This window comes from Klebsiella sp. I138 (assembly GCF_051131765.1).
GTDB lineage: Bacteria > Pseudomonadota > Gammaproteobacteria > Enterobacterales > Enterobacteriaceae > Klebsiella.
Window position 1 is genome coordinate 2,757,348 of the sequence record NZ_CP180447.1, and the last position, 56,296, is coordinate 2,813,643.

The window sequence follows — 56,296 nt, forward strand, 5'->3', positions numbered from 1 at the left end:
TTCGCCAGCCAGTTAGTAATCATCATGGCGTTGCTGTTACGCCCGGATTGTGTCCAGAAGTTCATGAGATTGTATTTGAAGAAAAGCTGTTGCGCGCGCCCCATCTTTCCGCTCATGCTATCGTCGCCGGACATACGCCGGATTATCTCCTGTGTCATCGTGTCAGAGTAAACACCGATGGACGACAGGATCTCCTTTTGTTCATCACTTGTGTAACGGGATAAACGCCCTTTCATTGCGCCGGTTAGCGCCTGCATAAAGTTCTGACCCTGGTACCGCATTTCGGTAGCCGAGATCGGCACATCGTTGAAAGACGAAATGACCGCGCCTCCCAACTGGCTCATACGCAGCCAGCCGCGCACGTTAGCGGAAGCGTTGGCCCATCCCACACTGCCGGGTATGTTTAGAGAACCATCAACCTGCGGCATTACTGTACGGTTAATACGTTTTACTTTGGTATTAAAGTCAGCCAATGCAGCAGGATTTCCTGACTTTTTGATATCTTTTTCAATGGTGTCAGCCAGATAATTGAACATATTTTGCGGGTTGGTTCCGAGTACACGCATCATTCCAGTAGTACGCGCCGCGCTGTTCAGGCCGCCGAATACAGCCTCACGCAGGCTTCCTGTACCGAACTGCTCGTTGTATTCATGCCACGCTACACCATCCTTGAAGTGCAGAACTCTCTCCTGACTGACCCGCTTCGCCGCGTTTGCCGATCCCTTGAAACCATTCATCCAGTCAGGTTTTTCAGAGGTAAGGTGTACTCCAGATGCCAATCCATCATAAACGTCACTCAAAAAGCTTTCTCGGTCTGTTATCCCGTCAAAGGTGACATCATCCAGACGTGGAAGAATGGAATTTCGCCAAGCCTCATAACCGGCAGCGCGTATTTCCAGTATGTCATGTGACTGCCGGACGATGTAGCCTGGCATCTTGCCGATCCATGCACCAGCGCGATTTTCATCCACGCGCGCAGTTTCCTGCCACTTCATGATGATCTTCGCAGCACTGACGGATTGAGGTGTCATATCGTCCGTTTTCTGACCGCGCCCGATGCGCCACATGGCGTCGGCGATCTCCCGATCGTTACTGCCGCTGGCGATAAACTTAACCAGCCCTGCTTGGTCAAAATCATAGTTGATACCAGCGTGATACTTCCCACGCAACTGAGCCACCTCAGAAGACACCGAGCGACGGGAGCCAGTGCGTGCGTCGTTGCGCCCCACCAGCATGGCCTCCAGCCCGATGTCAGGACGGTCTTTCCACGTCCGGCGAAGCTCGGCCAGGCGCTGCGCTGCAATGCGGGTATTAATCGCCTTATTACGGGCCTCAATAACTTTCGCCAGTTGCTCGCGATTGCCAAGCTCCTGCGCAGCTCGCATCGCCGCATCTTCCAGTGACAGGGCTTCGTTACCAGCCAGGATACGGTTGGTAGTATCGTTCATGTCGCGCACCAGAGATTCCATTTCGTCCTCAGACAGCTTTCGCCCTGCAGCAGTATTGACGGTCATTTCGCATTGAGTAAGAAATTCGTTAGCCATTACAGCCCCCGGTTAATCATACAAGCGGCGAAAGCCCGGAAAGCTTTGCCGAGTGAATCATCGTTCGCCTCCGCCCGGATGGCGGCGATGTTCTCACGCATTGATGTGGCGAGTTCCGGGTTGTCCGTGGCGATGTCATTGAGCAGCGCGTCGCTGATATTAAATTCGTTTTCCAGGTCGGCGGTGGCCGCAGATATTTCATGGCCAGTCTTCTGTGTATCCTGCCACACAAGATCAGCGCTTTCACTGACGGCACGACCACCTTCATCAGCCTGGTGTATTGGATTCTGGATGCGCTGGATAGCCCGCTCACGCAGGGCTGGCTTATGCAGATCATAGAATGGCTCAATGTCCGGAGACCGACCTTCCATCATATGCGCTAACGCGCTGCGGTACGCTTGCTGGTTTACGCTCCAGTCGGCCTCCCGCACTGCTGACGATGCGGTACGGACAGCACCAGCGACCGGCGACATCTGCATGCTTTCTCGGATCTGCTGTGCTCGCATGGCGATTACCGGCGCCAGGTCGTCTGGGATTTCTTTGCGCGATAGTTGAGTTTCTCTGCCTTTTGCCTGTTCAGCGGCTGCGTTGCGCTCAATCTGTTGCGTAAGCTCCTGATTGTGCGCGGCGATGGCGTCTTTCTCACTCTGAATATCTCGCTGTGCCCTAGCACGGGCTGCTCTGAAGTTCATGCGTTGCGCTTGATACTCGGCCGTGCGCTGGGCTAACGTTGCGTCAAGCACATCACTTTGCCGGTTGTTGGCCGCCAGCTCGATGCGCAGATCCGCAACATTGTCAATGCGTCCCGTCTGTAACTCCTGCTGGCGGGAAAGATACTCAGGCACAACGTCATCATAGGCACGACTGTAGGCGTATGCCTCTGCATCGCGCGCGATTGCCGCTGACAGATCGGCATTAGTGCCGGAATCAGGGATGTTAACTCCAGCCGGGATGTTGTCAGATGTCGCCACTGGCGTAGGCTGTGCGTCAGTAACGGGCTGAACATCCGGCGGTGTAGAAGAGTTTTCACTGCCCCCCGCCCTGCGGGATCGTACTACATCAGCGATCAGGCCTCCGCTAGCGTGCATAAGCCCACCAGCCAGCGTGTTAAAGAATGTGCTCTCCAGCGCGTTTCCGTAGGTGAAGTCACCGCCTTCTGCCGCGGCGGCCTGCGCCGTCAGCGGTACGGTGGCAATGGCCTGCCCGGCGCCAAGCCGTGCACCGGTAACCAGACGTTCACCGAAGCGCCCGAGCATTGTTGCCGCTTTCGCTTCTCCACCAAACGGGACCAGCGCCAGTGCCACGTTACCAGGATCCGCCATTGAACCAGCAAGGTTTGCAGCAAAGTTAAGAGGAGTGGCAACCCATCCAGACGGCGCAGACATGGCGATCTGCTGCTTCGCCAGCGTTTCCCGGCGTTCGCTGATCACATGGTCGAGGAATGTTTGCGTAACGCCGCTGTTCGGTATGTTAATGCTTTTCACGCCGTATTCTTTCAGGCGTGTTTCCGCATCTGATTTGCTGACGATGGTCGAATTTGGGTCATTTGCCAACTGATCGGCCTGAGAGAACCGATATCCGGACATCATCGGTCCCTCTTTGAACCCCTCTTTGAGGGAAGTAAGCAGGGATTCACCAAGCCCTGACGGGGCATTAGACAGCGGCTGGTTTATACCCTGCCCTGGATCATCTGTATAAATCGGCATGTTATCGCCCCGCCTGCTGTCCGTGCTGGATAATGTTGATCAAGTTTTCACGCTGACTTTCCACCGTGTAATTCTTCGACTGGCCCGGCGTATATTTAACCGGCGTCTGTACGAATTTGGTCAGGCTGTTCCAGGTGGTGCGGTTACCAGCGCCAATCTTCGCCAGATCAGCAAACGTCACGGTTATTGGCTGCCCCTGAGCGTTGTTTATCAGTAGGCCGTTCATCATCAGTGTCAGCCCGCTTTCATCACTGTTGGTGACCCACTGCGCGTTATCACGGATACGGCTGAGGCTCTGCTCACGATTGACGCTGTCAGGCAGACGTGGATCGCCGATAAGAGGCATGATGCTTTCGGGTGACAGAGATTTGAGGTATTCATTTGCGCCATCGGTGACGTCGTGAATATCTACCCCTGCACGATTAGGTAACCGCCAAGTGCCATTGGTCTGATACTGCTGGCCGAGAACGTCCTGATATGCCTGTTTTGCCGCATCACCCGGAGACATACCGCGCTGCATGTAGTTGTAGGTCAAGCGTTTTCCCTGCTCGTTATAAATAGTCCAGTTTTCAGCGCCATTTCTCTGAGGAATAAGAGTTGAAGAAAAATCTTTAAATTGATCTGTCCACAATGAGTCTGCGCTGTCTGCCTTGTTTTTATCCAGACCAGATCTCAAATCAGAAGTAGATACATTCCGTATTTGCCACAACGCATCTGCTGCCCGTTGGTTTTCTGTAGACATGACAACTTTTAAAGCTGGGAATGCTTTATTTTGCACCTGCCGCATAACCTGATCGGAGTATTTTCCGAACGACTGCGCCACCGACTGAATGGCGGTCACGCTTGATTCTTTATTGTTATCGATCTGAGAAATGAGGTTGTTAACCATGGAGTCAGGAAGTACCTTCTTGCTGTTGATGCCCAAGCGGCCTTTCTCCGCTTCTAGGCGTGACACGAGATATTCCCCGGAAGCTTGGTTATTCTGGTACTGCTCAAAAGCATTTTTCGCTACTGGCGAGTTAGTTTGTAACCACGTCCCCGGATCAGACTCACGAGCTTTCAGTGTGGCATTAAGCTTTGCCTGAGCTGTCGAGTAGAGACCCTGCTTGAATTTGAAATCAACGTCTGATTCCTTCGGCATCATTGCCTGAACTGCGGTAATACTCTGCTGAGCCGATCCCTGCACAATCGTCTTGTAAACTGGCTGCAGCGTCATAGCCTGCTGGTACTGCTCGAATGACTGCTGTAGTTGGATACGCTCTGATGGGCTGGCCTGAAGTGGCATGACCGCAGCCCATTCATGCTCAGTGATTGGGTTTACTTCCTGCCCCGCTTCCAGCTTAGCCAGATCATCCTGCATTCGTGTCTGCAAAGAGACGCGACCGGCAGCGGCCTGCATATCATAGAGACCAGCCTGCTTACTCAGCATCACTGATTTTTTCTGCGGGCTCATCGCGTTCCAGAAGGGCTGGTTTACGAGATTCTCGATAGTGGCATTGCCCGGTATGGATCCTGCGCTACCGGTAACTTTAGCGACATAGTTACGCGTTTCCTCATATGGGATCGCTGCAGCAAACTGCGCATTCGACACAGTGCCATCTCGCGGGTCGCCAAATTGCTGAATCCATCCATCGACAGCGCCAGGCCCGGCGTTGTATGCTGCTACCGCCAGCACCGGATTGTTATCGTATTTTTTCAGCTGCGCGCCGAAATATGCCTTGCCAAGCTGCACGTTATATCGCGGGTCGTTCAGCCATTTGTCGCGATCCCACGGAAGACCAGCGAGGCTAGCAGCCTCCGGACCGGTACTTTCCATCACCTGCGCTGCGCCAACAGCACCTTTCGGTGATACCAGCGGTGCACCATCTTTACCAAACTGATTGCCGCCACTCTCCTGCCAGATAATCGACGAAAAGAGCTGCGCTTCTTGTGGAGTGTTGGTGACCTCAATTTTCCCTTCAGGCCCCATCATCTGCTGGTAGATCGGGTTATACCATGCCTCGCTAGCACGGTTCGCGGCTTGCTCGCGCCACCCTCCCCAGTTTGCCTCGATTTCTTCAGGGCTTTGTCCATGCGCTTGGCCATAAGCCATAATTGAGGCTCTGGCATTCAAAGCTGATTGGTTGAACAACTGTGGATTAGATATAGCTTGCTGGGCTTGCAAGGATAAATAACCGTCCTGCTGACCAGACTCATACTGCCTACGTTGCCCTAATTCATGCCGCTCTGCTTGAGTGGCAAATTGCATTCGCTGCTGTTGAGCATGCTTTAAGAACACATTTCGTGCGGACTCAGGCAGCGTGCCAGCAATAGTTTGCATCTCGTTATCAAATTTCTGGATATACCCAGGAGCCTGACCAATTGCATTTTTCCCCTGGAGAGTCATCAGACCTTCCTTGGGATCATCCATCAATCCGCTCCCAACAGCATAAAGCCTTTGAGTCGCATCTTGGGTCAGTGCAAGGTCCGCTTGCTGTTTGGCCTGCCCGAACACATCCAAAGCCTGGCTACCGACGTTCACCAGCGCATCGCCGATATTTGGCTGCTCGAAGGTCTGGAATCCCGGAGATGAAACGCCGCGGCTTTCAACCTGTCGGCCTTGTACAGTTGGCACTGTTGGCATAACGAGACCTCCTTATGGTTTGTTTCTTTGGATAAAACATAAAGCATCCAAAACACCGCGTGGATAATCCGGAATGTATGATTGAGCAACGCTGTAGACAGCTCTGTAACGGTGAGGTAACTCTAAAATGAGTTGTCGTTCTTCAGGTGGTAATTTATCAGCCAGTGCTTGAACTTGCTGAAGCAACTCTTCGTCAGTGATATTCATTTCATAGTTACCTTTTTTAGCCCCAAAACACTGAACATCTGCATGAATAATAAGCAGTTGGTTATTTTGCTTTGTATCAACAAGTTAGAGCCTTTACCCCAAATGCTGTTGCAAGGCTTTGTCCACCAGCCCCCTTGCGATTTCATGGATAGTTGGCGCAACGCCAATACCTGATTGCTGGCGCTGCTTTTCCTGAATTTTTCTGATTGCCTGAATCTGTGCCTCGCTGAGCAAGACAGGTTTGACAGACTGTTTTGACATGATCACCTCCTGATATTTATACAGTCAGTATAATTTCACAAAATGAAACAATCATTGCTTATATTGCAATTAATGAAAAAATAAATTCGATCATTACCAGAAAGGAAATTGATTGTTTTATAGACTTTTGACGAGTACTTAACGAAGATTGCGTAATGATTTGTCGCTGTTGAGCCTCAACTTAACAAGGAAGACCTGATGCCCTTACCCGAACGTTTTAAGCCAGCCAAGATAAATCGCCAGAAACTTAAAGAACTAGCGAACGCAGCCGAAGAGATACTGTCGCAAATTGATAACGGCGCCGACACAGATGATGAAGGGCTAAAAGCATTGATTGATGACTGGAACAGGCAGGTCTTTAATCCGTATGAATTCTCTGATTTCCGTGACTTTTCCTCATGGACCGACGCAAAGAACTTTACCCGGATGGCATTTAATCAGGAGAAATACGTTGCGGATTTAACCTGGAATGAACTCGTTCAGATAATTAGTTTCGTGTGCAATGCTGAAGGCAAGGAATCGGAACAAAACTACGCGCTGGGATTGCTGGAGAAAAACTTTGATGCCAATCCGTCCGATCTCATCTACTGGCCTAATGAATGGTTTCAAGATGAAGACATGCTTCATGTTGATTTGACGTCTGAAGAAATCGCCGGATACCTGATGGCAAGATCTGGCCGGCTTCTAAACGATGCGCCACAAATCGAGCTGAGATACCCGATCCATCCCTGCGAAGCAAGTTATCGCTAAGAGATATCAACCATGATGGGCAAAACACATCACTTGTGCCTATACATAGCCAGAACACGTCAAACCTGCCTATCTATAGGCAGAACACTCCATTTCTGCCATACATAGCCAGAACACACCGTTTCTGCCTATAAATAAGATATGGGCATTTTCATGGGGCGGTATGATTCTATATGTATTGCTCAAACTGCCAGGCTGCGATGACCACCAGCATGAACAGAACGACGAGGACTACGCCCAGCCCCCTGCGCCGCGTAAAGAATGCCCCTCCTGCAGAGATACCAATTAACGACAGTGTGACTGGCCAAGCGGCAATCGCCGTCAGGTAGGCCATCAGGTAGCCTTGTATCATGCCCCCTAGCTCGCATTCAGGTTGCCAAAAGCCTCTCCACTGGCCCCATTAACCGCCTTTCCATCCATTTCTTGCGGGCTTTTTCGTCTCTCATGCCGGTGCATGAAAACCACTACACAAAGCGGGCTGGCGTGGCGGAGATACGAAAGCGCATGAAGCGAGATGATCATCATCACAAAATTGCAGTAAGAATAAGCTTAAAGCGCTTGAATTTTTTCCATCTGATTTGTTAGGGTTATTAGATACTCTCCTTTGTAGTCCATTCGAAGGAGTTTTTTGCGATTTATGCGGGTGGATTCTATGACAGGCAATGTCCCGGCAGTACTAAGTGAAGCAGAATTAAAATCAATTATAGCACTTGTAAATAGACTTCCCTGGGGTGTGGCTAAGCCAGTCATTACATCCCTTGGTTTAACTCTTGGTAAGGGACGAGATGCCACTTACGAAAAAATACTAAAGGAATTAAGTGAATTAAAAACGAAGAGCATTCAAAAATTTAATTCAATAATTCAAGAGATTGACAAATTACTTTTTGGGCAGTTCATTTATGGTGATAAAGCTCTTTTTAGCTTGACAGTCGATACTAAAGCTATTAGCGCTATAGATCAAAGGATTGAATTTGATTGGGGAGTTATGAATCAACCTTCATCTCTAAGTGATACAATTCTTTCTAAAAATGAGATCCAAAACTCGAAAAAAACCAATTGGAATTAATTCATTATTCGACAGACAGCAATCAAAGCATTGTTTTATTTAGTTCTGTGCGTGAGCAAGTCGTAAGAGAGAAAATCATCCCTAGTACTATACCTCAATATAGTAGCTACGATGAAATAATAGCCAAGAAAAAAGAGAAACATCAGTGTTTTGATGTTTGCATAATTGATAAAGCCACTTCAAAAATTTATATTCTTATAGATTCTGGATTGAATACTATTGGCGAAAGTATTTTATTCGCTAAATCCAATGTTGTTAGGACTTTGTATAACTATGCAGGTTATCAATTTAATTCGGCTGAAAAAGATTTCTTCCCTTTAATTGATGAAATATTCAATCAGAAAAAACCACCATACTCTCTCTTGAAATATAAAGTCTTTGATTTGTCGTTTCTTACACCAGAAGGTACTACGCATAAAGAGAAGAAAAATGATAAAAGCAATGATTTGAGAAATGATTTATTTAATCAAGAAGGTATAAAAGCTGTTGGTAATATTGGCCTTTATAGGATAGGTGTTAGATTAGAGCGTGTAAATCCGGCGCTTCAATTGCTAGACAATGTTGAGTTGATCATTCCGGGAACACTTAGAAGATACCTTGGGGGATCGTCCAGCTCCCCTGTAACATTTGCTATACTAAGTCAGTGTATCTCACGTGATGATTTTGAAATTCTAACAAAGCTGATATTATGAGTGGAGTCAGCAATGAAGGGTGGCAAAATGGCTAGACTTATACAGCAAATCTGTGCGGAGAGTCCTCGAGTGGGCTCTCTTGCTACGCATTTGTATGATGAAATCTCAAGTTTGGCTTGTCGCTCTCCTAATGTCTATATTAGCTATAATATAATTTTTGATATAGCTAATTCGCATAAAGAATTTCATTCGGAATGTGATGAATTAGATGTTTTTTCCGCCATTCAGGTGCTTTGCAATCCTAGAGTTGATTTTTTAAAACTTAATTATCAATTCATAGATGACATTTATGGCACATTTGAGGTTAGTATCGCTGATGTTATAGATGCAGAAAAAAGCCACTTTCTGGAGCATCCATATACTGGTGAGCTAGTAGAAAATTACAAAGAATTTGTTTTCCCTTTTTATACAGTTAAATATGAATGTAAAAAGGGTGACCGCTAATGATGATGAGCCTTGCTGATCTTGATAAGAACTTTGCGCTTAGCAAATGTCATCATGCAATTGAGAGAATAGATTTCGCACTCTCCTCTTATGGAAATTTTAAACAGTACATTCGAAGTGAATTAGATTATGCAATCCAGAAGTTAGAACAGAATGGAAATAGAATCACCTTTGATTTGACAGAAGATCAATTGACTCTCTTTCTTCTTTCCAATCTTGAAAATAGATACATTGGACTTCATGCATCGCATGAAGTAAATCAAAGAGGGCACTGTGACATAACTGTAAAATTAGGTGGGTTCGTATGGCATGGTGAGGCGAAAAAGCACACCTCGGGATACAGTTATCTTTTCAAAGGATACTCACAGTTAACTGAGCGATATAGCACTGGTACAGTGAATAGTGCCAGTGGTGGATTGATTATATATACAAAAAACCAATCATGTTCTGCTATGATGGCCCAATGGGAAAAACACTTAAATAAATGTGCTCCCAAGATTCATGCTTGTAAACAGATAAATATTATCGCATGTAAAGACAATCCTCTTGTCTTTTATAGTAATCATGAGCACACGGCAACAAAGCTTGGGTATGAAGTTATTCACTACCCAGTAGTGCTTTATCATAAGCCGATCGATCCTGATTTATAATTAAAACCACGAGTTAGCTTATGGTGTTTAACTAAGTTTATTATGTGTATGGATTGAATTGAATTCCCCCAAGCAAATGGTTTAATTCTTTTAACCGCTTTTGTAATAGAATTAGTTCATTACGTAAAAAGATGCGACTGACTTTTGCCACTTCATCGAATCCGCCAGTATTATTGGGAATGATGCCTATCATCTTCGGCGGTCTTCAGTACGTCACCATCATGCTACCGTGGCTGACGTTTTTGATGTTCAGAACCCCATCCTTTGCCACTACTTCTGATAGTAGGATGATCTGCCGTACTTTATTCCGTTAGGTGAGTACATTAACAGTTTGCGGAAGTCAGGAAACACTCAAGTGCCTAGCATTCAGCTTACTATCTAAAAATCATCGTCATACGGCGGGGTCTGGTCGAATCCTTCATACCCGGTGGCCGGCGGTTGCTGTTCATGGGCCCGGCGTAGGGCATCAGTAGCCTGTCCTTGTTGACCTGCTTTACCGCCTGGGCGTACCGTTCTGGCACTGAGTACACTGTCCGCAATAACCTGATAGCCTTGCTGTGTACCGCCATCCTGACCAGTCCACTGATTGAGTTGCATATTGCCCGCCACACTGACAAGGTCGCCTTTACTGTGTTTGGCCAGCACATCGGCCTGTTTACCAAAAGCAATCACACCCAACCAGAAAGTTGCCTCTCCGTTATCTGCCGCATTACAGGGCAGCGCTACCGCCAGGCGGGCCATAGCCATGTTCGTACCTTTTCCAGTTGTTCTGGTCTGTGGATCGGCCACCAGCCGGCCATATGCTGAAATTTGAGCTGTCATCGCTGTGATCCTCTCTTCTGATGCCCTGTACCTGATTCAGTGTTGGTTCAAAATGGTAGTTTGTTGCCTCAATGTTGGTTCATTTTTCAAACATGAAACCTTATTAAACAGATATATATAACTACTGAGGCAACTGAACCAACTGAGCCAACACCTAAACTACACACATGAAAGAATGCTTTTACTCTGGCTGGTCGTCGTCCGGCAGATACTGCAGGACATAAACCCGAATCTGTCGCCCATCAATGCGTGGCGACTTTCTCTGGAACCCCCGGCCTGAAGTCGGCGGTGTCAGCATGCCGGCTTTCTTCAATACCTCCGCAAACTGACGGGAGTTAAAGCCGCGGGCAATCTCCCCTTCGAAGGCTGCGGGGAAGGTGTAGAACACTATCGGGTCAGTCTCGTGACCTCCTTTCTGCCGGTATCCCGCCATGTTGGAGATTGGCAGACTGGTTGGGTCATACGGGAACGGCGCAAAACGGCTCATGCCATAGGCGTTCAGGAATGCCTCGGTCTGCTCGATAATCTGCTGATGCTCTTTGTTGCCGGTACCAAATTCGCGCAGCCAGGCGTTATAGCTGTACTGAATAGCATCCCGGCATGTCTGCTCATCCCAGCCGGTAATCACCTTACCCAACAGCAGTGCGGCTTCCAGAATGGCGAACCGGGCGCCGACACGATGGACCTGCTCCCCGTAATCCGATGGGATCAGACGACGCCAGCGCTCTTCCGCTGCCCTGACAGCGTTCACCGCCTCTTGCTGGTGGTCAGCCAGCCATTTCACCCACTCACGCCCGGACACTCCGTGGTTATGCTGGTATGCATCTTTGAGAGCATCAGCATGGTGCTTACCATTGGTATGCTCATGGAAACGCACTGCCCGACGCATCGGAATGTTCAGCAGGCGAACCAACTGGCCCGCTTTAGCCTTACGGCCGGCACTGGCAATGAAGGTCTCCAGATCCATCTCACCGGTACTGATGGCCACAGTACGCCAGCGCTTCAGGTCACGGTTTCCCCCTTCCTTCGCTCCCTGTAGTTTTCCCGTGCCGTTAAACAGCGCGTAGGCTGATTTATAGACCTCCACCGGGTCAGCCCCCTGGCCGATTTCGTCAAGCGGCATCAACGCGTCATTATGTGCAGCGGCCTCATTCGCCAGCCCAAGCGCGGTGCCGTACCAGGTAAGGCGCAGTACATCCGGGTTTCCGTAGAGACTGGATGCCACATTAGCAGTGGTGGTCTTACCCGCGCTCGACTGTTCGTAGAGGTGGATACCGAATCCATCAGCACCAGCAAGGCCAATCAATGGAGCTGCCAGAGCTGCGGCCACGCCAGTCATCATGGAATAGTTGCCAAAAGCCAGACGTCCCACGCTCTCCCGCCAGCTTTGCCCGGTACCGCTGGTGGTGTAACCGGACGCAGCAGAACTCCGCCCGTTAAACAGCACCGGTTGTTCTGGCGTACCGATGATCTCACCATCGGGCATGATATAGGCGCCACACTGCCACCCCGTAGCATGCGCAATGCGCCATACCTCACCATTGGCACAGCTCTGAAGCCAGTCGGCTAGCGTAGCGCGTAAACCGCTCTTGGTTGTTACATTCACACCACCGGCTTTGAGCGTTCGCCAGCCTTCGCGCTCACCAATGTCAGCAAAGGGTATCGCCTGTACGGTTTCACTCTTCGTACCAAATGCCTGCCAGCGCAGGATCAGGTAACGGGTTTTACTGTCATCAATGCCAATACCGATGACCTTCAGAGCAGAACACAACCAGCTTTCACGGCTGATTATTTCCCCGGTATCCTTATCTGATTTGGGTTCAACCCAGTACACGCCATCAATACGGCTTTGGATATGAGGTCGCAGGGATTCAGGTTTTGATGCGCTCTTCTTCCCTCCGTTGATCACTTGCAGTTTCGCGGACACTTCAGGCTCCTGCGGTTGATACATCGAATCGTTAAATGCTGCTGTGGCGGCTTCCAGTCCGTGCTGCTGGTAGTAGTCGTTCCAGTCGGCCTTTTCCTCAGACGGAGGTAAAGCCATCCAGCCAGAAACAGCTTTAGCGGCTTTCTCCGCGGCTTCTTTGCCTGTGTTTGGCTCACCAGGTTTAATATCGTTGTCGGCGGCGATGATGATCTGCACATCCGGGTAATGCCGTCGCATTACCTGCGAAACAGGCAGCAGGTTTCCGGCGTCGATTGCGGCTACTGTGAGCGCGTCAGGTTGAATTAATTGACACGTTAGAGCGGTAGCCAGCCCCTCTGCAATCACGACGCTTTGAGGCTGTTCCAGCGCGCTTACGGCGTAATATGCCCCGCGCTTTGCCGATCCCTTCATGAGTCGCTTTTCTCCCTGCGCGGTAATGGTCTGCGCTGCTATGACTGCGCCGGATTCCCCCACCAGCGCCAGCAATAGTGATCCATCGGAAAGGATGGGGAAGGTGAAGCCGACCAGCCCCTTACCAGTAAGGTATTCAGATTCGCCCTGATTAGCGCTCTGGCGCTTCTCATCGTACAGACGGGTAAACGTAGCCCGGCGCTGCTGTGCGTCCCCTGCCGCCCGCTGCAGGCGCTCCTGCTCCAGTTGTGTACGCACGGCTTCCAGCTGCTCCCGTCTCTGGTTGGCGGTGGCTTCGTCCTGTACTGTTCCCCGGCAATCAATGCCCAGCACATCAGCCACCAGCCGTGCGGCCTCCGTGGTGTCGCAATTGTTAACCCGTTTGATTAAGTCCAGCCCGTCACCAGCGCCGCACTGGTTGCAGATAAAGCTACCACGGCCGCCATCATCGAAACGGAAGCGATCTTTACCGCCACAGGCCGGGCAGGCTGTATGTTTTCTCGGTGAATCTGGTACGTTGATGTGTAGTCCAGCCAGAACAGATGGCCAGCGATCAGCTGCTGCATGGGTAACTTCGCGGATGAGATCGATATTTTTCATTAGCAATCACCATCTTCCAGACGTGCGTTGTGCTCTAGCTTTTTCAACAACTGAGTACCAATAAGTTCCGCGGCATCTACGAGATAACTTTTGGTGTGTGGATCACTGACATCGTTAATTGTTCGCAGAATCGCCAACACGCATTCTGTTTCGTAGGTCAGTTCATCGAGCAGATAAGGATTCTCGGTGATGACTGTGGGAAAGGAATTATTACGCATGATCCACCTCCGTCAGACGGATGCGGCCAGCGAAAAAACAAACGTGATCACGCACTAAAGTGCGACGGGCTTCGCGTTCAGATACTGCGGTAACGTGGAAGATTTTTACAGTGACGGATTGGCTATCACGTCGTATAGCAGCGATGATCCAGATAAATTGTGGATTTTGGGTAGGGGTAGTAGCCATGGTGGCAGCCTCCTGTAACTGGGTCTGAAACCCACCACCGGAAACGCCAATTTCGCTGGTGGTGGACTGAACAGGGTTGGCGTAACCGGCGTTACAGGAAACCGGCGCGGATTTCTCCGCCCCCATCCAGCCCACCATTATTTTGTGAGCGACGCGGATTATACCCGCAACGCAGAAAAAAGGGTGTACTGAATTAACGACACAAAAAAAGACGCATGGCGCGTCATAGGTCGCCTGTAAACTCTCCGGGACGCCAATCCCGGCACCAGATTTTGCTGGTGCACAATAACCATAGACCTGGATGACGTAGAACATCAAGCCATTTTTTATGGACTCGCAAAAAATTTTACTGCAGGTGTTAAAGGAATCGCTATTCCTATTCCAGAAATTCCACCCGGCATTTTGCGCACCACCTTCAGTGACCTGCAAAGTGACAGGTTTCGACAGGTTCCCGTGGCTGCGCAGCACTCGCAAAGTGCTAACATTTGCTAACAAGCCAGCCATAGAGAGGCTATTACCTTGGATACTGGTAATCATTGTTTCACCTCCGCGAACTCCTTCATGAATCGCTCAATGGGCTGTACGCAAGGGAACTGGTAGCCCTCGCGATAGAACGTCACGCGGTTGTGTGCTACAGAGACGACGCTCACCGTCTGGCCCTGCGCGTCGCGATATGCGTGATTTGGCAGCGGTGTGCTGGTGGGGTTAGCCATTAATGAACCTCCAGCAGGTCAGGTTGATACTTACGCCACAGTTCGATTTCTTCGGCGGCCAGGCGAGCTTTCTCACCTTTGCATGACTGAAGGTCTTTACCACACCGGCTGGCCTTCTTCGTGTAAAGCTCTTTGCGGCGGGTATGGTCATTAAGGAGCGCGAATGGCACACCGTAGGAGCCAGTTTTACGGATAGAAGGCACAACCTCGCGGAATACCCAGTTGCTGAAGCGGTGGGCGAACGTGCCGGGAGTGGTGGCTTTACGACTGCGAGCGATCAGTTTGTAGAAACCTGACTCAGCGGCCATATTCCAACTACGTGCTCCGCCACGCTTACCTGAATGCCCCTCATTTAAAGTTAGGGTCATTACCTCATCGAAATCCAAAGAAGTAACAGCACTGGTTGGGTTGCTAATTTCTAGGGCCTGGCAAACGTCAGAAACGACAAACCACGGTTCACCATCGATATTCACAATGCGCACGGAATGCCCCTCGAACTTAATGACTGAAATATCATTCACCTCAGCCTTGAATATATTTTTCTGGCTAGCCACAGGCTGAGAGGCGCCCTCAGAATTGAATCTGAATTTTTCAGCTTTCATTTATCCTCGCTCCGCTACACAGTAGAGAATTAAATATTCACACTATCTTTCCGTAGCACCACCAGCCCCACAGGAAAGTCCATATTACTCTTTAATTATTCGGACAAGTCACCGCGTGACTCAGCAATACGTTGATTAATCCAATCATCTATTTCACTTTCGATGAAAGCAATTGAGCGCGAACCAATTTTTATTGCAGAAGGAAATCGGTTCTGCTCCATGAGGCGATATAACCACGCTTTACTATATCCAGTTCTTCGTTGTACTTCAGAAAATCTTATCAATGACTGAGCCATATTTACCTCGTAACGTCTATTGCGGTTTACGAGGTATATCATTGCATAAAAAAGACGATGTTTTTATATCCTTAGGGTTAAGGGTATTTAGGTACATTTTACCCTGAGGGTAAGGGACTCAGGATGAATTTCACCCTTAGGGTTAAGGTATGCGGCTGATTTAATGAGTTATTCTACCCTATGGGTTAGGGTAGATTGATATGTGAGATATGTATCAAGGACTGACATCTATGATACATCATGACTCATGGTGGTACTCAAACGAACTAAGACGCCTTTCTAACAATTGGGCAGGCAACTCTTTCAATGGCACTAGCAAGTGCATGTGACATTCCATATTGCTCTTTCAACTTCTCGATTACATAATCTGCAGATGGCGTCGTGACTCGAGCATTATTCTCATCAAATAATTCCCACTCAACATTCCTTATGTTGATAGCAATTAATAATGGATCGTCGTCTCTAAACACACCAAGATACTTGGGCTTATCATGCCTTAGTTCATCAACTTCGATTTTTAATTTTTTATTTTCATCCGATAATATTTTAATTCTATTTTCATATTCCTGCACACTGCTTTCTGCTGAATTTTCATTATCAACCTGTTCATTGAATTTGAATGTAATCCCGGCAGTAGTAAGCACATGAATCAATTCATTCTTACGAAAGAAAAAGTCCTTACGCGAACCATTTTCATACCCTTCGTTATTATAAATAGAAAAATATCCACCTTGCCCTTCATTTTCTATGCCTGATATCCAGTTTGATGATATCAAGTACTCTAATGTCTCGAGGCTTTCTGCTGCAATCTCATCAGACTCAGACACTCCTTTAACTCTATCGTAAGAACAACTTGCCAAGCAATTAGAAACATCATCACTTACAAGATTGAAATTCCTATAAATAAACTGAACAACATCATGGAAATTTAGAAAATCATTGTCTTCTAATATAAAGGAAACTGTATCCGAGAAAGAAATAACACTATTTTTCTCTGCCAATAACTGCGCGACAGACACGACCATAACGCCACCTCACGCCCTCTGATTTTGGCGGCTATGCCAGCCCGCAGAGGTGTACGGGTTTTCGGGGATCAGCCTAGACATAGCCTATTCTTTGTTCGTCTACCTAAGTCTACTATCGTCTGTATATACTGTCTATGCATCCAGTCAGGCACGTTTCCCGAACGAGCCATGGACCACATTTTCACCATTCTCAAGAGCCGCCATATAGTCGGCATACCACTGGAGCATTTCCCGGCGGCCATCCAGATACTGAGCGTGGTTATATGTCCCACGGATGGAGTTTTTATCGACGTGGGCCAACTGCGTTTCAATCCAGGCGGTGTTATAGCCCTGTTCGTGGAGTATGGTACTCATGGTATGTCTGAAGCCGTGCCCGGTCGCTTTACCGTCGTAGCCAATACGCTTAATCACCTGGTTAATACTGGCCTCGCTCATTGGCTTGCCGGCGTCATTCCGCCCGGGGAAAACATACTTCCCTCGCCCGGTAAGCTGGTGGATTTCTTCCAGCAACTCGCGAACCTGAGTTGAGAGAGGAACGAGATGTGGGCGCCGCATCTTCATTCGCTCTGCGGGGACGTTCCAGACGCCTTTGTCAAAGTCGATATCAACCCATTCAGAAGCACGGAGCTCAATTGTCCTGAGCCCGGTAAGCATTAACAGTCGAGTGGCGTTGCGGGTGATTGTGCTACCGCTGTATTCACTTAGCGCACGGAGAAAATCCGGGATCTGGTCGGCTAAAAGGTGCGGGTAGTGCTGTTGCTTGGGCGGCTTAAGCGCGCCTGCCAGATCTGATACAGGGTTGTGCTCGGCTCTACCGGTAATAATGGCATAGGTAAATATCTGCCGGCAGGCCTGACGGGTTTTCTTGAGTTTGTCCAGAACGCCACGTTGTTCCATCTTTCGCAGCACGTTAAGCATTTCGACCTGGCTGATATCCGTAATCGCCTTTTGCCCGATGAAGGGGAAGATGTCTTTCTTCAGGTACATCAGGAGATGCTCGGCATAGCCTTCTGACCACGATGTGCTTTTATGGGCATGCCATTCCATGGCCAGACGTTCAAAGCTGTTTGCCACAGCCTGCTCTTTCGCTTGTTTCTCTTCCTGCTTCTCCTGTCCCGGATCCCCACCAGCAGCAAGAACCTTTTTTGCATCCGCGCGCTTCTGTCTGGCTTCCGCCAGAGTGATATCAGGATATACCCCCAACGCCAGTAACTTCTCTTTACCAGCGATGCGGTACTTCAGGCGCCAGTATCGCGAGCCATTGGGGTTCACCAACAGATAAAGACCGCCACCATCAGACAGCTTATAGGGCTTGTCCTTGGGCCTGGATGTGTCGACCTGGCGGGCTGTGAGCTTCATTTTGGGGGTATCTCATTTCATTGAACAGGAATCTACCCCCAAATGTACCCCCACATGAATGTGGATTTCAATAGACCATAGTAGACGGTGAGATAATGAGATATTGGCGAATGCCGCGTGTATGCTGGATTTAGTAGACTTCAGGAGACATTAAGAGAAGTGATAATGGTACGCCCTACAGGATTCGAACCTGTGACCTACGGCTTAGAAGGCCGTTGCTCTATCCAACTGAGCTAAGGGCGCACTGAGAAGCGGATGCTTCGTAGAGTGAAACCGCCTGGAATTATACGGTCAACGCTCGGTGAGTCAATGCATTTTGCCACGAAACTGCTGCTGCACAGGCAACTTGCCTATATATACGGCAAAGTCACCGCGGATTGTTTAAATATCACCCGCACCTTATCCTGAGCGCTTCTCCACCATTTTCGCTAATTAACAGCGAAAATCCCCCTTCTACGCCCTAAATACCCCTGATAACAGGGGTGTTTTTAGCCTTCTGTTTTGTCAAAGAGGGATAAAAATTCAAACGAGGACTGACAGCGAGGCTGGCTTCTGACAAAATATCCGCATCCCCCTTTCGTTACGATACAGATGGAATCCTCTCTCTGATGGCAGCAAAAATTATTGACGGTAAAACGATTGCGCAGCAGGTACGCTCTGAGGTTGCGGAAAAAGTGAAGGCCCGCACCGCGGCCGGAAAACGCGCCCCGGGGTTAGCCGTCGTACTGGTCGGCAGCAACCCGGCATCGCAGATTTATGTCGGCAGCAAGCGCAAAGCGTGTGAAGAAGTGGGTTTTGTCTCCCGCTCATACGATCTCCCGGAGACCACCAGCGAGGCGGAATTACTGGAGCTTATTGATACGCTGAATGCCGATAACGCAATCGACGGTATTCTGGTACAGCTGCCGCTGCCTGCCGGAATCGATAACGTGAAAGTGCTGGAGCGTATTGCCCCGGACAAAGACGTCGACGGTTTCCATCCTTACAACGTCGGCCGTCTGTGCCAGCGCGCCCCGCGCCTGCGCCCGTGCACCCCGCGCGGAATCGTCACCCTGCTTGAGCGTTACAACATCGACACCTATGGCCTGAATGCCGTGGTTATCGGCGCATCGAACATCGTGGGCCGCCCGATGAGCATGGAACTCCTGCTGGCGGGCTGCACCACCACCGTAACCCATCGCTTTACCAAGAATCTGCGCCAGCACGTCGAAAATGCTGACCTGCTGATTGTTGCGGTCGGTAAGCCGGGCTTTATTCCAGGCGAGTGGATCAAAGAAGGCGCCATCGTTGTCGATGTCGGAATTAACCGTCTGGAAAGCGGCAAAGTCGTTGGAGACGTGGTGTTTGAAGATGCCGCTGAACGCGCGTCCTACATTACGCCTGTCCCGGGCGGCGTTGGCCCGATGACCGTTGCTACGCTCATTCAAAACACGCTGCAGGCGTGTGAAGAATATCACGACATTCAGGAGGCCTGAGATGGCGAATTTTTCTTTGGGTAAACACCCACACGTTGAACTGTGCGATTTACTGAAGCTGGAAGGCTGGAGTGAAAGCGGTGCGCAGGCAAAAATTTCCATTGCCGATGGTCTGGTGAAAGTAGATGGTGCGGTAGAAACCCGCAAACGCTGCAAAATCGTCGCCGGTCAGACGGTGAGCTTTGAAGGCCAGAGCGTGACCGTTACCGCCTGAGCCCGCTAAATTAAAACGCCCGGCATGTGCCGGGCGTTTTTTTATTGCTTACTTACGGCGCCAGGTGGTTCCCTGCGGGCCGTCCTCCAGCACGATCCCCATCTCATTGAGACGGTCACGCGCCGCGTCCGCAGCGGCCCAGTCTTTCGCTTTACGCGCATCCAGGCGCTGCTGGATAAGCTGTTCGATTTCCGCAACTTCACCGTCGTCAGCCTGCGCACCGCTTTGCAGGAAAACATCCGGCTCCTGCTCCAGCAGGCCCAGCACGCCGGAGAGCTTGCGCATATGTGCAGCCATGCCGTTGGCGGCGGCGACGTCTTCCGTCTTCAGACGGTTGACTTCACGCGCCATATCGAACAGCACGGAATAGGCTTCCGGGGTGTTGAAATCGTCATCCATCGCTTCGATAAAGCGGGCTTCAAAGGCTTCGCCACCGCTGGCCGCGACGGACGAGTCGGTCCCGCGCAGCGCGGTGTACAGACGCTCCAGCGCAGAACGCGCCTGCTTGAGGTTCTCTTCGCTGTAGTTCAGCTGGCTACGATAGTGGCCTGACATCAGGAAGTAGCGAATGGTTTCTGCATCGTAATATTTCAGCACGTCGCGCACGGTGAAGAAGTTGCCCAGCGATTTAGACATCTTCTCGCGGTCAATCATCACCATCCCGGAGTGCATCCAGTAGTTGACGTATTCCCCGTCGTGCGCACAGGTAGACTGGGCGATTTCATTTTCATGGTGCGGGAACATCAGATCCGAACCGCCGCCGTGGATATCAAAATGGTTACCCAGCTGTTTGCAGTTCATCGCCGAACATTCAATGTGCCAGCCAGGACGACCGTTGCCCCACGGAGACGGCCAGCTCGGCTCACCCTCTTTCGACATCTTCCACAGCACGAAGTCCATCGGATTACGTTTGACGTCAACCACATCAACCCGCGCCCCGGCCTGCAGCTGGTCCAGGTCCTGGCGCGACAGCTGCCCGTAATTCGGATCGGTCGGTACCGAGAACATCACATCACCGTTATCCGCCACGTACGCATGCCCGCGCGTAATCAGCTGTTCGGTGATTTCAATAATCTCGGGGATATGGTGCGTCGCACGCGGCTCAAGGTCCGGGCGCAGAATATTCAGCGCATCGAAATCCTTGTGCATTTCAGCAATCATTCGATCGACCAGCGCGACAAAGCTTTCGCCATTCTCATTAGCGCGCTTAATGATTTTATCGTCGATATCGGTAATGTTGCGCACGTACTTCAGCTTATAGCCGAGAAAACGCAGATAGCGGGCAACCACGTCAAAAGAGACGAAAGTACGGCCATGGCCGATATGACAGAGATCGTAAACGGTAATTCCACACACGTACATGCCCACTTCCCCGGCATGGATAGGTTTAAACTCTTCTTTTTGGCGCGTCAGTGTATTAAAAATTTTTAACATCGAAGATTCCGTGTAGACGTGTGTGAAAATAAGTCGCGTATTCTAACCTTAATTCAACCCCGAAGCAGCACACAATGCAAGGTGATCGAACCCCGCGGTTATGCTATAACAGCCCCCTATGTCACGCCCAACTTTGGGTTTAAGCACCACAATCATCGGAACAGGATGCAAAAATGGTTACTTTCCACACTAATCATGGCGATATCGTCATCAAAACTTTTGACGACAAAGCGCCGGAAACAGTTAAAAACTTCCTGGACTACTGCCGCGAAGGTTTCTACAACAACACCATTTTCCACCGTGTTATCAACGGGTTCATGATCCAGGGCGGTGGCTTTGAGCCGGGCATGGAGCAGAAAACCACAAAATCTCCGATCCAGAACGAAGCCAACAACGGTCTGAAAAATACCCGCGGTACGCTGGCCATGGCCCGTACTCAGGCGCCTCACTCCGCTACTGCACAGTTCTTCATTAACGTGGTGGATAACGACTTCCTGAACTTCTCCGGTGAAAACCTGCAGGGCTGGGGCTACTGCGTGTTTGCCGAAGTGGTTGAAGGCATGGACGTGGTCGACAAAATCAAAGCGGTAGCAACAGGCCGCAGCGGCATGCACCAGGATGTGCCGAAAGAAGATGTTGTGATCAAAAGCGTCACCGTTAGCGAGTAATTCGTGGCGACACTTTTTATTGCGGATTTGCATCTGCAAACAGAAGAACCGGCGATCACCGCCGGTTTTCTACGCTTTTTAGGTGGCGAAGCTCGGGAAGCAGACGCGCTGTATATCCTCGGCGACCTGTTTGAAGCCTGGATTGGCGACGACGATCCAAACCCGCTGCATCAGGAAATCGCTGCTGCCATCAACGCATTAAGCCAGTCAGGCGTTCCCTGCTATTTTATTCACGGCAACCGCGATTTTCTCGTTGGCCAGCGCTTTGCGCGCGCCTGCGGTATGACGCTGCTGACGGAAGAAAAGGTGCTCGACCTGTACGGTCGTCGGGTCTTGATCATGCACGGCGATACCCTCTGCACTGACGATCCGGGCTATCTGGCTTTTCGCGCCAAAGTCCATACGCCATGGATTCAGCGTCTTTTCCTTGCCCTACCGCTGTTTATTCGTCGCCGTATCGCCGCCAGAATGCGCGCTGACAGCAAAGCGGCCAACAGCAGCAAGTCGCTGGATATTATGGATGTCAATCCGCAAGCCGTTGTCGACGCGCTGGAAAGACACCGGGTGCAATGGCTGATTCACGGCCACACCCACCGCCCTGCCATCCACCCGTTAGACGCTAACGGCAAGCCGGCGTTTCGCGTAGTCCTCGGTGCATGGCACAGCGAAGGCTCGATGGTCAAAGTCACCAAAGATGACGTTGAACTGATCGCATTCCCGTTTTAATTTCCACCGCATTTTCACCTCAGTTCTGGCGACGCAACCGTTTTCCTTACCGAAAGATCATGTTATTCTCTGTGGCCTCTAAAGCAGTGTGAAGCACACCCACAGGAGTTTTAAGACGCATGTCTTCCCGCAATAATTCGGCGCGTATCGCCATCGTGATGGGGTCCAAAAGCGACTGGGCTACCATGCAGTTTACCGCAGAAATCCTTGATGCCCTGAACGTTTCGTACCATGTTGAAGTGGTCTCCGCACACCGGACGCCCGATAAGCTGTTTAGCTTTGCCGAAGGCGCGGAAAGCAACGGTTATCAGGTGATTATTGCCGGTGCGGGCGGCGCGGCGCATCTGCCGGGCATGATTGCGGCGAAAACCCTGGTGCCGGTCTTAGGTGTGCCGGTCCAAAGCGCGGCGTTAAGCGGCGTTGACAGTCTCTACTCTATCGTTCAGATGCCACGCGGTATTCCGGTCGGTACCCTGGCTATCGGCAAGGCCGGTGCCGCTAACGCGGCCCTGCTGGCAGCGCAGATTCTGGCGGTGCACGATGCGGAACTGCATCAGCGCCTGAGCGCCTGGCGTCAGGCCCAGACCGATGAGGTGCTGGAAAATCCGGACCCGCGGGGTGCGGCATGAAGCAGGTTTGCATCCTCGGCAACGGCCAGCTAGGTCGCATGCTGCGCCAGGCCGGTGAACCGCTGGGTATCGCCGTCTGGCCGGTCGGGCTGGAAGCCGATCCTGAAGCGGTGCCGTTTCAGCAAAGCGTGATCACCGCAGAAATCGAACGGTGGCCGGAAACGGCTCTCACCCGTGAACTGGCGCGTCATCCGGCGTTTGTTAACCGCGACGTGTTCCCGATCATTGCCGACCGTCTGACGCAAAAACAACTGTTCGATAAGTTGGATCTCGCCACCGCCCCGTGGCAGCTGCTGGCAGATAAAAGCGAATGGCCGGCGATCTTCGCTCGTCTTGGTGAACTGGCAATCGTTAAGCGTCGCGTAGGCGGGTATGACGGTCGCGGCCAGTGGCGTCTGCGCGAAAATGACATCGCCCAGTTGCCGGACGAAAACTATGGCGAATGCATCGTCGAGCAGGGTATCAACTTTTCGGCCGAAGTGTCGCTGGTTGGCGCCCGCGCGCAGGATGGCAGCACGGTGTTCTACCCGCTCACCCGCAACCTGCACCAGGATGGCATTCTGCGCACCAGCGTCGCGTTTCCGCAGGCCAATGCCCGCCAGCAGGACCAGGCGGAAAGCATGCTTACCGCCATTATGGACGAGCTGAACTATGTGGGGGTGATGGCGATGGAGTGTTTCGTCACCGCTGACGGTCTGCTGATTAACGAACTGGCGCCGCGCGTGCACAACAGCGGCCACTGGACGCAGAACGGCGCCTCTATCAGTCAGTTCGAGCTGCATCTGCGGGCCATTACCGGCCTGCCGCTGCCGCCGCCGGTGGTGAACAGCCCGTCGGTCATGATCAACCTGATCGGTACCGATCTGAACTATGACTGGCTGAAGCTGCCGCTGGTGCATCTGCACTGGTACGACAAAGAAGTGCGCCCGGGACGCAAAGTGGGTCACCTGAACCTGACCGACAGCGATACCGACCGCCTGAGCGCCACGCTGGAAGCCTTAAAACCTATTCTGCCGCCGGAGTACGCCAGCGGTGTCTTCTGGGCGCAATCCCAGCTGGCATAGTCCTTCCCCAGAATCCCGGCTTGCGGCGCCCTGCGCCCTGGCCGGGCTACCAAACTCATCAACCAGGGCTATCCAAAGCCATTCCCGGTGGCGACGCTGCGCGTCTGTCCGGGTTACCCCAGCCTGTACGACCCCGTAGTTCGGACAAGGTGCGTCAGGCGCCCCCAGGGGCCAGAACCCGGAGAATCCCCCCCATCAGGGCTTGATGCAGGTCCCCGCCAGACCAGCAAGCGTGTCATCGATGCGCGACAGCGCGCCAATCCATGCCGGCTTCCCTTTGCGTCGAACATAGCCGCTCACCGCCGCGATTTTTGGCCCCATTGCACCATCATCCCGGGCAAAGGGCGCCAGTGCTTCCGGCGTTGCTTCACGAATTGGCCGCTGCATCGGGGTCCCCCAATGTTCATATACCGCATCCGCATCGGTCAGGATAACCAGACCATCGGCATTAATCTGCTCCGCCAGCAACGCTGCGGCCAGGTCTTTATCGATAACCGCCTCCGCGCCCTTACCGCTCTCCAGCACTGGTATTCCGCCGCCTCCGCAGCATATCACCGCATGGCCTTCGCTTAGCAGACGCTCGATCGTCTCACTCTCCTCAATTCTGACCGGTACCGGTGAGGGCACAACCCGCCGCAGATACTTGCCGTCACGTTTCATTGTCCAACCATATTCGGCCTCCAGCTGCGTCTGCAGCTCGGGGTCATAAACCGGACCAATAAATTTTTCTGGCGCCGAAAATGCCGGATCCTCTGAGGCCACCGCAATCCGCGTCATGACCGTCGAAACCGGTGGCATCAATGATTCCTGAGCCAGGCGTTGGGCCAGCATATAGCCAATCATGCCCTGACTTTCCGCCACCAGCACGTCCAGAGGATAAGGCGCAACATCGCCATAAGACAGATTCTGTAGCGCCAGCAGGCCCACCTGCGGCCCATTGCCGTGAACAATAGCCAGCCGGTAATTCTGCGCCAGGCGCGCCAGTGCGGGAACCGCACTATCAATATTTCGATACTGATTTTCCACGGTCAGCGCTTCCCCGCGCTGTAATAAAGCGTTGCCACCCAGGGCAACAACCAGCGTTTTCATAAAGAGTCCTTAGATAATATGTTGCGCCAACCAGAATCCCAGAAGCGTGTCAGCACCGGAGGTGTGCCCCATCGCCAGCAGAGCATCGATGGCCGGCTCAATACGGCGTTCACGCTGAAGAGCGTGAACGAAATGCATCAGCGGCGAGGCGAAGCGCCCCTCGCTGGCGTAGCGTAAGTAGTTGACGCTAACCTGCGTCGTGGCCGCGTGCAGATCGCCGGATGCACGAAAGAACGTCGGCCCACCGTGGCGAGACATCTGCCCCGCGCACCACGCTGCCAGCATCATCCCGATAAGCATGTCGTCCAGACTCGGCGTCAAACCCGGCCCCTTCCCCAACCACAGCCGCCAGTCAACGGCGCTCCCGGTCAGCGCAGAAGCAAAACAGTGGCGTAACTGCCGCAGCTCAGGATGCAGTGGTAGATAGATAGCCTGCGACAGCGGCCCGAACAGCCCCGTTTCCTCCAGACGATTCATTAACGCTGTCGGCAGGTAAGCACCGTTTGGCTGGTCGCGCGGCCGCAGAGAGCAACGCCTGCGCGGTGGCGACAGTAAAAGATCGTTAATCTGAATGCCGTCATCCCGCGCCGTCAGCATGGCCCCCGCCCGTAGCGCCGCGTGCAGTCGGATAAAGTCGCGATGGCGTAATACCCATCCGCCGGGGCTAACCCCCTGCCCCTGATGATGAAGCGTCAACAGCGCGCCGCCTTCAACATAGAGATTGATAGTGCGCCGCCAGAGGCCACCGGTTCGCCACGGCTGACGATGGTCCGGGGCATCTACGCTGCCTATCAGCGGACGTATAATCTCCATCGCACCTCCTCAGCTCACGCCTAGCTCGTCCGCCAGCGCTTCCAGCGCCAGCTCAAAGCAGGCCAACGGCGCTCTGACAGTCCCGGCGCCAATCTGACCGATCCCCGCTTCTTTATGAGCAATTCCGGTGTTGATTAGCGGAGTTATACCGGTTTCGACGACCCGGCGAATATCCAGCCCCAGGCAGGCTCCCTGGAAATCCCAGCCCGGAATTTGTAGCTGCATATTGCGCTCAAGGAAGATTTCCGCCATCTCCTCGGAAACGGATTTCGCCGCCTCCATCCCCCCTGCGCCAACAAAGCGGGTGACGCCTGGGGCCGCGATCATCGCCGCGCCGCCAATACCGAAGGTTTCGGTTATCGCGCTGTCGCCCATATCCGGGTTGGCCTGATCCTGTGAGAAGCCGGTAAAGAACAGCCCCTGCGGCGTATTCACTGGCGCGGTAAACCAGCGATCGCCTAACCCACTGACGCGAATGCCAAACATATCGCCGTTGCGGGTCATCGCAGTCACGATACTGCCGGCACCAATTTTCGCCCCGGCATCCATCGCCGATTTACAGTAGGCCATCGCCAGGTTGAGGAAGAACTGATCGGTAATGGCGAGGAAATCCATCACTTCAGCAAGCTGCTGTTTGTCGTGGTTGAGGCGTGCCAGATGAGGCGCCAGCGTACGCATCAACAGGGCTGAGGTGGCGATATTGCGCTGATGAAATTCATCGCCCATGGTGATGCCCTGCGCCATCATCGCGGTCAGATCAATACCGCGCTCCATCTGTTTCAACGCCGCACTGAGGACCGGCATCAGCACATCACGCATCCAGCGCAAGCGCTGCTGTACGTCTTCGCCATAGGCGCCGAAACGCATCACCTTGCCAATCCCTTCATTAAGATTGCAATACGCACGGTTCCCTTCGGCGATATTCTCCACCACCAGCATCGGCATATTTGGTGAAGTAATCCCCCCCATCGGCCCTACGGCGTTAACGTGATGGCAGGGAATAAAGGTAATTTCGCCGCCTTCCAGCATCGCATGGGCCGTTTTTTCTTCCTGCGCCCAGCCTTCAAATAAGCATGCGCCAATGCAGGCACCTTTCATCGGGCCGGTCATCTCCTGCCAATGCATCGGCGGCCCGGCGTGGAGCAACGTTTTGTTCTGATTCAGCGCCTCGATTAACGAACCCGCCGGCTGCACATCCAGCCAGTGCGGACGTGCATTACGAATTCGTTCTATTACTGCGTCATTGGCCTGTGCCACTGATGTAAACATAGAGACCTCTTATTGCAAACGTTCTAAAAAACGAGCCAGTTTCTTATTTCCCCCGGCGATCGGCGCCCACTGATAGTGAACAACCGGCGTTCCGGCGGACTGTAAATCGAGAGCAAAGCTACGCAGGCCAGCATTAATCACCGCCACGCCATCCAGCAGGCTGGCGCGCGGGGTCTGCTCTACCATCTGCGGTGGGCTAATAAGCGCGGCGGCAAGCAGCGTGGCTTCAGGGAGGCTATCAACCACCACGACCCCCGCATCTTCAAGGGCAGCAATCTGGAGGGAGCGGCACTGTGGATCAGTTTCGGTACCGGTCACCGTAGCGATAACATGCAGTGGGTGGCGCTCGCCTCTCACGACCCACGCCTGCTGACAGGCTTCAACCAGTGATTCAGCAGGGTCGGCTGTGGCTCCGTAGCCAATCACCACGTCCAGCAGCAGCACGCCAACCTGACTATCCTTGCCAAGTTCGGCAATAAGCTGGTTGCGCAGCGAGGGGTCGATCATTGGATGCGGGCGGCCAACGGTGTAAAAATCATCACCGAGGTCGATGACCTGATGACCCAGCGCATTGAGCATCATGCCCTGCGGGTGATGTTCATCAGGAGTGATGTTCAACCGCTCGGCTAGCAGCCCGGCGGATTCTGCGGCCAGCGTACCGCCGGTATAAAAACCGCGGATCTGCGTTCCTGCCACCGCAGTCAGGGTTTCCTGGTGGCGCACAACTCGCGCCAACAAGCAGGCCAGACGCCCGGCCTCGTCAAGCGTGCGGGCAAACCAGACGTTTCCATCACGCGTGTTTTTTGGCGCGTAGCCGAGGAACAGCGCTACCACCGGCTTACCGCTACGCTTCATCGCACTAATCATCTTCAGGCGCACGGCTTCGGCGGGCGGTTTAGAAACAAAGGCCAGCACCTGGCTCTGTCCGTCCTGAGTCAACATTTCCAGCGCCGTTTGCGCGCTAATGCCGCCGACTTCGGCGCTCAGGTCACGGCCGCCGAGACCAATCGCATGACTGATCCCTTCGCCACCGAGGACAATTTGTGAGACCAGCTCCTGAATACCGGTACCCGACGCGCCAATCACGCCGATATTGCCGTCCGGCGCGACGTTAGCGAAAGCCAATGGGGTCCCGGCGATCATCGCGGTGCCGCAATCCGGCCCCATGACCAACAGCCCTTTATCGCGGGCGCGGGTCTTCAGGGAAATTTCATCTTCCAGCGTGACGTTGTCGGAGAAGATCATCACGTTTTTCTCGTTGCTCAGAGCCTGATGGGCAAGCTCTGCGGCATACTCCCCGGCAACGGAAATTAAGGTCATATTGGCCTGCGGTAGTTTTTGCATCGCGCTTTGCCAACGACGAACCACGCTAAGGCTCAGATTTTGGCCGCTTCCCTGCGCCAGGGTGGTGAGGGCCTCCTCAAGGCGGGCGATAATCATTTCCGTTACCGATGCATCTGTATAATCGGTGCGGATCGCCACGCAAATATCGTTCGGCGTCGCCGTAGCAAAATCGTCGTGCCAGAAACCGGTGGTCTCCAGCAGCGCTTTATTTGCCGGTGTTCCCATCATGACCGAAACATCATCGACATTTTCTGATTCACTCAGTTTTCGTGAAATAATCATTAAACTGACCGAGTCCTGAAAACAGCCCTTTTTAATAAAGGCATGGATCATAATAACTCCCCAATAATTGCAGCCAGTGCAATTGAATATTCATGGTTAATCTGCAATCAGGCTAGCGATATAGCTCCCGCACCAACGTGACCAAAATCACACGAGAATTATTACAAGATGTTTTCAAATAAACCCAAAGGCATTAGCGCGGGTTCTTCAATAAATAGATTAAAAGGGTCCTGTCTGATAAACCCACGGTGATTATCAAATAAAATCTAACTAACTCTTTTTACCCATACAGATCACAATTTAAGTTTATTTTCCCCGTATTTTAGTCGGCAGTCAGGCTCTACACCGTCGTTAAAAGGAAGACAGATGAAAGTCAGCCGGGAAACACTTCATCAGCTTATTGCTAAAAAGCTGAATACAGCAGGGCTTACCCATAATCACGCGGATATTATTGCCGATGTGCTGGTTTATGCCGATGCCAGGGGAATCCATTCGCACGGCGCGGTACGCGTTGAATATTATGCGGAGCGTATTTCAAAAGGTGGAACTAATCGTAACCCCACCTTCTCCTTTGAAAAGAACGGCCCCTGCAGCGGAATTTTGCATGCCGATAACGCCGCCGGTCAGGTCGCCGCCAAAATGGGTATGGAGCACGCGATAGCGATCGCCCGGGAAAATGGCGTAGCTGTCGTCGGCATCCGCCGCATGGGGCACAGTGGCGCAATCTCTTACTTCGCACAGCAGGCAGCGCAAGCGGGGTTTATCGGACTGTCACTGTGCCAGTCGGACCCAATGGTGGTGCCTTTTGGCGGTGCGGAAATCTATTACGGCACCAACCCTCTGGCCTTTGCCGCACCCGGTGAGGGTGACGATATCATCACTTTCGATATGGCTACCACCGTACAGGCCTGGGGGAAAATTCTCGACGCCCGTTCGCGTCATGAAGCCATCCCCGATAGCTGGGCGGTGGATAAAAACGGCGCGCCGACTAGCGACCCTTTTGCCGTCCACGCACTGCTTCCGGCTGCGGGCCCAAAAGGCTACGGCCTGATGATGATGATCGACGTACTCTCCGGCATCTTACTCAACCTCCCCTTTGGCCGTCAGGTCAGCTCGATGTACGACAACCTGAGTCAGGGACGCGAGCTGGGGCAGCTGCATATCGTTATTAACCCGGAATTTTTCTCTTCCAGCGCGTTATTTCGTAAACATATTAGCGACACCATGCGCGAATTAAACGCCATTACCCCAGCGCCCGGGTTTAAACAAGTTTTATACCCGGGGCAGAACCTGGATATCAATGAGAAAAACAGCGCCGTCGATGGTATCGAAGTCGTTGATGAGATTTATGACTATCTGAGTTCGGACGCTCTATATAACCGCTCTTATGAAACCAATTCCCCTTTTGCTCAATAAATTAAGATACAGGAGTTGCGTATGGCTAATTATTTTCGACAGGCAATTGAAGAGACACTACCCTGGCTTTCCTCCTTTGGCGCAGACCCTACCGGAGGCATTACCCGCCTGCTTTATTCGCCGGAATGGCTGGAGGCGCAACAAGCGTTTAAGCAAAGGATGAGTGAAAGCGGGCTAGAGACACGTTTTGATGATGTCGGTAACCTTTATGGCCGCCTGCCCGGCACACGCTTTCCCGATGAGGTTATCCTGAGCGGTTCGCATATTGATAGCGTCGTCAACGGCGGTAATCTTGACGGCCAGTTCGGTGCGCTGGCGGCATGGCTGGCGGTTCGCTGGCTAAAAGAAACCTACGGGGCTCCGCTACGTACGGTTGAAGTATTGGCGTTAGCAGAAGAAGAAGGTAGCCGTTTTCCTTACGTTTTCTGGGGCAGCAAAAATATCGTCGGCATCGCTAACCCGGCTGACGTCCGCGAGATTAAGGATACAAAGGGCGTAGCTTTTGTCGATGCCATGAAGCAATGCGGCTTCAACCTGCCTGATGCACCTCAGATTCCGCGCCGGGATATTAAAGCTTTCGTTGAGCTACATATCGAGCAGGGTCGTGTTCTGGAAACCAACAAGCAGTCCATCGGTGTGGTCAACGCCATTGTCGGACAGCGCCGCTACACCATCACTCTCAACGGCGAGTCCAATCATGCCGGCACCACCCCAATGGGCTACCGCCGCGACACCGTCCACGCCTTTAGCCGCATTTGCTGCGAATCTATCGCGAAAGCGAAGACTCACGGTGACCCGCTGGTTCTCACCTTCGGTAAGGTGGATCCGCAGCCGAACACCGTCAACGTGGTGCCCGGTAAAACAGTCTTTACCATGGACTGCCGCCACACTAATGCCCTTGAATTAACGGCATTTACTGAAGTTATTGAAGCCGATATGCGGCGGATATGCCAGGAAATGGATATCGGTATTGAGATCGACCTCTGGATGGATGAGGCTCCGGTTCCAATGGATAAAACCCTGGTGACCCAACTCAGCGAACTTTGCGCAAAAGAGAAAATTAACTTCCGCATGATGCACAGCGGCGCGGGGCATGATGCGCAAATTTTCGCCCCCTGCTTCCCGACCTGCATGATCTTTATGCCAAGCATTAAAGGTATCAGCCATAACCCGGCGGAAAGCACGCATATCGACGATCTGGCGGAGGGCGTGAAAACGCTCGCATTAATGTTGCACCAACTGGCCTGGACTGAATAAGGAAAAGATAATGGGATATTTAAATAATGTGGTTGGCTATCGTGATGATTTACTGGCCAGCCGTTCCATCGTGCGCCACGGAAACTATGCGCTACTGACGCCGGATGGCCTGGTCAAAAACATTATTCCGGGCTTCGATAATTGCGATGTGACCATACTGTCGACGCCGAAACTGGGTGCCACATTTGTGGATTATCTGGTAACGCTGCATGAAAACGGCGGGAATAAGAGCGGTTTCGGCGGTGAAGGGATTGAGACCTTCCTGTATGTCATTCAGGGAGACATCACCGCTCAGGCTGGAGGAAAAACCTTCCCGCTGACCGAAGGCGGCTATATTTATTGCCCACCGGGTGAGAAGATCGCTTTCACCAATAACCGGGCTGGTAACAGCCAGCTGTTCCTCTACAAGCGCCGCTATATTGCAGTTGAGAATCACGCGCCATATTTGGTCACCGGTAACGTCAGTCAGCTTGAGCGTATTCATTACGAAGGAATGGAAGACGTTATCCTGATCGATTTCCTGCCCAAAGAACTGGGCTTCGATATGAACATGCATATTCTCTCATTTGCACCAGGAGCCAGCCACGGCTATATCGAAACCCATGTGCAGGAGCATGGCGCCTTGATCCTTTCCGGCCAGGGCGTTTATAACCTCGACAACAACTGGGTTCCGGTGAAGAAAGGCGATTACATTTTTATGGGCGCTTATTCACTCCAGGCAGGATACGGTGTCGGGCGCGAGGCGTTTAGCTATATCTACTCGAAAGATTGCAACCGCGACGTTGAGATCTGATTGCAGCGGAAATGTTCACTTTTTTTATTTAGCTATGTTGGATTTTGCCACGGTGAGAACCGTGGCATTTTTTATTCAGCCGGAGATCTTCTGGCCAAGTTTCAGCGTACAGGCAATGTTGCGCGCGCAGGCATAGAGATTCTGCTCACCGTGATCCAATACCTCAGACAGCGGCGCAAGTGCAGGTAAAATACTAAATACTGCATCAATACCATGCTGATGAACTGCTTCAACGCCGTCACCCAATACGCCAGCAATACCGATAACCGGTATGCCGTACTTTTTGGCGATCCGCGCCACGCCAATCGGCGCTTTGCCGCCGACGGTTTGAGAATCAATCCGCCCTTCTCCGGTAATCACCAGATCCGCATCGCGCAGCGCTTCCTCCAGATGAACGGCTTCAATCACAATATCGATACCCGGCTTCAGCGCTGCGCCAAGGAATACGCAGGCCGCTACGCCCATTCCGCCTGCCGCACCGCCGCCGACAATCACCGTCACATCCTGGCCCGTTGCCGTCAGCAGCACCTGAGCGTAATTTTTTAAACCGCTCTCAAGGCCGGCAACCATCTTCACGCTGGCCCCTTTTTGCGGGCCAAAAACGGCCGCCGCACCGCGTTCACCGAGCAGTGGGTTATCGACATCGCAGGCAACTTCAATCCGGCATTCACTAAGGCGCGGATCGAGGTCGCGCAAATCAATTTTGGCCAGCCGCGCTAATGCGCCGCCGCCGAGGCCGACGCTCTCGCCGGTGTCATCAAGAAAACGCGCCCCCAGGGCCTGAGCCATACCCATTCCACCGTCTACCGTGGCGCTACCGCCAATGCCAAGAATAATATGGCGTACTCCGGCGTCCAGCGCATGACGAATCAGCTCGCCGGTACCGTAGCTAGTGGCCAGCAGCGGGTTGCGCTTTCCGGCAGGAACCAGCATTAGCCCGCTGGCCGCCGCCATTTCGATAAACGCGGTATGACCATCACCGCTCATACCATAAAAGGCCCCGACAAAGCCTCCCATCGGCCCCATCACCGGCAGCATCACCATTTTGCCATCGGTGGCCTCAACCATTGCCTCAACCGTCCCTTCTCCGCCGTCAGCAATCGGCAGACAGATGCACTCCGCTTGTGGGAAAATAGAGGCAAAGCCCGCCTTAATCGCCTGGGCACAGCGGCTGGCACTCACGCTTTCTTTGAAAGAGTCCGGAGCAATAATAATTTTCATTGTTCATCCTTTTTTGATGTCATTACTTAATACGATCCCACGGAATGAGATTTTCCATGACCACCGCCAGCAGCACGCCAATTAATAAGCCGTTACCTAATAGTGGTCGTATTGTCAGGGGCAACGTCTGGAGATACACCGGCGGTAAGCCCATTAAAAAAATGCCAACAAATAGCGGCAGAGCCAGCCGATAGATATTTCTCGCGGTAAAGGTAATTTGTTTACTGAAAGATAAGCTGGAATATAACAACGGTAGATAGGAGACCAGCATTACCGCACTGCTAATTGGTAGCGGCAGCGTGGTAAAAAAATGGGTCAGCGGCGTAAAGAGCCCAACTAACAGACAACAGAGACAGCCGATAATAAACGGCTGGCGTGAGGTTTCTCCGGTTTGGGTTAATAATCCTATCGACGAAACAAAAGGAGAAAACGGCACCACGCTGAGCGGAACCGTGATTAAAGTCATTAATCCGGAGATAATAAAGCTACGTCGGTAGCGGGTATTGCTGGCTCCTTGTTCGGGGTAAAAAATATCAGTACCACGAATTGCGCCGTAGGTGTTGGTAATATTCACCAGCCCCGCCAGCAGTGCCGTCAGAATAATGCCCGGCCGTAGCTCCCCACCGTAGCCAAGCGGGAACCACTGCCAGTGTATCGGGCCCGATGCCGCCGTGGCGGGCGGAGTACGGAACAAGAGATACCAGCTTGCCCAACCCGCCAGCGTACCTGTCAACAGGGCATAACGGGCGATACCGTCAGGGAGAAAAATAATCATCCCCAGCACCAGAATCATCACCGCCAGCGCCAGGCCAAACGGCACCAGCTGAATGGCCACGTTAGCCTGCGTCGAACTAAAGGGCAGTCCGAGCATCCCTTTGAAAAATATAGTCGTGAGCTGTGCGCCAAGCAGCAGCATAAAAAAGACCATCACCGTCGGGCTGAAGAGCTTTGCCAGACGATGACCTATGCCACTTACGCCGACGATGACAGTCATAACGGAAGACAGAACGATGCCAACCGCCAGGCTGGTCGCAATGCTGTCGAATGCTGTACCCCGCGCGGCTTCACCGACGGTAACGGTCAGGATCGTACTCCACCATAGCCCCGTAGGCCCTTCCATTATCGCCCGACGATGGCCCAACACCGCCTGCGCCAGGCAGGCCAGACCGGTGGTGATAAAACCGTACTGGGTGAGCGTAATCAGCGCGCTGGTAGGTAGCTGAAAGGCCGACTGTAATGTCGGCGGTACCACAACGGTATTGCAGAATATAAAGAAGAACCATTGAAATCCCGCCAGGGTGTTTCGTTTATTTAGCGGAAATACCACCATGATCGAATCCTGAAAAAGCACCTGTCGCTAAACAGGCGCTAAGCATGGAATGATCGGCTTATTTCCCGGAGGCGGCGCTATGTGCCGGTCCAGGCTACGAACCCCACATACAGTATCAGGCCCGTAGCCCGGTCAGCGGAGCGCTACCGGGGGATTACGGCCGCCGATTACTGCTGATGTTTAAGAATAAACTGGCCTTTTGGGGCATGAGGGAAACCGTCCTGAATGTCATAAATCACATCGCCACGCAGAATGGTTTTCGCTATACGCGCACCAATCTGACGGCCAACGTAAGGACTGACTTTATGACGGTATTCGAGGTCTTCTGCCTGCAGGACATAGCTGCTGTTTGGCTGGATAAACACCAGATCGGCATCTTTACCCGGGGCGATACGACCTTTATGCTTCAGACCAAAAATATCGGCAGCATTGGTCGCCATCAGACGGGCAAACTGCGGTAAGGACATACCTCGCTTCTGCACGGCTTCATCAAACATGACGTCCATACAGCTTTGCAGACCAGCAATCCCCCCCCAGGCCTGCATGATATTGCCAGCTTTCATTTCCGGCGGGCACGGAGAGTGGTCAGACACCAGGCAGTCAATCTCGCCGTTGAACAGTTTTTCCCACAGGCCTTTCTGGTTTTCAGCATCGCGGATTGGCGGAGAGCATTTGGCCAGTGTGCCAATTTTTTCAAACTGTTCGGTATCAAGAACAAAGTAGTGAGGGCATGATTCGCAGGTTACATCCTGACCTTCCTGACGGGCGCGGGTCACTTCGGCTACCCCTTCCGGGCTGCTGACGTGGCATACATGAAGGCGGCAACCTGCCACTTTTGCCAGATACAGAATGCGGCGGATAGCCTCGACTTCAGTGAAAACCGGGCGGGATGCGACATAATCATGGGCGCTCACGCGGCCTTCTCTTTTCGCTTCTTCGCCCAGCTCATCGCAAATTAGCGCATTTTCACAATGCACTAATACGGTCTGCTTCATTTCGGCCAGCTTTTGCACGCCCTTGAAGAACTGCCAGTCATTGACGTCACGGAAGTCATTATCGATACCGCGATCGCCACAGGTTGCAACAAAGCATTTGAAACCCACCACGCCCACTTCATCCAGCTCATGCAAGCGATCCAGATTATAGGAAACCAGCCCCCCCAACTGCGCTGCATCAATGGTCAATTTGCCCTTAGCGGCGTCGAATTTTAGCTCAATGGTCTCACGATCGGTGGTTGCCGGCAGCTGATTGAGCGGCATTTCGATCATCGTCGTGATGCCGCCTTTGGCTGCCGCGCGGGTACCCGTTTCATAACCTTCCCAATGCGTACGACCCGGTTCCGAAATATGCGTATGCGCATCGACCATGCCTGGCGACACAATCAGACCTGTCGCGTCCATCACCTGTTTTGCCTCACCCAGGTTTTCACCAATGGCGGCAATTTTACCGTTGGAAACCGCGATATCGACTACCCGAGATTCATTCTCCAGAATAACGGTGCCGTTTTTAATAATTAAATCAAAAGACATATAAAACTCCTTGTATGTGTACAGACGAGTAACCCGCCATAATTCTGTTTGTATCCACTCTGGCTACAATACGAATGGCTTTGGGTATTGATGTTTCATCCATGAAATAAATCATCCTGGCTATAATAAAATTAACTAACTGCATCCGGACGTGAGAGATTGCTCGGCAACGCCCGTTTTTTTAGTAATGAATAGGCGGCAAATGCCACGATAACGCCGACAAACCATGACACTCGAGACAAAGGTTCAAGTAGCGGAATGAATTTCCCGCCAAGCGACACGATAACAGCAACGATCGTCACAAAGAATGCGGTGACGTTAAAACCATTATCAAAATATTTATAATCACCGGCCGCGGTATACAGTTCATCAAGGTTAACCTGCCCACGCATTACAACAAAATAATGCGCCATCATCACCCCAATAACCGGACCGAGCATCCCACCAATAATATCGAGGAAAAGATAAATACTGTTTTGATTCTCCATCAACTTCCAGGGACAGATTAGCAGACTAATAACACTGGCAATTAACACGCCATTTTTATACGTTAGTTTCTTTGGGGCTATAGCAGCTATTTGGTAGCCCGCCGGAATAATATTACCTGTGGCATTTGTGGAAATCGTAGTCATCAATATAACCAGCACCGCAAAAAATGAAGCAAACAGGCTATCCCATTTCTGTACAATATCCAGAACGTTCCAGGTATCCATACCGTAATGAATACTGGCACCGGCGATAATACACACCCCGGCAATCGCAAACAGAATATATGCCACAACCAACCCAAGAGTTTGTCCGAGAGCCTGCTCACGAAACGAGCGCGCATTTTGGGTAAAATCCGAGGCGCTGACAGCCGGTGCTGCCCATACGGCAACAACAGCATTAATCACGACCAGGAACAAGAAACCGCTATGCTCAGCTTTCGCTACGCCGGTTGGTAAATAATCCAGAATAGGTCCAATTCCCACCAGGGAGATAGCCCAGATAGCCATGCCACCAAAAACAATGTAGATGCAGGGGTTCAGTATCGCGGTAAATTTATTAAGAACCTTACCTCCCCCAAAACCGATGGCCACGTTTAGCAACCAAAACACCATAAAGGCAATCAGCCCCGGTAATGACAATCCCAGCAGCTTAAAATCCCCACCCAACATCAAAAAGGACGGCCATATTTTTCCTAATAAAATCAGGAATGCCAGGGAGCCTGCGTAACACTGCAAACCAAACCACATAATGGCTGCAATACCGCCTCTGAGGATACCGGGCAATAACGCGCCACGTACGCCATAAGAGGCTCTTAAGATCATTGCAAATGGCACACCATATTTACTACCGGCAGCACCATTAAGCACCATAACCAGTGCGATAATAAATGCGCTCAGTATTATTGCCATCATAATACTAAACGTCGAAAGACCAAGAATAAAAAAACCGCCCACCATCACATAATTTGGAACATTATGTACTGAGCCCATCCATAACGTAAAATAGTTAAATGTTCTCCAGTTACGTTGAGATTCAAGCTTAGGTAACAGATCGTCGTTATAGCCTCTGGCTTTATAAATACTTTGGTTTTGTTCCATAATACCCTCTTAATACGCATCGGATTACGCTTGTAGGTTTAGCTATGTGGAACTAAATTATTATAATTATGTATTTTTATTATACTGGAATTGCTTTAGAGCGAATTTTGTTTTTACGCAAAGTAATGAACGCAAACAATAATGTTCCGGTGATAACCAGGCCAGCAGACATGACAAAACTAATTTCTTTTGAACCGGTCATATCAGAAATAAAACCGGTGAGGGTTGGCGCAACGACTGCTGAGCTCATACCAAAGAAATTAAATAAGCTGAATGCACGGCCTAATGTTTTAGCTGATGCTTGTTCGGAGACGAATGAAATAAGGATCGGGTCGACGGCCATTTTACCCAATAGTCCATACAGCACCAGGCTAATCATCAGCATAGTGGTGTTAGGGGACAGCACGGTAAACATCAGCATTGCTGCTGCGACGATCTCCAGTCCAAGTATGACTTTAACTTTACTATCGCGGAATTTATCCGATAGATGGCTGAAGAACAGTGCTCCGGGAACCCCGACAACCGCCACTAGCGCGGAAGCAAAGCCAATCGCACCGCCATCAAATCCGCGTTCTGTCTGCAGATAAGAAGGAAGCCATGTGACAATCAGATAGTATCCATAGCAGGTACAAAAATAGAGAAAGTAGACGCTACAGAGTAAAGGTGAAAATAGCGGGGCGGGTTTATCTTCTGTCTGTTCTGATGCCACACCGCTATTTTTACTCTCCACTGCGGTGGTTTCTTTCAACTTGCGGCGAATAACCAGGGTAAAGATACACAGCATGACAACAAGAATTGCGGCAACAATAAATAATACGTTTTGCCAGGCCATATGCATACTTTTAACCAGAATGCTCGAGCCAATCAGGCCAATCCCCATCCCGATAGCGGAACCGCTGTTAATAATAGCATTGGCCAGCGCCCGACGTTCCTGCGGAACGTTAGCCGATGACAACGAATAGGCAGAACTAAAGAATGAGGCACAGCCCGCACCGGCAAGTAATGAACCGATATAAATTAACGTCAGATTTCCCGCATTGGCGATGCTCAGCGTGCCGATAATAAACAACGAGAAACCGCACATCAGCATGATTTTCTGGCCCAACTTATCAACCAGAATTCCGCAGGGAATCTGCATTCCACAGTAGGCCAGAAAATAGAAACTGGCAATTGCACCAATTTCAGCATTACTGACATTGCCCAGTGAAGCCTGAATTTCAGGGTAAATAGGTGTTAATACGGTTCGGTAAATCCATATTGCGACCCACCCCAGACTCATTACTACAACTATTTTTTTCCAATACTCAACACCGGTTTTATTAATAGTATCCATAAACTCACCACATTGAGTTATACGCCTGAATTTTAAAAATGCCGCTGTAATCAGCAGCATTTTCTCATTAAGATATTTTATGATTAGCCATTAATTCCAACGCCTGAACTAAAGACGAGTGATCTAATTCACTGCCACCGTTTGCAGCGCAGGTATTGAATAGTTCCTGACACGTTGCAGTATTAGGCAGATTAAGTGCCAACGCTTTAGCACTTTGCAGCGCCAAATTAAGGTCCTTTTGATGGAGCGAAATTTTAAAGCCAGGATTAAACGTTCGGTTCAGCATTCTTTCGCCATGAACCTCCAGAATACGTGAAGAGGCGAAGCCGCCCATCAGAGCCTGACGAACGCGAGCCGGGTCGGCTCCGGCTTTAGAAGCAAAGACCAGAGCTTCTGAGACCGCTTCAATATTCAGTGCAACGATAATCTGATTAGCGACTTTGCAGGTTTGTCCGTCACCATTGCCGCCAACGAGGGTAATATTTTTACCCAAAATATCGAACAGAGGCTTCGCGCGGGCAAAAACGTGCTCGTCGCCGCCAACCATAATGGAGAGTGTCCCTTCCCGGGCCCCGATCTCCCCACCTGATACCGGGGCATCAAGAAAATCACCGCCCAAATCACGCACCTGCTGCGCAAAACATTTGGTTTCAATCGGTGAAATCGAGCTCATATCAATAATGGTTTTTCCCATCAGATCCGCTTTAGCACAGCCGTGTTCACCAAACAGAACTTCAGCAACCTGTGGCGTATCCGGGACCATGATAAAAATGATCTCAGCCTGCTCTGCAACCTGCTTTGCTGTTTCCAGATGCTGAGCGCCCAGAGAAAGTAACTCACTGGCCACCGGACCGATAGTCGTGACATTCAGAGCGTGGCCTGCTTGAGCAAGTCGAATTGCCATCGGCGTGCCCATAATACCCAGTCCAATAAATCCCAGTTTCATAAGTATCCTCATAGATTTTGTGTTTTGATTTATTTGGGCAATAACTATCCCTTCCTTTTTCAGAGGAAATAACCCTGAATCAGAAATAACAAATATTGCCCAAAGATAAATTAAACTTTAGCGATAATGGTTAAACCATGTCAGTCCCGCTTCAGTGGTACTCAACGGTTTATATTCGCAACCGACCCAACCGTCATAGTTTGATTTATCGATAAATTTAAAAATATAGTCATAATTTATTTCTCCGGTACCCGGCTCGCCGCGATTTGGGTTATCCGCGATCTGTATATGACCAATACGATCGGCATAGCTTTGCATCGTATGGGTTAACTCCCCTTCCATCCGTTGCATATGATAGATATCGTACTGAATTTTTAAATTATCGTTTCCCACCTCATCGATTAATGCCAATGCCTGATGAGTAGTGTTCAGATAGAAACCGGGCATATCAAAATAATTAATTGGTTCAATTAGCAGAGTAATACCTTCCTGCGCCAAAGCTGCGGCGGCAAAGCGTAAATTCGCCACCAGAGTGGTACGAATATTCTCTTCGCGGAAACCCTCTGGTATTTTACCAACCAGGCAGTTAATTTTTCGATTGCCCAATACTTTGGCGTAACGGATCGCCGCATCTACCCCATCACGAAATTCCGCTTCACGACCAGGAATACAGGCAACACCACGCTCTCCTGCCGCCCAATTACCCGCGGGTAAGTTATGTAAAGTATGTTCAAGCTGGTTATCATTCAGCTTTTTCTTTAAGACTTCAGGCGTATAGTCATACGGAAACATAAATTCGACGGCGCGAAAACCGCAGGCCGCTGCTTTATCAAAGCGTTCCAGAAAATCATATTCCAGAAAGAGCATTGACAGGTTGGCAGAAAAGCGCAACATAGACTCACCTCATTATTCGTATTTCATAAAGCAGGTTTCGGTAGGCGCATCAATAGCGCTATCGGCAACGTCTTCAAACTCCATTACGTTATCCAGCTCGCTGCCCATTGAGATATTGGTCACGCGTTCGAGAATCACCTCGACAACCACCGGAACGCGATACTCTTTCATCCACGCTTTGGCTTTTTCCAACGCTGGTGCAATATCCTGCGGATTAAAGACGCGAATAGCTTTACAGCCAAGACCTTCCGCAACCTTAACGTGGTCAACACCGTAGCCGTTGACTTCACTGGAGTTAATATTTTCAAACGCCAGCTGGACGCAATAATCCATATCAAATGCACGCTGCGACTGGCGAATTAAGCCAAGATAAGCATTGTTCACCAGCACGTGGATGTAAGGAATGTTGAACTGGGCTCCCACAGCCAGCTCTTCAATCAGGAACTGGAAGTCGAAGTCACCGGAAATCGCCACGACCTTACGTTCCGGATCTGCAGCACAAACGCCTAGCGCAGCAGGAAGCGTCCAACCCAACGGTCCTGCCTGGCCACAGTTAATCCAGTGGCGCTCTTTAAATACGTGCAGCATCTGCGCGGCGGCGATTTGTGACAAACCGATAGTGGTGACGTAGCACACGTCGCGACCAAAGGCTTTATTCATCTCTTCATAGACGCGCTGCGGCTTGACCGGTACGTTATCAAAGTGCGTTTTACGCAAAAGCGTACGTTTGCGCTCCTGACACTCGGCAACCCAGTCCCCACGACGCGGCAAGCGGCCCTCTTTTTGCATCTGTTGCGCGGTGGCAACCAACTGGGTCAGCGCCGCTTTCGCATCAGAGACAATGCCTAAATCCGGACACAGCACGCGGCCAATCTGGGTAGGTTCGATATCGATATGGATAATTTTTCGGCCTGCGGTGTACTTCTCTACCGAGCCAGTATGACGATTAGCAAAGCGGTTACCGATGCCAAAGACCAGATCGGAGGCCAGTAACGTAGCATTGCCGTAGCGATGCGCCGTCTGTAAACCGACCATCCCGGCCATCAGTTCGTGATCGTCAGGGATACACCCCCAGCCCATTAGCGTCGGAATCACAGGTACATGGGTGATTTCAGCAAATTGCTGCAACAGGGCTGCGGCATCGGCGTTAATGACCCCACCGCCGGCAACAATTACCGGGCGTTCGGCCTGGACTAACATCTCCAGCGCTCTTTCAATCTGCGGACGAGTGGCGACAGGCTTATAAACCTGGAGCGGTGAATACAGCTCGGGATCAAATTCGATTTCTGCGACCTGGACATCATAAGGCAAATCGATCAGTACCGGGCCTGGTCTTCCGGAGCGCATCAGATGGAAAGCTTGTTGCAGAACGCCCGGTACCAATGCCGCTTCACGTACGGTCACCGCCATTTTAGTGACAGGCTTAGCGATAGATTCAATATCTACCGCCTGAAAGTCCTCTTTATGCAAACGAGCACGCGGTGCCTGACCAGTAATGCACAAGATAGGAATTGAATCCGCAGAAGCTGAGTACAGGGCGGTGATCATATCCGTGCCTGCTGGTCCGGACGTTCCCAGACACACGCCGATGTTACCTGCAGTGGCTCGCGTATAGCCTTCTGCCATATGAGACGCACCTTCGACATGGCGAGCCAGAATATGACGGATACCACCGTGCTTACGCATCGCAGAGTAAAAAGGGTTAATAGCTGCGCCAGGCACGCCAAAAGCCGTGGTAATGCCTTCTTTTTCGAGTACATACATTGCCGCGTCGACGGCTCTCATTTTTGCCATTTTTTACTACCTCGCTATATTGGAAAATTTTTCCAAAATTAAACAAAGTCAAAAAAGTCCCGCTCCTGCGAGCGGGTTGGATCAGCCATCAATCAGCCTGAGGTTTCAGTCCCAGCGCAGTACTGATGTTCTTAGCCGTCTCCCTCACCAGCTCGCCCTGACTGGCGAAGCGGTCCGGGGTTAAGCGGGAAGCTGGCCCGGAAATAGAAACCGCCGCCACCACAGACCCCACGTCATCGTAAACCGCTGAAGCAATACAGTTTAATCCTGTCACGTGCTCCTCCTTATCGATGCTGTAGCCGCAGGCTTTCGCCTCATCCAGATTTCGCTGCAAAGCGGGTAAATCCACAATCGTCGTCGGCGTGAACTGCTGTAATCCTGTTTTCACAATGACATCAACAAGCTCTTCCGATGAGAGAGGATACAACAGCGCTTTCCCGGCTCCAGAAGCGTGCAACGGCAGTCGACTTCCCAAGGGAGCACACATTCTCACCATCGATTTGCACTCCTGCTGACCGATCAATACAGCTTCATTCCCGTTGCGAATCGCGACATTGACCGTTTCGCCTGACATCAGCATGAGCCGGCGCATAAAAGGACCGCCTACTGACAATACATCCCGGTTATGGATATACGCTGAGCCAATATTGAATGCGCCAAGACCGATATGCCACCAACCTAACTGACTGTCCTGGTAAACAAAATCTGCACATTCCAGTACCTTCAGCAAACGAAAAGTGGTCGATAACGGTAAATTCAGATTCTGGGCAATATCACTTACTGACGAGCTTCCGCCGTTCTTTTCAAGGTATTGCAGTATCGCAATCCCTCTTTCCAGCGCCTGTGCGCCTTTCTGCGCGGAAGGCTCCTGTAGCCCCGGTCTTCCGCGCCTTCTAACTTCTGTCATACCTCGATTATCTCCGGCTCAAAACCTGAGCATAAATAGTGTGAAAGCGCCCACATCTTATGCAAGATAATCACAAGCGTCACGTGTAACCTCACGCAAAGCTTAACTCCACGGTCGGGATCTCCACGACATCGCAGTTATCTTTTCCCCCGCGATCGACGGTTAAAAAATCCGTTTCGGTTTGCCAGGCAAATAGAGGGTGATGCCAGACATTTCGGTGGTAATTCACGCCCTGACGGCCATTGGAGATAAATGCCCGCAAAGTGCTCATGTCCGGCTCATCTCCCCCTTGCGCAACGACCACCACAAAAACCTCGCCCTTCATCGGCACAAACGCCTGGGTCCCCAGCGGATGACGTTCCAGCTCAGTAACAACGATTGGCAGTACTGCTGGCTGCGCACGGTTAATGCTGATCAGCGTCCGCTCCTGCTGTAGCGTCTCGACCTTCGCCAGGTCATGGAAGCGCTGTACTTTGCCATCATTGATATGGAAGAAATCCTGCCCTTCCGTTTCGATAATGTCTCCATAAACGCGGAATGCTTCGCGCGTCAGCGGCAATACTTCAAGCTTCATTGCATGTTCCTTAGTCATTAAAAACCGTTCCGTGCCCCCATCTGAAAAATGGGAATCGGCGTCTATGTCGGTCAATCTAGAGTCATCTAAAAGTGACATCAACTGTAATTTGGAATAATTTTCCAAAACCTGATTTAAACCACATTATTGAAAAGGATATTGTGAAAAAATACTTAAAAATCAGCGGTGAATTATTAAATTACGAGGAGAGTTGCAATGCTTGATCCCGAAACACTACGCACATTTGTTAGCGTCGCGGAGACCGGCAGCTTCTCCAGAGCAGCGGAAAAGCTATACAAAACCACCGCCACCATCAGCTATCGCATTAAGCTGTTGGAAGATAACACTGGCGTGGCGTTATTTTCTCGCACGACGCGCAGCGTCCTGCTCACCCCTGCCGGAATGCACCTGCTGGCACAGGCCAGAGAGTGGTTAGGGTGGATTGACAGCATGCCTGGAGAATTGCAGCAGATAAATGACGGCGTCGAGCGTCAGGTCAATATTGTCGTTAATAACCTGATGTACAACCCAAAGGCAATCGCTCAGTTACTTGCCTGGCTCACTCAACGCTATCCCTTTACGCAGTTTCATTTTTCGCGACAAATCTATATGGGAGTCTGGGATACGCTGCTGCATGATGACTTTTCGCTGGCAATTGGCGTTACCGGAACTGAAGCTTTATCGGAAAATATTGCAGTTAAACCACTGGGTGAAGTGACCTGGCTCTTCGTCATGGCGCCGCATCATCCGCTGAGCCAACAAACAGATCCTTTATCGGAAGCGCAACTGCGTCGTTACCCGGCGGTAAACATTGAAGATAGCGCCCGCAGGCTAACGAAGCGCGTTGCCTGGCGTCTGCCCGGACAGAAAGAGATTATCGTCCCCGATATCGAAACCAAAGTCACGGCGCATATTGCTGGCGTAGGCATCGGTTTTTTACCCGAGCCACTATGCCAGCCGCTCATCATGCGCGGTGAATTGATTGCCAGAAAAATTCCAGCGATGCGCCCGCCGTCCCCCCTGAGTCTTGCCTGGCGCAAAGATCACCCAGGTAAAGCGGTACAGGATATCGCTTCGCTGTTTAGCCATTCAGCCCCAGAAATTCAAGGATTTCTGGCACTATTCAATGATACGCCGTGAAAAATCAACTCTGCATACCGCTCACCGCGTACAATAGGCAGATTATCGCGTGGGGATACGCATCTCGATTGATACAACGGTTTACATGATGGAATTAGTGCAGTCACAACAAAATATTCGGGAGATTCTCGCCAGTGATACGCCACTCATTGACGTCCGCGCCCCGATCGAATTCCGCCAAAGCGCACTGCCTGCAGCACTGAATCTGCCGCTGATGGACGACGAAGAACGCGCTGCCGTCGGCACCTGTTATAAACGTCAGGGAGCGGAAGCGGCATTGGCGTTGGGACATCGATTAGTGAGCGGCGAGGTTCGGGAAAGCCGCATCGCCGCGTGGCGCGATGCCTGTTTACGTTACCCGCAGGGCTATTTGTGCTGTGCCCGGGGCGGTCAGCGTTCCCACATCGTGCAGCGCTGGCTGCGTGAAGCCGGAATCGAATATCCGCTGATCGTCGGCGGTTATAAAGCGCTACGCCAGGCCGCCATCCAGCTCACCGAAGAACTGGTGCAACGCCCGATAGTGCTGATCGGGGGTTGCACCGGCAACGGGAAGACCCAGTTGGTCTGCTCCCGGCCCGACGGTATCGACCTCGAGGGGCTCGCTCACCATCGCGGATCCTCGTTCGGTCGGACCTTGCGCGAACAGCACGCTCAGGCAACGTTTGAAAACCACCTGGCCGTGGCAATGTTGAAAAAAGCCGGGCAGCATCACCGCTGGTTACTGGAAGATGAAGGACATATGATCGGCGCCAATCATCTGCCGGAGCGTCTGCGTGAGCGAATGGCGCAATCGCCGCTGGCGGTGGTAGAAGACCCGTTTGAGATCCGTCTGGAGCGCCTGCGGGAGGAGTATTTTGATCGTATGCACCGGGATTTTATGAGTGCTTACGGCGAAGAAAAAGGCTGGCAGGAGTACAGCGAATATCTGCATCACGGTCTGTTTGCCATTCGCCGTCGCCTGGGGCTACAGCGTTTTGCCCAGCTCACCGCCCTGCTCGACGAGGCGCTGGCAGAGCAGCAACGTACGGCGAGCACCGACGCGCATTTTGCCTGGCTGGTGCCGCTACTCAAAGAGTACTACGACCCGATGTATCGCTATCAGTTGGGTAAAAAAGCGGAAAAAATTATCTTTCGCGGAACCTGGCACGACGTTGCGTCCTGGCTGGAGAAACAATAACGGCCTCCTGAGGCGGTGCTCACGCGCCTTTCCAGGCTGCCCGGCCCTCAGGACGACAGATCCCCACGCAGCGCATGTCTGAAATAAACGGCGCTGCGCGGGGTGTTATCGCTTAGAAGTCGTAGCGCAGACGTACCAGGTTCATATCACCCAGGTTGTCAGTGCTGGACGTAAAGACGTGTTCATAGTCAACACGGAAACCATAATCCAGCTGGAAGCTGATCCCCAGACCGTTATCAATACGCTGATAGTTACGGCCATTCACATATTCCAGGCGATCGCCCATAAAGTACGGCTGAATAGTTTTCACCGCATACTGGCCAATCGGGAAGGTATAACCGGCGAAGTACTCAATCCCCCAGGCATCCCCGGCGAAGTAGTCATTAACATCGGTTTTTTTGGTGGTCAGGAAGTTCTGATACCAGCCGCCGCCGAAGGAGAAGGTCCAGTTATCCGGTTTCCAGCTCAGCGCCGTACCGAGGATATTCTGGTTATAGGTTTTATTGTCTGACGTTGACGGATCGCGCATCTCGGCGCGGGTATAGTTCCACGCGGTCCCCCATGTCAGGTCTTTGGTGATGTGATAATCCACACCCACAGAGCCGCCGCCTTTACGCTTATAGCGCAGACCGTTGCCCGGCAGATATTCATTATCTTCAAACAGATACGATGCATAAAGGTCAACGTCGCCTGCTGTTTTCTTATACTTCAGCATATTACGGGAACGGTACGAACCATCGTAGTCACCGTTGATCCCGTTACCCGGTGCCTGGGCGACCATGTCGTAATCCCAGATATCGGTTTTCGCCCCGACCACATCGTAGTAAATACTGTTTTGCTGACCGTAGGTTAATGTCCCCCAGGTGTCGCTCTTCAGCCCGGTATAGAGCATCCGGCGGGTGGTATTGTTAGCGCCTTCAGCATAGTGGTTATCCCAGTCAAACAGCGCCGGAATATTCACCCCCAGCTCGTAGTAGCTGATCCAGCTAATATCATCAAACAGATAATAATCAGCGGCGAAGCGGAAACGGGTCCCGCCATCAAAACCATTACGCTTATATGAGCCTTTATCGCCGTCGCCGGACATCATGTTGAACTGCGGACGAATACTCCCGCCGACGGTAAAGTTCAGCCGGCTCAGCGGATCGCCGGCCTGCGGGTCCTGTTTCAGTAACGTAATCTCAGCCTGGGATGCGAAAGAGGTTAACGCCAGTGCTGCGCCGATCGTCATCGCCAGCGCTTTTATTTTATGTGCCATGCTTTTTCCTTGAGTAATAAGCAACCTTATAGTTTCCAGTTGAATATTAACCGTGATTTGGCATGACGTGTTGTCGGGTTTTTAATGTTTAGTGCTGTTAAAAATCAGTGAGTTATCATTTTGTGCGCTTAAAAAAAACGCGACGGAGATTTCCCCGTCGCGTCATCAAAATGCAAAAAAACTAGTGGCTGAACTGGCGGAACAGCGCCTTGCCTTTTAATAAGCGCAGCCCCAGCCAGCCGCCGCATAACGACAGCAGAAGCGCACCGCACAAGGGGAGCATCACCCACAGTCGCCAGTCGGGCGTCCACGGGAAATCAAAGACTTTGGTTTGCAGCATCGCCAGCGCGACCTCCGCACCAATCGCGGCGACAATCCCGGACACCACGCCAAGCAGCGCAAACTCCGCCCACAGCGTGGTACGCAGCAATGATTTCCCGGCCCCCAGCGTACGCCAGACCACCAGCTCCTGATAACGCTGACGCATCCCTACCTGAACCTGCGCCAGCAGCAACAGGATGCCGCAGGCGGTCACCAGCACCACCATCACCTCCAGCGCCCGGCTGACCTGAGTCAACACCTGGCCCACCTGACGCAGAATGGCACCAATATCCAGCAGGCTGACCGTGGGGAACTCGCGGTTAAGCTGGGTTAGCAGCGCATTGCCGTTATCCCAGCGGAAGCTGGTCAGCCAGCTCTGCGGCTGTCCGTCGAGCGCATTCGGCGGGAAGATAAAGAAAAAGTTTGGCCGCAGGCTCTCCCAGTCCACCTTCCGCACGCTGGTTACCTTCGCGCTGAACTCCTGGGTATCGCCGGTGAAGGTCACGCTATCGCCGAGCTTCACCCCCAGCCGCTGGGCCAGCCCCTCTTCAATGGACACTTCCCCGGCTTCAGGCGGCCAACTGCCGGCCACCAGCGGGTTATGATCCGGCCGCTCGCTGCGCCAGGTCAGATTCAGCTCACGGTTCAAAGCCTCATCTTTATTACTCTCTGCCGCCTGGCCGTTAATCTGCGTCAGGCGTGCGCGGATAATCGGGTAAAATTCGGTCGCCGTCACATGATGCCCGGCAAGGAACGCTTTCACCGGGGCGACCTGCTCCGGCGCGATGTTGATCAGGAAGTAATTGGGGCTTTCCGGCGGCAGCTGCTGCTGCCAGCGATCGAGGAGATCGCCACGCAACACCAGCAACAGCGCCAGCAGCATAAACGACAGTGAAAACGCCGCCAGCTGGCTCAGGGTCGACCACGGCTGACGCAGCAGACGGTTCACCGCCAGACGCAGCGGCAGCGCCTTCAGCGTCACCCTCTTGAGTATCCACAGCAGCCCCCAGCCCAGCACGCCGCACAGCAGCGCCAGCACCACCGCGCCAGCCAGGACCGCCCACAGCAGCGGACTTCCACCCATCAGCCACGCCAGCAGAATAACCACAATCGCGCACACCAGCGGGATATAGAACTTCAGCGGCCAGACGTTAGCGACGATATCCTGCCGTAGCACCCGCAGCGGCAGGGTTGCCAGCAGCAGGCGATAAGGCCGCAGCCCCATCAGCAACGAAATCACCACCATCGCGCCGATAGCCCACAGCCACGGCCAACCGCTGGCTGGAGGCAATGCCACCGGGAGCACCGGTTTCAGCATAACCAGCAGAATCTGTTCCAGACCTACGCCCATCGCCCCGCCGGCTACCGCCGCCAGCACCAGCAGCAGCAGCCACTGACCAACGATAAGTTTACGCAGCTGCGCGCGTCCGGCACCAAGCGTTTTAAGAATAGCCACCAGATCGTAGCGGCTGCGGCAGTAATGGCTCATGGCCACCGCGACTGCCGCCACTGCCAGAAGCAGCGTAAGCAGCGCGGAAAGCAGTAAAAACTGCTGCGAGCGCTCCAGGGATTTACCTAAGGCGCTGTCATCCTGCTCCAGACCAATCCAGCGATGTTCCGCTCCCAGCCTGGGCAGCAGCCACTGTTCATAGGCCGCGAGCTGCGGTGCGGTACCGGCAAATTTATAGCGCCACGAGACGCGACTGCCTGGCTGTATAGCTCCCGTCTTCGCCACGTCGGCGGTATTCATCATCAGCCGGGGCGCCATCTGGAACGGGTTAAACCCGGCATCTGGCTCTTGTATCACCTCACCGGCAATGCGCAATGTGGCATCGCCGACGTCCAGGGTATCACCGGTCTTTAAATTCAGCAGCGCCATCAGACGTGGGGCCAGCAGCACGCTTCCGGCCTGCGGTTTCAGGCCCGGCGGCTGGGTGTCCAGCTTGCCGTAGATCGGATAGGTATCGTCAACCGCCTTCACGTCCGCCAGCTGCGGCGTATCGCCGGCAAAGGTCATGGTAGCAAAGCTCAGCTGTTCCCCAACGGTAAGCCCGAGCCTGCGCGCCTCGTCAATCCATGCAGCAGGCACCTCGCGGGAACTACGCAGCGTCCGGTCCCCGGCCATAAACTCGCGACTCTGCTGACTAAGTCCCTTTTCCATCCGGTCACTTATCGACCCCAGCGCCAGCACGCAGGCTACCGCCAGGCTCAACGCCAGCCAGACAATCAGCAGCGAGGGCGAACGCCATTCGCGCCAGAACCAACGGGCAATCATGCTTCCTCCCGCAGTTGACCGTCCACCAGACGCAGCCGCCGATCGCAGCGTGCCGCCAGCAGCGGATCGTGAGTAACGAGAATCAGGGTGGTGCCGTGCTCACGATTGAGCGAGAACAGCAGGTCGGCAATTTTGTCGCCGGTATGGCGGTCAAGATTACCCGTTGGCTCGTCGGCAAACAGCAGCTCAGGCCTGCCGTTAAACGCGCGCGCCAGCGCCACGCGCTGCTGCTCACCGCCGGAAAGCTGTGCCGGCAGATGGTGAAGGCGTTTACCCAGCCCAAGCTGTTCCAGCAATGCCCGGGCACTGCCCCGGCTTTGATTATCAGTCTCGCCCCGGAGCAGCGCCGGAAGCTCGACGTTTTCCAGCGCATTGAGGGTTGGAATCAACATAAACGACTGGAAGACAAAGCCAACATGCCTGGCTCGCAGTCGCGCCCTCGCCTCTTCATCCATCGTGTGCAGCGGCTGGCCGAGTAAGGAAACCTCGCCGCTGCTGCCGTCGTCCAGCCCGGCGAGTATCGCCAGCAGCGTGGATTTCCCCGATCCCGACTCGCCAATCAAGGCGATGGTCTGCGCCGGTTTGACAACCAGCTCAACTCCGGTAAGGATGGAAAGCTGATGCTCTCCCTGACCGACGGACTTCTTAAGATGATGAACTTCAAGTATGTTTTCCGCTGGCATTTGCCTTTCCTGTTTCTGATTTTTTTTGCCTGCCGCACCATGGCAGCAGACAAGCTATTAGTTCTTGGCGATAGCCTGAGCGCCGGCTATCGAATGGCGGCCAGCGCCGCCTGGCCTGCGCTACTCAATGATAAATGGCAGGCCACGACGCCGGTGATCAACGCCAGCATCAGCGGCGACACCTCGCAGCAAGGGCTGGCAAGACTGCCAGCCCTGCTCAAACAGCACCAGCCGCGCTGGGTGCTGGTCGAACTGGGCGGCAACGACGGGCTACGCGGTTTCCCGCCGCAGCAAACAGAACAAACCCTGCGCACCGTTATTCAGGATATCAAAGCGGCCAACGCCCAGCCGTTGCTGATGCAAATTCGCCTGCCCGCGAACTATGGCCGTCGTTATAATGAAGCCTTTAGCGCCCTGTATCCGGCTCTGGCCAAAGAATTTGATATTCCTCTGCTGCCCTTTTTTATGGAAGAGGTCTATCTGAAACCTCAGTGGATGCAGGATGATGGTATTCACCCCAATCGCGATGCCCAGCCTTTTATTGCCGACTGGATGGCAACCCGGCTGGCTCCCTTAGTTAATCATGACTCCTGATTCTCAGGCGTCGCTTGCAGGTAAAGTTATGCAAAAATCGGTTTTAATAACAGGCTGTTCCAGCGGTATTGGTCTTGAAAGCGCACTCGATTTGAAACGCCAGGGCTTTAACGTCCTGGCCGCCTGCCGTAAAGCAGACGATGTGGCGCGGATGCAGGAACTCGGGCTGACCGGTATTTTGCTGGACCTTGACGATCCGCAAAGCGTTGAACGCGCCGCTGCGGAGGTCATCGCTCTGACCAACAATCGCCTCTTCGGCCTGTTTAATAACGCCGGATACGGTGTTTATGGCCCGCTCCCCACCATCAGCCGTCAGCAAATGGAAGCGCAGTTTTCCGCCAACTTTTTTGGCGTACACCAGCTGACGATGCTCCTCCTTCCGGCCATGGAGCCGCACGGTGAAGGCCGTATCGTGATGACCTCCTCGGTGATGGGGATCATTTCCAGTCCCGGTCGCGGCGCCTACGCGGCCAGCAAATATGCGCTGGAAGCCTGGTCCGATGCGCTGCGTATGGAGCTGCGCTACAGCGGCATTAAGGTCAGCCTGATTGAGCCCGGCCCCATCAGCACCCGTTTTACCACCAACGTCAACCAAACGCAGCGTGATAAGCCGGTGGAAAATCCCGGTATCGCCGCCCGTTTTACCCTCGGTCCGGAGGCGGTGGTGGAAAAAGTACGCCATGCTTTTACCAGCGATAAACCGAAACTGCGCTACCCGGTGACGCTCGTCACCCATGCGGTAGCGTTGCTCAAACGCCTGCTGCCGACGCGACTAATGGACAAAATTATCCAGGGCTGAGTTGAAGCTCCGGCTGCCGCCCCCATGTATACCCAAAATAGACTAAAGAGATGCGCTCATGTCAGTACAGAATATTATCAATATTACCGAAGCTAACCTGCACCAGACGCTGGAGCAATCCGTTACTGCGCCGGTGCTGTTTTATTTCTGGTCAGCACGCAGCCAACACTGCGAGCAGCTGACACCGGTTCTGGAAGGGCTGGCTGCGCAATATAACGGGCAGTTTACGCTGGCAAAAGTGGACTGCGACGCAGAACAAATGCTCGCCTCGCAGTTCGGCCTGCGCTCCATCCCGACGGTTTATCTGTTCCAGAACGGGCAGCCGGTAGACGGTTTTGAAGGTCCGCAGCCGGAATCAGCTATCCGTGCGCTGCTGGATAAAGTCCTGCCGCGTGAAGAGGAGCTCAAAGCTCAGCAGGCGCTGGCGTTGATGGAAGAGGAAAATTATCTTGAAGCGCTGCCGCTGCTCAAAGATGCGTGGCAGCTGTCGAACCAGGACAGCCAGATTGGCCTGCTGCTGGCGGAAGCGCTGATCGCGCTGCAACGCTCTGATGAAGCCGAAACGGTGCTGAAAGCCGTCCCGATGCAGGATCAGGACACCCGTTATCAGGGGTTGGTCGCACAGATTGAGCTGTTAAAAAAGGCGGCTGATACGCCGGAAATCCAGCTGCTCCAGCAGCAGGTTGAGCAAAACCCGGAAGATGCAACGCTGGCCGCTCAACTGGCCCTGCAGCTGCACCAGGTTGGCCGCAACGAAGAAGCGCTGGCGCTGCTGTTCAGCCACCTGCAGAAAGATTTAGGCGCCGGTGACGGCCAGGTGCGCAAGTTGCTGCAAGAGGTTCTTGCCGCGCTCGGAACCGGTGATGCGCTGGCCGCGAAATACCGCCGCCAGCTGTACTCGCTGCTGTACTGATCGTCACGCCCCGCACTTCTTCCCGGTGGCGCTTCGCTGACCGGGCTACGCGTCTCATCCTGTAGCCCGGACACTGCCCGGAATCATCGCCCCTGTAGCCCGGACTGGTGCGCAGCACCGCCTCCGGGGCACACGCTAAGAGCGCTTTTTCAACTGCGTCACCACCAGCTGGTGGCGGGCGTTAAAGAATTTACGATAAGTCAGATACCCGGCGATGATCGTCGACAGGCTGGCGGTCGACAGCAGCATAAACGTCACCATAATCTGATACTTAATTGCCTTCACCGGATCAATCCCGGCGAAAATCAACCCTGACATCATACCGGGCAAACTCACCAGCCCCACCGTTTTGGCCGAATCAATAGTCGGAATAAGCGATGCGCGAATACTGTCGCGAATTAACCCGGCGGCCGCCATTTTCGGCGTTGCCCCCAGGCTAAGCTTCTCCTGAATTTGCTGCTGCTCGCTGTTAAAGCGTTGCCCCATATTGTTGTAGCACAGCCCGACCGCCACCATCGCATTCCCGGCAACCATCCCGGCAATCGGAATCACCTGCATCGGCACAAAAGCAATGGAGCCGGAAAAGACCAGCACCGCCAGCGTCAGCCCGGCACCGGTCGTTATGGCAATAAATGACGACAGGAAGGCCTTATCGATATATTTGCTGCGCTTCTGCGCATTCCACGCCGCGTTAAAGCAAATAAACAACACCATGAGCAGCGTCAGCAGCGCGTGATTGACATTAAAGATATATTTCAGGACGTAGCCGACAATAATCAGCTGCACCACCGCCCGACAAATACTCCAGACGATATCTTTTTCCAGCGCCAGCTTTTCCCGGTAGCTCACGATTATCGCCACCAGTACCAGCACCATCGACAGCGCCAGCGATTCGTTGGTAATATTATGCCCGTTCATGAGACACCTCCTGCACGCTGCCACTCGCAGGCTGCAACGTAATCACCTCATCAGCATGAGCAATTTCATTATGATCGTGGGTGACCCACAGCACCGCAATATTTTTTTCCGTCACATAGCGATGAATAATATCGTTAACATTTTGTTTATTGCTTTCGTCCAACGCACTGGTAATTTCATCGAGCAGCAATACCTGTGGCAAAAACTGCAAATTACGGATGAGTGAAACCCGCTGTTTTTCTCCACCGGAGAGCTCGTTGATTGATTTTTCCAGCGTATTTTCAGCAAGACCAACGCGTTGTAAATCGGCGATCAGCGCGTTAGGGTCCGGTTTTTGATGGCGGATCTGCCACGGAAAAATCAAATTGTCATAAACCGAGTAACCAAACAGCGCCGGGGTCTGCGCGCAGTAGGATACCTGCTGGCGGTAGGTCTCCGGCGATAGCGCAGTAATATCCCGATCTGCAAAATAAATCTGTCCCGTAGTGGGGCTCAGCAGCGAGGCGATAATTTTCAGCAATGTGCTTTTTCCGCAGCCGGAAGGACCGGTAATCAGCTTAAATTCCCCGGCCCGGAGCTGAAGATTTATATTATTAAGAATAACCGTCTCGTCGACCTGGAAGCCGACATTCTCAAGACGCAAAATAGCGTTATTTTCCTTCATTATTGTTCCACTTTTTTCCTACAACCCGGCTAGTTTACTCCAGTTTCCTTTCGCCTGGATGAGGAGAAAGATATACTCAATTTAAACATGCGTCATTTTATCTGACGCGTCATCAGGCAATAAAACAGGAGGTTTTTTGATGCTGATTTTTATCCCTGTACTCATTTTCGTCGCGCTGGTTATTGTGACCGCCGGCGTAAAAATTGTCCCCCAGGGCTACCAGTGGACCGTTGAGCGTTTCGGTCGCTATACCATGACGCTGCAGCCGGGCTTAAGCCTGGTGGTGCCGTTTATGGATCGCATCGGTCGTAAGATTAATATGATGGAGCAGGTGCTTGATATTCCTTCCCAGGAGGTCATTTCCCGCGACAACGCCAACGTCACTATTGATGCGGTGTGCTTCATCCAGGTTATTGATGCCCCCAAAGCGGCCTATGAGGTCAGCAATTTACAGCAGGCCATCGTCAACCTGACCATGACCAACATTCGTACCGTCCTTGGCTCGATGGAGCTTGACGAAATGCTCTCCCAGCGCGACAGCATTAACACCCGCCTGCTGCATATTGTCGATGATGCGACGAACCCGTGGGGCGTTAAAATTACCCGCGTCGAAATTCGCGACGTGCGCCCGCCGGCGGAGCTTATTGCCTCCATGAACGCACAGATGAAAGCCGAACGAACTAAGCGTGCCTATATTCTCGAAGCCGAGGGGATACGCCAGGCTGAAATTCTGAAAGCCGAAGGGGAGAAGCAGTCGCAGATCCTGAAAGCGGAGGGGGAACGCCAGTCGGCATTCTTGCAGGCCGAGGCCCGCGAGCGTTCTGCGGAAGCGGAAGCGCGTGCCACGCAGATGGTCTCCTCAGC

At 52.3% G+C, this 56,296-nt stretch carries 55 protein-coding genes, 1 tRNA gene and 1 pseudogene (2 of these 57 only partly in view); 20 read left to right on the top strand and 37 right to left on the bottom strand.

Annotated elements, in window-relative coordinates; translation table 11 throughout:
• From ACMYSK_RS12850 to ACMYSK_RS12870, 5 genes are all read right to left on the bottom strand, one after another.
• A protein-coding gene (locus ACMYSK_RS12850; protein ID WP_434635902.1) for a hypothetical protein crosses the window boundary here: on the bottom strand, positions 1-1,544 show its 5' portion. The gene continues 1,003 nt to the left of window position 1, outside the view; 1,544 of the gene's 2,547 nt are visible here — the first part of the coding sequence; the start codon lies at positions 1,542-1,544; its stop codon lies off the left edge, out of view.
• On the bottom strand, positions 1,544-3,250 hold the full coding sequence (locus ACMYSK_RS12855; RefSeq protein WP_434635903.1) for a hypothetical protein: 1,707 nt from the start codon (positions 3,248-3,250) through the stop codon (positions 1,544-1,546). Before ACMYSK_RS12855 ends, ACMYSK_RS12850 begins: the two co-directional genes overlap by 1 nt.
• 1 nt (position 3,251) lies before the next feature.
• On the bottom strand, positions 3,252-5,873 hold the full coding sequence (locus tag ACMYSK_RS12860) for a transglycosylase SLT domain-containing protein (protein ID WP_434635904.1): 2,622 nt from the start codon (positions 5,871-5,873) through the stop codon (positions 3,252-3,254).
• A gap of 12 nt (positions 5,874-5,885) precedes the next feature.
• Complete coding sequence (locus ACMYSK_RS12865; RefSeq protein ID WP_434635905.1) at positions 5,886-6,080, bottom strand: hypothetical protein; 195 nt, start codon at positions 6,078-6,080, stop codon at positions 5,886-5,888.
• A 93-nt stretch (positions 6,081-6,173) separates the two neighbouring features.
• On the bottom strand, positions 6,174-6,341 hold the full coding sequence (locus tag ACMYSK_RS12870) for a hypothetical protein (protein WP_040224012.1): 168 nt from the start codon (positions 6,339-6,341) through the stop codon (positions 6,174-6,176).
• Positions 6,342-6,539: 198 nt separating this feature from the next.
• On the opposite strand from ACMYSK_RS12870, the gene ACMYSK_RS12875 reads away from it, so the two are divergent.
• Positions 6,540-7,091 (top strand): hypothetical protein, encoded by a 552-nt coding sequence (locus ACMYSK_RS12875; protein WP_434635906.1) that lies wholly within the window; start codon positions 6,540-6,542, stop codon positions 7,089-7,091.
• Between the two features lie 169 nt (positions 7,092-7,260).
• Here ACMYSK_RS12875 and ACMYSK_RS12880 read toward each other — a convergent pair whose 3' ends face one another.
• Positions 7,261-7,425, bottom strand: a complete 165-nt coding sequence (locus ACMYSK_RS12880) for a hypothetical protein (RefSeq protein ID WP_417632932.1) — start codon at positions 7,423-7,425, stop codon at positions 7,261-7,263.
• 318 nt (positions 7,426-7,743) lie between these two features.
• Between ACMYSK_RS12880 and ACMYSK_RS12885 the strand changes: the two genes are divergently transcribed.
• Genes ACMYSK_RS12885 through ACMYSK_RS12900 form a run of 4 tightly spaced genes read left to right on the top strand, consistent with a single transcriptional unit; the run spans position 7,744 to position 9,943 of the window.
• Positions 7,744-8,157: a hypothetical protein gene (locus tag ACMYSK_RS12885; RefSeq protein WP_434635907.1), complete on the top strand. Its 414-nt coding sequence runs from the start codon at positions 7,744-7,746 to the stop codon at positions 8,155-8,157.
• Positions 8,148-8,849, top strand: a complete 702-nt coding sequence (locus ACMYSK_RS12890; RefSeq protein WP_434635908.1) for a hypothetical protein — start codon at positions 8,148-8,150, stop codon at positions 8,847-8,849. The genes ACMYSK_RS12885 and ACMYSK_RS12890 overlap by 10 nt, the downstream gene beginning before the upstream one ends.
• A 12-nt stretch (positions 8,850-8,861) precedes the next feature.
• Positions 8,862-9,293: a hypothetical protein gene (locus tag ACMYSK_RS12895; protein ID WP_049153541.1), complete on the top strand. Its 432-nt coding sequence runs from the start codon at positions 8,862-8,864 to the stop codon at positions 9,291-9,293.
• A complete protein-coding gene (locus tag ACMYSK_RS12900) occupies positions 9,293-9,943 on the top strand; it encodes a hypothetical protein (RefSeq protein ID WP_434635909.1) in 651 nt (216 codons plus the stop codon). Before ACMYSK_RS12895 ends, ACMYSK_RS12900 begins: the two co-directional genes overlap by 1 nt.
• Positions 9,944-9,983: 40 nt before the next feature.
• Here ACMYSK_RS12900 and ACMYSK_RS12905 read toward each other — a convergent pair.
• The 11 genes and pseudogenes from ACMYSK_RS12905 to ACMYSK_RS12955 all read right to left on the bottom strand — a co-directional run.
• Positions 9,984-10,285 (bottom strand): annotated as a pseudogene (locus ACMYSK_RS12905) (phage portal protein); the annotation flags it as partial.
• Between the two features lie 36 nt (positions 10,286-10,321).
• Complete coding sequence (locus ACMYSK_RS12910) at positions 10,322-10,765, bottom strand: single-stranded DNA-binding protein (protein ID WP_434635910.1); 444 nt, start codon at positions 10,763-10,765, stop codon at positions 10,322-10,324.
• Between the two features lie 181 nt (positions 10,766-10,946).
• Positions 10,947-13,703: a DUF927 domain-containing protein gene (locus tag ACMYSK_RS12915; protein ID WP_434635911.1), complete on the bottom strand. Its 2,757-nt coding sequence runs from the start codon at positions 13,701-13,703 to the stop codon at positions 10,947-10,949.
• Complete coding sequence (locus tag ACMYSK_RS12920) at positions 13,703-13,921, bottom strand: hypothetical protein (RefSeq protein WP_047724288.1); 219 nt, start codon at positions 13,919-13,921, stop codon at positions 13,703-13,705. The genes ACMYSK_RS12915 and ACMYSK_RS12920 overlap by 1 nt, the downstream gene beginning before the upstream one ends.
• The gene (locus tag ACMYSK_RS12925) at positions 13,914-14,645 is read right to left on the bottom strand and encodes a host cell division inhibitor Icd-like protein (protein WP_434635912.1); all 732 of its coding nucleotides are present in this window, start codon (positions 14,643-14,645) and stop codon (positions 13,914-13,916) included. Before ACMYSK_RS12925 ends, ACMYSK_RS12920 begins: the two co-directional genes overlap by 8 nt.
• Positions 14,642-14,821 carry a DUF4222 domain-containing protein gene (locus tag ACMYSK_RS12930; protein ID WP_100662862.1) on the bottom strand — a complete coding sequence of 60 codons (180 nt, stop codon included), beginning with the start codon at positions 14,819-14,821 and terminating at the stop codon, positions 14,642-14,644. Before ACMYSK_RS12930 ends, ACMYSK_RS12925 begins: the two co-directional genes overlap by 4 nt.
• Positions 14,821-15,423 (bottom strand): BRO-N domain-containing protein, encoded by a 603-nt coding sequence (locus tag ACMYSK_RS12935; RefSeq protein ID WP_434635913.1) that lies wholly within the window; start codon positions 15,421-15,423, stop codon positions 14,821-14,823. The genes ACMYSK_RS12930 and ACMYSK_RS12935 overlap by 1 nt, the downstream gene beginning before the upstream one ends.
• A gap of 95 nt (positions 15,424-15,518) precedes the next feature.
• Entirely contained in the window at positions 15,519-15,719 is a 201-nt protein-coding gene (locus ACMYSK_RS12940) for a helix-turn-helix transcriptional regulator (protein ID WP_100662896.1), read from the bottom strand.
• Positions 15,720-15,985: 266 nt separating this feature from the next.
• Entirely contained in the window at positions 15,986-16,744 is a 759-nt protein-coding gene (locus tag ACMYSK_RS12945) for a hypothetical protein (protein WP_434635914.1), read from the bottom strand.
• 144 nt (positions 16,745-16,888) lie between these two features.
• A complete protein-coding gene (locus tag ACMYSK_RS12950) occupies positions 16,889-18,103 on the bottom strand; it encodes a tyrosine-type recombinase/integrase (RefSeq protein ID WP_434635915.1) in 1,215 nt (404 codons plus the stop codon).
• Between the two features lie 166 nt (positions 18,104-18,269).
• Positions 18,270-18,346, bottom strand: a tRNA-Arg gene (locus ACMYSK_RS12955).
• Between the two features lie 365 nt (positions 18,347-18,711).
• Here ACMYSK_RS12955 and folD point away from each other — a divergent pair.
• Positions 18,712-19,578: a bifunctional methylenetetrahydrofolate dehydrogenase/methenyltetrahydrofolate cyclohydrolase FolD gene (folD, locus tag ACMYSK_RS12960; RefSeq protein ID WP_434635916.1), complete on the top strand. Its 867-nt coding sequence runs from the start codon at positions 18,712-18,714 to the stop codon at positions 19,576-19,578.
• Position 19,579: 1 nt separating this feature from the next.
• A complete protein-coding gene (gene ybcJ, locus ACMYSK_RS12965) occupies positions 19,580-19,792 on the top strand; it encodes a ribosome-associated protein YbcJ (RefSeq protein WP_434635917.1) in 213 nt (70 codons plus the stop codon).
• Between the two features lie 48 nt (positions 19,793-19,840).
• Here ybcJ and cysS read toward each other — a convergent pair whose 3' ends face one another.
• Positions 19,841-21,226, bottom strand: coding sequence for a cysteine--tRNA ligase (gene cysS / locus ACMYSK_RS12970; RefSeq protein ID WP_434635918.1), 1,386 nt, complete (start codon positions 21,224-21,226; stop codon positions 19,841-19,843).
• Positions 21,227-21,399: 173 nt separating this feature from the next.
• Here cysS and ppiB point away from each other — a divergent pair, with 173 nt between their 5' ends.
• The 4 genes from ppiB (at position 21,400) to purK (ending at position 24,313) form a co-directional block, all read left to right on the top strand.
• Entirely contained in the window at positions 21,400-21,894 is a 495-nt protein-coding gene (ppiB, locus tag ACMYSK_RS12975; protein ID WP_004858873.1) for a peptidylprolyl isomerase B, read from the top strand.
• A gap of 3 nt (positions 21,895-21,897) precedes the next feature.
• A complete protein-coding gene (gene lpxH / locus ACMYSK_RS12980; RefSeq protein WP_434635919.1) occupies positions 21,898-22,620 on the top strand; it encodes a UDP-2,3-diacylglucosamine diphosphatase in 723 nt (240 codons plus the stop codon).
• 119 nt (positions 22,621-22,739) lie between these two features.
• The gene (purE, locus tag ACMYSK_RS12985) at positions 22,740-23,249 is read left to right on the top strand and encodes a 5-(carboxyamino)imidazole ribonucleotide mutase (RefSeq protein WP_434635920.1); all 510 of its coding nucleotides are present in this window, start codon (positions 22,740-22,742) and stop codon (positions 23,247-23,249) included.
• Positions 23,246-24,313: a 5-(carboxyamino)imidazole ribonucleotide synthase gene (purK, locus tag ACMYSK_RS12990; RefSeq protein WP_434635921.1), complete on the top strand. Its 1,068-nt coding sequence runs from the start codon at positions 23,246-23,248 to the stop codon at positions 24,311-24,313. Before purE ends, purK begins: the two co-directional genes overlap by 4 nt.
• A 195-nt stretch (positions 24,314-24,508) precedes the next feature.
• Here purK and ACMYSK_RS12995 read toward each other — a convergent pair whose 3' ends face one another.
• The 4 genes from ACMYSK_RS12995 to ACMYSK_RS13010 are packed head-to-tail and all read right to left on the bottom strand — an operon-like array spanning position 24,509 to position 29,161.
• Positions 24,509-25,402 carry a carbamate kinase gene (locus ACMYSK_RS12995; RefSeq protein WP_434635922.1) on the bottom strand — a complete coding sequence of 298 codons (894 nt, stop codon included), beginning with the start codon at positions 25,400-25,402 and terminating at the stop codon, positions 24,509-24,511.
• Positions 25,403-25,411: 9 nt separating this feature from the next.
• On the bottom strand, positions 25,412-26,215 hold the full coding sequence (locus ACMYSK_RS13000; protein ID WP_434635923.1) for a DUF2877 domain-containing protein: 804 nt from the start codon (positions 26,213-26,215) through the stop codon (positions 25,412-25,414).
• Between the two features lie 9 nt (positions 26,216-26,224).
• Positions 26,225-27,484 (bottom strand): DUF1116 domain-containing protein, encoded by a 1,260-nt coding sequence (locus tag ACMYSK_RS13005; RefSeq protein WP_434635924.1) that lies wholly within the window; start codon positions 27,482-27,484, stop codon positions 26,225-26,227.
• 9 nt (positions 27,485-27,493) lie between these two features.
• A complete protein-coding gene (locus ACMYSK_RS13010) occupies positions 27,494-29,161 on the bottom strand; it encodes an acyl-CoA synthetase FdrA (RefSeq protein ID WP_434635925.1) in 1,668 nt (555 codons plus the stop codon).
• Between the two features lie 315 nt (positions 29,162-29,476).
• Here ACMYSK_RS13010 and allD point away from each other — a divergent pair, with 315 nt between their 5' ends.
• Genes allD through allE form a run of 3 tightly spaced genes read left to right on the top strand, consistent with a single transcriptional unit; the run spans position 29,477 to position 32,576 of the window.
• The gene (allD, locus tag ACMYSK_RS13015) at positions 29,477-30,526 is read left to right on the top strand and encodes an ureidoglycolate dehydrogenase (RefSeq protein ID WP_434635926.1); all 1,050 of its coding nucleotides are present in this window, start codon (positions 29,477-29,479) and stop codon (positions 30,524-30,526) included.
• Positions 30,527-30,547: 21 nt separating this feature from the next.
• Positions 30,548-31,783, top strand: a complete 1,236-nt coding sequence (allC, locus tag ACMYSK_RS13020) for an allantoate deiminase (RefSeq protein ID WP_434635927.1) — start codon at positions 30,548-30,550, stop codon at positions 31,781-31,783.
• A 10-nt stretch (positions 31,784-31,793) separates the two neighbouring features.
• Positions 31,794-32,576, top strand: a complete 783-nt coding sequence (allE, locus tag ACMYSK_RS13025) for a (S)-ureidoglycine aminohydrolase (protein WP_434635928.1) — start codon at positions 31,794-31,796, stop codon at positions 32,574-32,576.
• A gap of 75 nt (positions 32,577-32,651) precedes the next feature.
• On the opposite strand, the gene glxK is transcribed toward allE, so the two are convergent.
• The 10 genes from glxK to allA form a co-directional block, all read right to left on the bottom strand.
• Complete coding sequence (gene glxK / locus ACMYSK_RS13030; RefSeq protein WP_434635929.1) at positions 32,652-33,797, bottom strand: glycerate 3-kinase; 1,146 nt, start codon at positions 33,795-33,797, stop codon at positions 32,652-32,654.
• A 22-nt stretch (positions 33,798-33,819) separates the two neighbouring features.
• On the bottom strand, positions 33,820-35,127 hold the full coding sequence (locus ACMYSK_RS13035; RefSeq protein WP_434635930.1) for a uracil/xanthine transporter: 1,308 nt from the start codon (positions 35,125-35,127) through the stop codon (positions 33,820-33,822).
• A gap of 167 nt (positions 35,128-35,294) precedes the next feature.
• A complete protein-coding gene (allB, locus tag ACMYSK_RS13040) occupies positions 35,295-36,656 on the bottom strand; it encodes an allantoinase AllB (protein ID WP_434635931.1) in 1,362 nt (453 codons plus the stop codon).
• A gap of 131 nt (positions 36,657-36,787) precedes the next feature.
• Positions 36,788-38,242: an allantoin transporter gene (locus ACMYSK_RS13045; RefSeq protein WP_434635932.1), complete on the bottom strand. Its 1,455-nt coding sequence runs from the start codon at positions 38,240-38,242 to the stop codon at positions 36,788-36,790.
• A gap of 79 nt (positions 38,243-38,321) precedes the next feature.
• Positions 38,322-39,575, bottom strand: a complete 1,254-nt coding sequence (locus tag ACMYSK_RS13050; protein WP_434635933.1) for an MFS transporter — start codon at positions 39,573-39,575, stop codon at positions 38,322-38,324.
• Positions 39,576-39,642: 67 nt separating this feature from the next.
• Positions 39,643-40,521, bottom strand: coding sequence for a 2-hydroxy-3-oxopropionate reductase (glxR, locus tag ACMYSK_RS13055; protein WP_434635934.1), 879 nt, complete (start codon positions 40,519-40,521; stop codon positions 39,643-39,645).
• Between the two features lie 117 nt (positions 40,522-40,638).
• A complete protein-coding gene (gene hyi, locus ACMYSK_RS13060; protein WP_434635936.1) occupies positions 40,639-41,415 on the bottom strand; it encodes a hydroxypyruvate isomerase in 777 nt (258 codons plus the stop codon).
• Between the two features lie 12 nt (positions 41,416-41,427).
• On the bottom strand, positions 41,428-43,209 hold the full coding sequence (gene gcl, locus ACMYSK_RS13065) for a glyoxylate carboligase (protein ID WP_434635937.1): 1,782 nt from the start codon (positions 43,207-43,209) through the stop codon (positions 41,428-41,430).
• Positions 43,210-43,297: 88 nt separating this feature from the next.
• Positions 43,298-44,116 carry an HTH-type transcriptional repressor AllR gene (gene allR, locus ACMYSK_RS13070; protein WP_434635938.1) on the bottom strand — a complete coding sequence of 273 codons (819 nt, stop codon included), beginning with the start codon at positions 44,114-44,116 and terminating at the stop codon, positions 43,298-43,300.
• A gap of 91 nt (positions 44,117-44,207) precedes the next feature.
• Positions 44,208-44,690, bottom strand: coding sequence for an ureidoglycolate lyase (gene allA, locus ACMYSK_RS13075; RefSeq protein WP_434635940.1), 483 nt, complete (start codon positions 44,688-44,690; stop codon positions 44,208-44,210).
• Between the two features lie 216 nt (positions 44,691-44,906).
• Between allA and allS the strand changes: the two genes are divergently transcribed.
• On the top strand, positions 44,907-45,830 hold the full coding sequence (gene allS, locus ACMYSK_RS13080; protein WP_434635941.1) for an HTH-type transcriptional activator AllS: 924 nt from the start codon (positions 44,907-44,909) through the stop codon (positions 45,828-45,830).
• 88 nt (positions 45,831-45,918) lie between these two features.
• Positions 45,919-47,007, top strand: coding sequence for a tRNA 2-selenouridine(34) synthase MnmH (gene mnmH, locus ACMYSK_RS13085; RefSeq protein WP_434644087.1), 1,089 nt, complete (start codon positions 45,919-45,921; stop codon positions 47,005-47,007).
• Between the two features lie 112 nt (positions 47,008-47,119).
• On the opposite strand, the gene ACMYSK_RS13090 is transcribed toward mnmH, so the two are convergent.
• The 3 genes from ACMYSK_RS13090 to ybbA form a co-directional block, all read right to left on the bottom strand.
• Positions 47,120-48,265 (bottom strand): porin, encoded by a 1,146-nt coding sequence (locus tag ACMYSK_RS13090; RefSeq protein WP_434635942.1) that lies wholly within the window; start codon positions 48,263-48,265, stop codon positions 47,120-47,122.
• A gap of 181 nt (positions 48,266-48,446) precedes the next feature.
• On the bottom strand, positions 48,447-50,861 hold the full coding sequence (gene ybbP / locus ACMYSK_RS13095) for a putative ABC transporter permease subunit YbbP (RefSeq protein WP_434635943.1): 2,415 nt from the start codon (positions 50,859-50,861) through the stop codon (positions 48,447-48,449).
• Entirely contained in the window at positions 50,858-51,544 is a 687-nt protein-coding gene (gene ybbA / locus ACMYSK_RS13100; RefSeq protein WP_434635944.1) for a putative ABC transporter ATP-binding protein YbbA, read from the bottom strand. The genes ybbP and ybbA overlap by 4 nt, the downstream gene beginning before the upstream one ends.
• Between ybbA and tesA the strand changes: the two genes are divergently transcribed.
• The 3 genes from tesA to ACMYSK_RS13115 are packed head-to-tail and all read left to right on the top strand — an operon-like array spanning position 51,515 to position 53,850.
• Positions 51,515-52,138 carry a multifunctional acyl-CoA thioesterase I/protease I/lysophospholipase L1 gene (gene tesA, locus ACMYSK_RS13105; RefSeq protein WP_434644089.1) on the top strand — a complete coding sequence of 208 codons (624 nt, stop codon included), beginning with the start codon at positions 51,515-51,517 and terminating at the stop codon, positions 52,136-52,138. The genes ybbA and tesA overlap by 30 nt on opposite strands.
• Positions 52,128-52,937 carry an SDR family oxidoreductase gene (locus ACMYSK_RS13110; protein WP_434635945.1) on the top strand — a complete coding sequence of 270 codons (810 nt, stop codon included), beginning with the start codon at positions 52,128-52,130 and terminating at the stop codon, positions 52,935-52,937. The genes tesA and ACMYSK_RS13110 overlap by 11 nt, the downstream gene beginning before the upstream one ends.
• 58 nt (positions 52,938-52,995) lie before the next feature.
• The gene (locus tag ACMYSK_RS13115; RefSeq protein ID WP_434635946.1) at positions 52,996-53,850 is read left to right on the top strand and encodes a tetratricopeptide repeat protein; all 855 of its coding nucleotides are present in this window, start codon (positions 52,996-52,998) and stop codon (positions 53,848-53,850) included.
• A 135-nt stretch (positions 53,851-53,985) separates the two neighbouring features.
• Here the strand turns inward: ACMYSK_RS13115 and fetB are convergent, their stop codons facing one another.
• Complete coding sequence (gene fetB / locus ACMYSK_RS13120) at positions 53,986-54,768, bottom strand: iron efflux ABC transporter permease subunit FetB (RefSeq protein ID WP_434635947.1); 783 nt, start codon at positions 54,766-54,768, stop codon at positions 53,986-53,988.
• Entirely contained in the window at positions 54,755-55,432 is a 678-nt protein-coding gene (fetA, locus tag ACMYSK_RS13125; protein ID WP_434635948.1) for an iron efflux ABC transporter ATP-binding subunit FetA, read from the bottom strand. Before fetA ends, fetB begins: the two co-directional genes overlap by 14 nt.
• Before the next feature lie 139 nt (positions 55,433-55,571).
• Between fetA and ACMYSK_RS13130 the strand changes: the two genes are divergently transcribed.
• On the top strand, positions 55,572-56,296 hold the 5' portion of the coding sequence (locus tag ACMYSK_RS13130) for an SPFH domain-containing protein (RefSeq protein ID WP_434635949.1). The gene runs 193 nt beyond the window's last position; the window shows 725 of its 918 coding nt (coding positions 1-725); its start codon is at positions 55,572-55,574; the stop codon falls past the right edge of the window.

Bases quoted from the DNA above. Each gene is read 5' to 3' on its own strand.
- ppiB (WP_004858873.1), top strand. From the start codon at position 21,400: ATGGTTACTTTCCACACTAATCATGGCGATATCGTCATCAAAACTTTT.
- ACMYSK_RS13010 (WP_434635925.1), bottom strand. From the start codon at position 29,161: ATGATCCATGCCTTTATTAAAAAGGGCTGTTTTCAGGACTCGGTCAGT.
- ACMYSK_RS12875 (WP_434635906.1), top strand. From the start codon at position 6,540: ATGCCCTTACCCGAACGTTTTAAGCCAGCCAAGATAAATCGCCAGAAA.
- ACMYSK_RS12950 (WP_434635915.1), bottom strand. From the start codon at position 18,103: ATGAAGCTCACAGCCCGCCAGGTCGACACATCCAGGCCCAAGGACAAG.
- ACMYSK_RS12870 (WP_040224012.1), bottom strand. From the start codon at position 6,341: ATGTCAAAACAGTCTGTCAAACCTGTCTTGCTCAGCGAGGCACAGATT.
- ACMYSK_RS12925 (WP_434635912.1), bottom strand. From the start codon at position 14,645: ATGATTACCAGTATCCAAGGTAATAGCCTCTCTATGGCTGGCTTGTTA.
- ACMYSK_RS12855 (WP_434635903.1), bottom strand. From the start codon at position 3,250: ATGCCGATTTATACAGATGATCCAGGGCAGGGTATAAACCAGCCGCTG.
- ACMYSK_RS12880 (WP_417632932.1), bottom strand. From the start codon at position 7,425: ATGGCCTACCTGACGGCGATTGCCGCTTGGCCAGTCACACTGTCGTTA.
- ACMYSK_RS13090 (WP_434635942.1), bottom strand. From the start codon at position 48,265: ATGGCACATAAAATAAAAGCGCTGGCGATGACGATCGGCGCAGCACTG.
- mnmH (WP_434644087.1), top strand. From the start codon at position 45,919: ATGGAATTAGTGCAGTCACAACAAAATATTCGGGAGATTCTCGCCAGT.
- cysS (WP_434635918.1), bottom strand. From the start codon at position 21,226: ATGTTAAAAATTTTTAATACACTGACGCGCCAAAAAGAAGAGTTTAAA.
- ACMYSK_RS12860 (WP_434635904.1), bottom strand. From the start codon at position 5,873: ATGCCAACAGTGCCAACTGTACAAGGCCGACAGGTTGAAAGCCGCGGC.
- gcl (WP_434635937.1), bottom strand. From the start codon at position 43,209: ATGGCAAAAATGAGAGCCGTCGACGCGGCAATGTATGTACTCGAAAAA.
- ACMYSK_RS13035 (WP_434635930.1), bottom strand. From the start codon at position 35,127: ATGGTGGTATTTCCGCTAAATAAACGAAACACCCTGGCGGGATTTCAA.
- folD (WP_434635916.1), top strand. From the start codon at position 18,712: ATGGCAGCAAAAATTATTGACGGTAAAACGATTGCGCAGCAGGTACGC.
- glxR (WP_434635934.1), bottom strand. From the start codon at position 40,521: ATGAAACTGGGATTTATTGGACTGGGTATTATGGGCACGCCGATGGCA.
- allC (WP_434635927.1), top strand. From the start codon at position 30,548: ATGGCTAATTATTTTCGACAGGCAATTGAAGAGACACTACCCTGGCTT.
- allR (WP_434635938.1), bottom strand. From the start codon at position 44,116: ATGACAGAAGTTAGAAGGCGCGGAAGACCGGGGCTACAGGAGCCTTCC.
- ACMYSK_RS13005 (WP_434635924.1), bottom strand. From the start codon at position 27,484: ATGTTTACATCAGTGGCACAGGCCAATGACGCAGTAATAGAACGAATT.
- ACMYSK_RS12885 (WP_434635907.1), top strand. From the start codon at position 7,744: ATGACAGGCAATGTCCCGGCAGTACTAAGTGAAGCAGAATTAAAATCA.
- allA (WP_434635940.1), bottom strand. From the start codon at position 44,690: ATGAAGCTTGAAGTATTGCCGCTGACGCGCGAAGCATTCCGCGTTTAT.
- ybcJ (WP_434635917.1), top strand. From the start codon at position 19,580: ATGGCGAATTTTTCTTTGGGTAAACACCCACACGTTGAACTGTGCGAT.
- ybbP (WP_434635943.1), bottom strand. From the start codon at position 50,861: ATGATTGCCCGTTGGTTCTGGCGCGAATGGCGTTCGCCCTCGCTGCTG.
- ACMYSK_RS12945 (WP_434635914.1), bottom strand. From the start codon at position 16,744: ATGGTCGTGTCTGTCGCGCAGTTATTGGCAGAGAAAAATAGTGTTATT.
- ACMYSK_RS12900 (WP_434635909.1), top strand. From the start codon at position 9,293: ATGATGATGAGCCTTGCTGATCTTGATAAGAACTTTGCGCTTAGCAAA.
- allS (WP_434635941.1), top strand. From the start codon at position 44,907: ATGCTTGATCCCGAAACACTACGCACATTTGTTAGCGTCGCGGAGACC.
- ACMYSK_RS12915 (WP_434635911.1), bottom strand. From the start codon at position 13,703: ATGAAAAATATCGATCTCATCCGCGAAGTTACCCATGCAGCAGCTGAT.
- tesA (WP_434644089.1), top strand. From the start codon at position 51,515: ATGAACTTCAAGTATGTTTTCCGCTGGCATTTGCCTTTCCTGTTTCTG.
- ACMYSK_RS12865 (WP_434635905.1), bottom strand. From the start codon at position 6,080: ATGAATATCACTGACGAAGAGTTGCTTCAGCAAGTTCAAGCACTGGCT.
- fetA (WP_434635948.1), bottom strand. From the start codon at position 55,432: ATGAAGGAAAATAACGCTATTTTGCGTCTTGAGAATGTCGGCTTCCAG.
- ACMYSK_RS13115 (WP_434635946.1), top strand. From the start codon at position 52,996: ATGTCAGTACAGAATATTATCAATATTACCGAAGCTAACCTGCACCAG.
- purE (WP_434635920.1), top strand. From the start codon at position 22,740: ATGTCTTCCCGCAATAATTCGGCGCGTATCGCCATCGTGATGGGGTCC.
- allB (WP_434635931.1), bottom strand. From the start codon at position 36,656: ATGTCTTTTGATTTAATTATTAAAAACGGCACCGTTATTCTGGAGAAT.
- ACMYSK_RS13000 (WP_434635923.1), bottom strand. From the start codon at position 26,215: ATGGAGATTATACGTCCGCTGATAGGCAGCGTAGATGCCCCGGACCAT.
- allE (WP_434635928.1), top strand. From the start codon at position 31,794: ATGGGATATTTAAATAATGTGGTTGGCTATCGTGATGATTTACTGGCC.
- ACMYSK_RS12995 (WP_434635922.1), bottom strand. From the start codon at position 25,402: ATGAAAACGCTGGTTGTTGCCCTGGGTGGCAACGCTTTATTACAGCGC.
- ybbA (WP_434635944.1), bottom strand. From the start codon at position 51,544: ATGCCAGCGGAAAACATACTTGAAGTTCATCATCTTAAGAAGTCCGTC.
- ACMYSK_RS13050 (WP_434635933.1), bottom strand. From the start codon at position 39,575: ATGGATACTATTAATAAAACCGGTGTTGAGTATTGGAAAAAAATAGTT.
- ACMYSK_RS12935 (WP_434635913.1), bottom strand. From the start codon at position 15,423: ATGAAAGCTGAAAAATTCAGATTCAATTCTGAGGGCGCCTCTCAGCCT.
- ACMYSK_RS13110 (WP_434635945.1), top strand. From the start codon at position 52,128: ATGACTCCTGATTCTCAGGCGTCGCTTGCAGGTAAAGTTATGCAAAAA.
- ACMYSK_RS12920 (WP_047724288.1), bottom strand. From the start codon at position 13,921: ATGCGTAATAATTCCTTTCCCACAGTCATCACCGAGAATCCTTATCTG.
- purK (WP_434635921.1), top strand. From the start codon at position 23,246: ATGAAGCAGGTTTGCATCCTCGGCAACGGCCAGCTAGGTCGCATGCTG.
- glxK (WP_434635929.1), bottom strand. From the start codon at position 33,797: ATGAAAATTATTATTGCTCCGGACTCTTTCAAAGAAAGCGTGAGTGCC.
- ACMYSK_RS12930 (WP_100662862.1), bottom strand. From the start codon at position 14,821: ATGGCTAACCCCACCAGCACACCGCTGCCAAATCACGCATATCGCGAC.
- ACMYSK_RS12910 (WP_434635910.1), bottom strand. From the start codon at position 10,765: ATGACAGCTCAAATTTCAGCATATGGCCGGCTGGTGGCCGATCCACAG.
- ACMYSK_RS13045 (WP_434635932.1), bottom strand. From the start codon at position 38,242: ATGGAACAAAACCAAAGTATTTATAAAGCCAGAGGCTATAACGACGAT.
- allD (WP_434635926.1), top strand. From the start codon at position 29,477: ATGAAAGTCAGCCGGGAAACACTTCATCAGCTTATTGCTAAAAAGCTG.
- ACMYSK_RS12895 (WP_049153541.1), top strand. From the start codon at position 8,862: ATGAAGGGTGGCAAAATGGCTAGACTTATACAGCAAATCTGTGCGGAG.
- fetB (WP_434635947.1), bottom strand. From the start codon at position 54,768: ATGAACGGGCATAATATTACCAACGAATCGCTGGCGCTGTCGATGGTG.
- ACMYSK_RS12940 (WP_100662896.1), bottom strand. From the start codon at position 15,719: ATGGCTCAGTCATTGATAAGATTTTCTGAAGTACAACGAAGAACTGGA.
- hyi (WP_434635936.1), bottom strand. From the start codon at position 41,415: ATGTTGCGCTTTTCTGCCAACCTGTCAATGCTCTTTCTGGAATATGAT.